Source organism: Embleya sp. NPDC050493, assembly GCF_044458105.1.
GTDB lineage: Bacteria > Actinomycetota > Actinomycetes > Streptomycetales > Streptomycetaceae > Embleya.
This window is the reverse complement of sequence record NZ_JBITHP010000044.1, coordinates 1-56,475: the sequence shown is the minus strand read 5'-3', so window position 1 is coordinate 56,475 and position 56,475 is coordinate 1. Positions and strand designations below refer to the sequence as shown.

The 56,475-nt window shown below is 70.2% G+C and carries 52 protein-coding genes, 1 pseudogene and 1 riboswitch (1 of these 54 only partly in view); of the genes and pseudogenes, 31 read left to right on the top strand and 22 right to left on the bottom strand.

What is annotated here, in order from left to right:
* From ACIBM5_RS44155 to ACIBM5_RS44145, 3 genes are all read left to right on the top strand, one after another.
* Positions 1–384: the 3' portion of a hypothetical protein gene (locus ACIBM5_RS44155; protein ID WP_396012346.1), read on the top strand. 288 nt of this gene lie to the left of the window's left edge; the window shows 384 of its 672 coding nt (coding positions 289–672); its start codon lies off the left edge, out of view; the stop codon is at positions 382–384.
* Positions 385–640: 256 nt separating this feature from the next.
* Complete coding sequence (locus tag ACIBM5_RS44150) at positions 641–1,321, top strand: hypothetical protein (RefSeq protein ID WP_396012345.1); 681 nt, start codon at positions 641–643, stop codon at positions 1,319–1,321.
* Positions 1,322–1,395: 74 nt separating this feature from the next.
* A protein-coding gene (locus tag ACIBM5_RS44145; RefSeq protein WP_396012344.1) for an IS5 family transposase occupies positions 1,396–2,276 on the top strand; the annotation gives its coding sequence in 2 pieces (ribosomal slippage) (positions 1,396–1,756 and positions 1,756–2,276; 882 coding nt in all).
* 13 nt (positions 2,277–2,289) lie between these two features.
* Here the strand turns inward: ACIBM5_RS44145 and ACIBM5_RS44140 are convergent.
* From ACIBM5_RS44140 to ACIBM5_RS44130, 3 genes are read right to left on the bottom strand one after another with little or no spacing between them, the layout of a single operon-like run.
* Positions 2,290–2,634 (bottom strand): hypothetical protein, encoded by a 345-nt coding sequence (locus ACIBM5_RS44140; protein WP_396012343.1) that lies wholly within the window; start codon positions 2,632–2,634, stop codon positions 2,290–2,292.
* A 39-nt stretch (positions 2,635–2,673) separates the two neighbouring features.
* The gene (locus tag ACIBM5_RS44135) at positions 2,674–2,967 is read right to left on the bottom strand and encodes a helix-turn-helix domain-containing protein (RefSeq protein WP_396012342.1); all 294 of its coding nucleotides are present in this window, start codon (positions 2,965–2,967) and stop codon (positions 2,674–2,676) included.
* Between the two features lie 55 nt (positions 2,968–3,022).
* The gene (locus ACIBM5_RS44130; protein ID WP_396012341.1) at positions 3,023–3,739 is read right to left on the bottom strand and encodes a TSUP family transporter; all 717 of its coding nucleotides are present in this window, start codon (positions 3,737–3,739) and stop codon (positions 3,023–3,025) included.
* Between the two features lie 179 nt (positions 3,740–3,918).
* Here ACIBM5_RS44130 and ACIBM5_RS44125 point away from each other — a divergent pair, with 179 nt between their 5' ends.
* On the top strand, positions 3,919–4,341 hold the full coding sequence (locus ACIBM5_RS44125; RefSeq protein WP_396012340.1) for a hypothetical protein: 423 nt from the start codon (positions 3,919–3,921) through the stop codon (positions 4,339–4,341).
* A 498-nt stretch (positions 4,342–4,839) separates the two neighbouring features.
* Here ACIBM5_RS44125 and ACIBM5_RS44120 read toward each other — a convergent pair whose 3' ends face one another.
* Entirely contained in the window at positions 4,840–5,292 is a 453-nt protein-coding gene (locus ACIBM5_RS44120; protein WP_396012354.1) for a MerR family transcriptional regulator, read from the bottom strand.
* A 28-nt stretch (positions 5,293–5,320) separates the two neighbouring features.
* Here ACIBM5_RS44120 and ACIBM5_RS44115 point away from each other — a divergent pair, with 28 nt between their 5' ends.
* Complete coding sequence (locus ACIBM5_RS44115) at positions 5,321–6,091, top strand: methyltransferase domain-containing protein (RefSeq protein WP_396012339.1); 771 nt, start codon at positions 5,321–5,323, stop codon at positions 6,089–6,091.
* Between the two features lie 72 nt (positions 6,092–6,163).
* Here ACIBM5_RS44115 and ACIBM5_RS44110 read toward each other — a convergent pair whose 3' ends face one another.
* On the bottom strand, positions 6,164–6,637 hold the full coding sequence (locus ACIBM5_RS44110; RefSeq protein ID WP_396012338.1) for a MarR family winged helix-turn-helix transcriptional regulator: 474 nt from the start codon (positions 6,635–6,637) through the stop codon (positions 6,164–6,166).
* A gap of 123 nt (positions 6,638–6,760) precedes the next feature.
* Between ACIBM5_RS44110 and ACIBM5_RS44105 the strand changes: the two genes are divergently transcribed.
* Positions 6,761–7,657 (top strand): DODA-type extradiol aromatic ring-opening family dioxygenase, encoded by an 897-nt coding sequence (locus ACIBM5_RS44105; protein WP_396012337.1) that lies wholly within the window; start codon positions 6,761–6,763, stop codon positions 7,655–7,657.
* Positions 7,658–7,738: 81 nt separating this feature from the next.
* Positions 7,739–8,674 carry an NADP-dependent oxidoreductase gene (locus ACIBM5_RS44100; RefSeq protein ID WP_396012335.1) on the top strand — a complete coding sequence of 312 codons (936 nt, stop codon included), beginning with the start codon at positions 7,739–7,741 and terminating at the stop codon, positions 8,672–8,674.
* A gap of 846 nt (positions 8,675–9,520) precedes the next feature.
* On the opposite strand, the gene ACIBM5_RS44095 is transcribed toward ACIBM5_RS44100, so the two are convergent.
* Positions 9,521–10,372 carry an SAM-dependent methyltransferase gene (locus ACIBM5_RS44095; protein WP_396012334.1) on the bottom strand — a complete coding sequence of 284 codons (852 nt, stop codon included), beginning with the start codon at positions 10,370–10,372 and terminating at the stop codon, positions 9,521–9,523.
* Between the two features lie 162 nt (positions 10,373–10,534).
* A complete protein-coding gene (locus tag ACIBM5_RS44090) occupies positions 10,535–10,822 on the bottom strand; it encodes a hypothetical protein (protein WP_396012333.1) in 288 nt (95 codons plus the stop codon).
* Positions 10,823–10,841: 19 nt separating this feature from the next.
* On the opposite strand from ACIBM5_RS44090, the gene ACIBM5_RS44085 reads away from it, so the two are divergent.
* A complete protein-coding gene (locus tag ACIBM5_RS44085) occupies positions 10,842–10,994 on the top strand; it encodes a hypothetical protein (RefSeq protein ID WP_396012332.1) in 153 nt (50 codons plus the stop codon).
* Positions 10,995–11,201: 207 nt separating this feature from the next.
* Complete coding sequence (locus ACIBM5_RS44080) at positions 11,202–11,891, top strand: D-alanyl-D-alanine carboxypeptidase family protein (protein WP_396012331.1); 690 nt, start codon at positions 11,202–11,204, stop codon at positions 11,889–11,891.
* A 219-nt stretch (positions 11,892–12,110) separates the two neighbouring features.
* Here the strand turns inward: ACIBM5_RS44080 and ACIBM5_RS44075 are convergent, their stop codons facing one another.
* Positions 12,111–12,908 (bottom strand): hypothetical protein, encoded by a 798-nt coding sequence (locus ACIBM5_RS44075; protein WP_396012330.1) that lies wholly within the window; start codon positions 12,906–12,908, stop codon positions 12,111–12,113.
* 281 nt (positions 12,909–13,189) lie between these two features.
* Here ACIBM5_RS44075 and ACIBM5_RS44070 point away from each other — a divergent pair.
* The 5 genes and pseudogenes from ACIBM5_RS44070 to ACIBM5_RS44050 all read left to right on the top strand — a co-directional run.
* Positions 13,190–13,288, top strand: a pseudogene (locus ACIBM5_RS44070) (Asp23/Gls24 family envelope stress response protein); the annotation flags it as partial.
* 62 nt (positions 13,289–13,350) lie between these two features.
* Positions 13,351–13,578 (top strand): hypothetical protein, encoded by a 228-nt coding sequence (locus ACIBM5_RS44065; protein WP_396012329.1) that lies wholly within the window; start codon positions 13,351–13,353, stop codon positions 13,576–13,578.
* A 331-nt stretch (positions 13,579–13,909) separates the two neighbouring features.
* Entirely contained in the window at positions 13,910–14,305 is a 396-nt protein-coding gene (locus tag ACIBM5_RS44060; RefSeq protein ID WP_396012328.1) for an SHOCT domain-containing protein, read from the top strand.
* A gap of 84 nt (positions 14,306–14,389) precedes the next feature.
* Positions 14,390–14,833: a DUF6325 family protein gene (locus ACIBM5_RS44055; protein WP_396012327.1), complete on the top strand. Its 444-nt coding sequence runs from the start codon at positions 14,390–14,392 to the stop codon at positions 14,831–14,833.
* Positions 14,834–14,874: 41 nt separating this feature from the next.
* Positions 14,875–15,153: an SHOCT domain-containing protein gene (locus ACIBM5_RS44050; RefSeq protein ID WP_396012326.1), complete on the top strand. Its 279-nt coding sequence runs from the start codon at positions 14,875–14,877 to the stop codon at positions 15,151–15,153.
* A gap of 145 nt (positions 15,154–15,298) precedes the next feature.
* On the opposite strand, the gene ACIBM5_RS44045 is transcribed toward ACIBM5_RS44050, so the two are convergent.
* Complete coding sequence (locus ACIBM5_RS44045; RefSeq protein WP_396012325.1) at positions 15,299–15,694, bottom strand: LecA/PA-IL family lectin; 396 nt, start codon at positions 15,692–15,694, stop codon at positions 15,299–15,301.
* A 758-nt stretch (positions 15,695–16,452) separates the two neighbouring features.
* On the opposite strand from ACIBM5_RS44045, the gene ACIBM5_RS44040 reads away from it, so the two are divergent.
* Entirely contained in the window at positions 16,453–18,219 is a 1,767-nt protein-coding gene (locus tag ACIBM5_RS44040) for a hypothetical protein (protein ID WP_396012324.1), read from the top strand.
* A gap of 185 nt (positions 18,220–18,404) precedes the next feature.
* Here the strand turns inward: ACIBM5_RS44040 and ACIBM5_RS44035 are convergent, their stop codons facing one another.
* Positions 18,405–19,964 (bottom strand): ABC transporter substrate-binding protein, encoded by a 1,560-nt coding sequence (locus ACIBM5_RS44035; protein ID WP_396012323.1) that lies wholly within the window; start codon positions 19,962–19,964, stop codon positions 18,405–18,407.
* A gap of 771 nt (positions 19,965–20,735) precedes the next feature.
* Entirely contained in the window at positions 20,736–21,719 is a 984-nt protein-coding gene (locus ACIBM5_RS44030; protein ID WP_396012353.1) for a BtrH N-terminal domain-containing protein, read from the bottom strand.
* Positions 21,720–22,131: 412 nt separating this feature from the next.
* Positions 22,132–22,298, top strand: a riboswitch (cobalamin riboswitch).
* Positions 22,299–22,472: 174 nt separating this feature from the next.
* Between ACIBM5_RS44030 and metE the strand changes: the two genes are divergently transcribed.
* On the top strand, positions 22,473–24,797 hold the full coding sequence (gene metE, locus ACIBM5_RS44025; RefSeq protein ID WP_396012322.1) for a 5-methyltetrahydropteroyltriglutamate--homocysteine S-methyltransferase: 2,325 nt from the start codon (positions 22,473–22,475) through the stop codon (positions 24,795–24,797).
* 153 nt (positions 24,798–24,950) lie between these two features.
* On the opposite strand, the gene menC is transcribed toward metE, so the two are convergent.
* Together menC and ACIBM5_RS44015 are read right to left on the bottom strand one after the other, a co-directional pair.
* On the bottom strand, positions 24,951–26,060 hold the full coding sequence (gene menC / locus ACIBM5_RS44020; RefSeq protein WP_396012321.1) for an o-succinylbenzoate synthase: 1,110 nt from the start codon (positions 26,058–26,060) through the stop codon (positions 24,951–24,953).
* 24 nt (positions 26,061–26,084) lie between these two features.
* Complete coding sequence (locus tag ACIBM5_RS44015; RefSeq protein ID WP_396012320.1) at positions 26,085–26,846, bottom strand: GNAT family N-acetyltransferase; 762 nt, start codon at positions 26,844–26,846, stop codon at positions 26,085–26,087.
* A gap of 1,271 nt (positions 26,847–28,117) precedes the next feature.
* Here ACIBM5_RS44015 and ACIBM5_RS44010 point away from each other — a divergent pair.
* The 5 genes from ACIBM5_RS44010 (at position 28,118) to ACIBM5_RS43990 (ending at position 34,339) form a co-directional block, all read left to right on the top strand.
* Positions 28,118–29,125: an ABC transporter permease gene (locus tag ACIBM5_RS44010; RefSeq protein ID WP_396012319.1), complete on the top strand. Its 1,008-nt coding sequence runs from the start codon at positions 28,118–28,120 to the stop codon at positions 29,123–29,125.
* Between the two features lie 70 nt (positions 29,126–29,195).
* Positions 29,196–30,965: an ABC transporter substrate-binding protein gene (locus ACIBM5_RS44005; protein ID WP_396012318.1), complete on the top strand. Its 1,770-nt coding sequence runs from the start codon at positions 29,196–29,198 to the stop codon at positions 30,963–30,965.
* A 109-nt stretch (positions 30,966–31,074) separates the two neighbouring features.
* Positions 31,075–32,073 carry an ABC transporter permease gene (locus ACIBM5_RS44000; protein ID WP_391590058.1) on the top strand — a complete coding sequence of 333 codons (999 nt, stop codon included), beginning with the start codon at positions 31,075–31,077 and terminating at the stop codon, positions 32,071–32,073.
* Positions 32,070–33,167 (top strand): ABC transporter ATP-binding protein, encoded by a 1,098-nt coding sequence (locus ACIBM5_RS43995; RefSeq protein WP_396012316.1) that lies wholly within the window; start codon positions 32,070–32,072, stop codon positions 33,165–33,167. The genes ACIBM5_RS44000 and ACIBM5_RS43995 overlap by 4 nt, the downstream gene beginning before the upstream one ends.
* Positions 33,164–34,339, top strand: coding sequence for an ABC transporter ATP-binding protein (locus ACIBM5_RS43990; protein ID WP_396012315.1), 1,176 nt, complete (start codon positions 33,164–33,166; stop codon positions 34,337–34,339). The genes ACIBM5_RS43995 and ACIBM5_RS43990 overlap by 4 nt, the downstream gene beginning before the upstream one ends.
* Before the next feature lie 127 nt (positions 34,340–34,466).
* On the opposite strand, the gene ACIBM5_RS43985 is transcribed toward ACIBM5_RS43990, so the two are convergent.
* Positions 34,467–35,582, bottom strand: coding sequence for a serine hydrolase domain-containing protein (locus ACIBM5_RS43985; protein WP_396012314.1), 1,116 nt, complete (start codon positions 35,580–35,582; stop codon positions 34,467–34,469).
* 459 nt (positions 35,583–36,041) lie between these two features.
* On the opposite strand from ACIBM5_RS43985, the gene ACIBM5_RS43980 reads away from it, so the two are divergent.
* Positions 36,042–37,481, top strand: coding sequence for a PucR family transcriptional regulator (locus ACIBM5_RS43980; RefSeq protein WP_396012313.1), 1,440 nt, complete (start codon positions 36,042–36,044; stop codon positions 37,479–37,481).
* A gap of 602 nt (positions 37,482–38,083) precedes the next feature.
* Positions 38,084–38,521, top strand: coding sequence for an SRPBCC domain-containing protein (locus tag ACIBM5_RS43975; RefSeq protein ID WP_396012312.1), 438 nt, complete (start codon positions 38,084–38,086; stop codon positions 38,519–38,521).
* A gap of 967 nt (positions 38,522–39,488) precedes the next feature.
* On the opposite strand, the gene ACIBM5_RS43970 is transcribed toward ACIBM5_RS43975, so the two are convergent.
* Entirely contained in the window at positions 39,489–40,130 is a 642-nt protein-coding gene (locus ACIBM5_RS43970) for a hypothetical protein (protein ID WP_396012311.1), read from the bottom strand.
* Between the two features lie 309 nt (positions 40,131–40,439).
* Between ACIBM5_RS43970 and ACIBM5_RS43965 the strand changes: the two genes are divergently transcribed.
* Complete coding sequence (locus ACIBM5_RS43965) at positions 40,440–41,306, top strand: helix-turn-helix domain-containing protein (RefSeq protein WP_396012310.1); 867 nt, start codon at positions 40,440–40,442, stop codon at positions 41,304–41,306.
* Between the two features lie 101 nt (positions 41,307–41,407).
* Here ACIBM5_RS43965 and ACIBM5_RS43960 read toward each other — a convergent pair whose 3' ends face one another.
* The 4 genes from ACIBM5_RS43960 to ACIBM5_RS43945 all read right to left on the bottom strand — a co-directional run bounded on the left by ACIBM5_RS43960 (position 41,408) and on the right by ACIBM5_RS43945 (position 43,938).
* Positions 41,408–42,343, bottom strand: coding sequence for an anti-sigma factor RsbA family regulatory protein (locus ACIBM5_RS43960; protein ID WP_396012309.1), 936 nt, complete (start codon positions 42,341–42,343; stop codon positions 41,408–41,410).
* Positions 42,340–42,681 carry an STAS domain-containing protein gene (locus ACIBM5_RS43955; protein ID WP_391590064.1) on the bottom strand — a complete coding sequence of 114 codons (342 nt, stop codon included), beginning with the start codon at positions 42,679–42,681 and terminating at the stop codon, positions 42,340–42,342. Before ACIBM5_RS43955 ends, ACIBM5_RS43960 begins: the two co-directional genes overlap by 4 nt.
* A 259-nt stretch (positions 42,682–42,940) precedes the next feature.
* Positions 42,941–43,663, bottom strand: a complete 723-nt coding sequence (locus tag ACIBM5_RS43950) for a DUF2637 domain-containing protein (RefSeq protein WP_396012308.1) — start codon at positions 43,661–43,663, stop codon at positions 42,941–42,943.
* Positions 43,664–43,740: 77 nt separating this feature from the next.
* A complete protein-coding gene (locus ACIBM5_RS43945; protein ID WP_396012307.1) occupies positions 43,741–43,938 on the bottom strand; it encodes a hypothetical protein in 198 nt (65 codons plus the stop codon).
* Between the two features lie 1,116 nt (positions 43,939–45,054).
* Here ACIBM5_RS43945 and ACIBM5_RS43940 point away from each other — a divergent pair.
* Positions 45,055–45,801, top strand: coding sequence for an IPT/TIG domain-containing protein (locus ACIBM5_RS43940; protein WP_396012306.1), 747 nt, complete (start codon positions 45,055–45,057; stop codon positions 45,799–45,801).
* A 176-nt stretch (positions 45,802–45,977) separates the two neighbouring features.
* On the top strand, positions 45,978–47,279 hold the full coding sequence (locus tag ACIBM5_RS43935) for an IPT/TIG domain-containing protein (RefSeq protein WP_396012305.1): 1,302 nt from the start codon (positions 45,978–45,980) through the stop codon (positions 47,277–47,279).
* A gap of 112 nt (positions 47,280–47,391) precedes the next feature.
* Here ACIBM5_RS43935 and ACIBM5_RS43930 read toward each other — a convergent pair whose 3' ends face one another.
* Both ACIBM5_RS43930 and ACIBM5_RS43925 read right to left on the bottom strand, forming a co-directional pair.
* A complete protein-coding gene (locus ACIBM5_RS43930; RefSeq protein ID WP_396012304.1) occupies positions 47,392–49,077 on the bottom strand; it encodes a BBE domain-containing protein in 1,686 nt (561 codons plus the stop codon).
* Between the two features lie 283 nt (positions 49,078–49,360).
* Complete coding sequence (locus ACIBM5_RS43925) at positions 49,361–49,684, bottom strand: SH3 domain-containing protein (RefSeq protein ID WP_396012303.1); 324 nt, start codon at positions 49,682–49,684, stop codon at positions 49,361–49,363.
* Positions 49,685–50,179: 495 nt separating this feature from the next.
* On the opposite strand from ACIBM5_RS43925, the gene ACIBM5_RS43920 reads away from it, so the two are divergent.
* The 4 genes from ACIBM5_RS43920 to ACIBM5_RS43905 all read left to right on the top strand — a co-directional run bounded on the left by ACIBM5_RS43920 (position 50,180) and on the right by ACIBM5_RS43905 (position 53,909).
* Positions 50,180–50,920, top strand: a complete 741-nt coding sequence (locus ACIBM5_RS43920; RefSeq protein WP_396012302.1) for an ANTAR domain-containing protein — start codon at positions 50,180–50,182, stop codon at positions 50,918–50,920.
* Between the two features lie 42 nt (positions 50,921–50,962).
* A complete protein-coding gene (locus tag ACIBM5_RS43915; protein ID WP_396012301.1) occupies positions 50,963–51,694 on the top strand; it encodes an ANTAR domain-containing protein in 732 nt (243 codons plus the stop codon).
* 72 nt (positions 51,695–51,766) lie between these two features.
* Positions 51,767–53,080, top strand: coding sequence for a PP2C family protein-serine/threonine phosphatase (locus tag ACIBM5_RS43910; RefSeq protein ID WP_396012300.1), 1,314 nt, complete (start codon positions 51,767–51,769; stop codon positions 53,078–53,080).
* A gap of 589 nt (positions 53,081–53,669) precedes the next feature.
* Positions 53,670–53,909 (top strand): hypothetical protein, encoded by a 240-nt coding sequence (locus ACIBM5_RS43905; protein ID WP_396012299.1) that lies wholly within the window; start codon positions 53,670–53,672, stop codon positions 53,907–53,909.
* A 129-nt stretch (positions 53,910–54,038) separates the two neighbouring features.
* Here ACIBM5_RS43905 and ACIBM5_RS43900 read toward each other — a convergent pair whose 3' ends face one another.
* The gene (locus ACIBM5_RS43900) at positions 54,039–54,452 is read right to left on the bottom strand and encodes a hypothetical protein (protein ID WP_396012298.1); all 414 of its coding nucleotides are present in this window, start codon (positions 54,450–54,452) and stop codon (positions 54,039–54,041) included.
* 421 nt (positions 54,453–54,873) lie between these two features.
* Here ACIBM5_RS43900 and ACIBM5_RS43895 point away from each other — a divergent pair, with 421 nt between their 5' ends.
* Entirely contained in the window at positions 54,874–56,181 is a 1,308-nt protein-coding gene (locus ACIBM5_RS43895; RefSeq protein ID WP_396012297.1) for a ricin-type beta-trefoil lectin domain protein, read from the top strand.
* The last annotated feature ends 294 nt before the right edge of the window (positions 56,182–56,475 follow it).

Below are 56,475 nucleotides of genomic sequence, written 5' to 3'. Positions count from 1 at the left end.
ATGGACACGGTCCCCGCGGTCTTTCGTGCGTGTGTGGAGGAGCCGGCGTTCTGCGGAGCGGACGGGACGCCGCGGGCGACCGTGTGCCTGTGGCGCACGCACTCCGATCTCTCCTGGCGGTCGGGCGCCGTCGACTTCCCCTCGCGAGACGGAGGGGACGCGGACGGCGCCGAGCAGCTGTTCGATGTCCTGGCCGACGGCCGGCCCGAGGCATACCGGCGGTTCGCCGCCGACTACTACGAGGTCGCCGTCGACCTCGAGGTCGTACGCCACGTCTATGCCCTGCGCCCCCTGTCACAGGCCCTCGTCTCGTCGCTCAACCCGGAGGCGAGCGTGGGCGAACTCGCCGAGGACATGGCCCGGATCGGGTATGTGCGTCCGTGAAGGGTGTTGCCGGCGCCCGAGGGCCGTGAGTGCCCGAAACAACCACCGACACGAGCCATGTCACCCGACCACCGACACCACCACCACCGGAGCCCAAGTCGTGCAGGAAAGGCCGACATTCGACCTCTGCCCGGCCCCCTCACCCTCGCCGCCGCACTTCTGCCACGACCGACGCTGCCGGGAACCACCACGCGGGACGCGGTCTTAGACTCGGAGTTGCGGCGTGGCACGGGGCTCGCCGGGCAAGGGGACTAGCGTGCGGAATCGAACGGACTCCCACTCGGCCGACGGGTGGACGCAGTACGACGAATACCTCTGGCACACCTGCGACATCGTGGCCGATGTCGTCACCGGCCAGGCGGACCGCCGCCCGCTCGTCGCGAGCACGGCCCGGATCGAGCCGGGTGAGCGCGTACTCGCGACCGGAGCGGGGGAGCATTTCCGACTGCGCGCGGTGGGCAACGGCAGTTACCGCAGCACCGGCGTGGCCGCGATCGGGAAGCCGGGGTTCGTGGTGGGCGCGCTGGCCCTGAACGCTTTGGGCAACGCGGCGCGCCGCAAGCGGGCGCAGCAGGACACCGTCCCGCGCTGGGTGCACGACGGCGGCGGCGAACTGACCATCACGCAGATGTCCGCGTACCTCGCGCATCCGCGCAACCCGCTGAGCCTCGGCTTCACCGGTCTCGACCAGATCGACCTGCCCGAGCCCGGCGTCTTCGAGGCCCGCTACCACGACATGTACGGCAAGGGCTACATGTGCGTGCGCGTCAACACCCCATGGGCATCCCTGATGTTCGCGCTGGCGGCCCTCGCGGCGTTTCCGGCCCACCCACGGCTGCTGGGCGGCGCGTGGCTCCCTCCGGGTTTCGAGGAGCGCTGCGCCCACTTCGGCCGCCCGGTACGCCCCGCCCAGCGACTGGTGTTGGGCCAGAGCTAGTCGGGCCAGGGCCAGGGCTAGGGCCTGTCCGGCGGATCTTGTGACCGTCCGACGATGGGATCGTTGTTCTGGTCGTGGGGCGGGGAGATCTGACGAACGACGAGTGGATGCGGCTTGAGCCGTATGTGCCGAAGTCCGGTGCCCGGGGAGGACGATGGTCTGACCACCGTCGGGTGATCAACGGGATTCTGTTCCGGGTCCGCACCGCAGTGCCGTGGCGTGACCTGCCCGAGCGATTCGGGAGCTGGAAGACCGTCTACGAGCGGCATCGCCGCTGGTCCGCGGACGGTACCTGGGACCGGCTCCTCCAAGCGGTCCTAACCGACGCCGATGCCCACGGTCGGGTGGACTGGAGCATGGTCAGCGTGGACTCGACCTCGTGTCGGGCCCACCAGCACGCGGCCGGGGCCCCACGGAGAACACCACGGGTCCCGAAAAAAGATCAACGCCTCGGCAGCACCGCCCCGACGAAGGACTCGGACGCTCCCGGGGCGGCCTGACCTGCAAAATCCATCTCGCCGGCGAAGGCGGACGCCGACCGCTGGCCCTGCTGATCACGCCCGGCCAGTGGGGCGACAGCCCGCAGCTGATCCCCGTGCTCGAACGGATCCGGGTCAAGCGGCCAGGCGGCGGGCACCCGCGCACCCGCCCCGACCACCTCGGCGGCGATAAGGCCTACAGCTCCCGCCGGAACCGGCTCTACTTGCGCAGACGCCAGATCAGGCACACCATTCCCGAACCGAAGGACCAGCGGGCCAACCGTCGACGCCGAGGTAGCCGAGGCGGCAGGCCGGCCGGGTTCGACAGGGAGATGTACAAGCGGCGCAACGAGGTCGAGCGCACGATCAACCAGCTCAAGCACTCCAGGGCCGTGGCGACCCGATACGACAAGCGCGCCTACGTCTTCACGGGCACCGTCACCTTGGCCTCGATTCGGCTGTGGCTCAAGCAATGACGGGCTGGCTCCGTCATCGGGCTTCCAGCTCTTCGGCTCGCTGCGTCAGCTCCGCCGCGATTCCGTCCCAGTCCGGACCGTGCAGCCAAAGGTTCTGCGCGGCTTCTCGCAGAAGAGCCGGCTCGTCGGGCCTCTGCAGCAGCACGAGGCGATAGGCGAGGTTGCGAATCCACACCGGAAGCTGGCCGTCGACCAGGTTCGGGCAGAGCTCCCGCAGCATCGACAGGATCGCGTCCGCATCGGCGAACGTCAGCTCTTGGACGAAGTAGTGCTCGCGGTGCTCCTGACCGCACGCCGGCGTCGGACGGTACTCATCTCCGTAAAGACACCGGGCGTGCTCGGTCAGCGTTCTGTGCATGCGCTGCAGCCTACGACGTCATGATCCGCCGGACAGGCCCTAACCAGGCGGCGACACCGCCACCTGGCGCTCGACGGCCGGCCAGTCGGCCGGCGCGGCCGCGGCCCAGGTCCGGCCCTCCTGGGCCGAGGCGTCCGGCAGTGCGCCGAGCGCGTCCAGGTCCTCGCGGGTGATGCCCGGCGGCCGACCCGGCCGCCGGGCATCACCCAACGCCTCGAACCCGCCCTCGTGGAACCGGTGGACCGCCTCGCGCACCGTGACCTGGTGGCACTCGACCAGGTCGGCGACCTCCGGCACGGTCATGCGCCGCGCGAGCAGCCGCACGCACTCCAACCGCAGCCGGGTATGCGGCGCCGGACTACGCGCCCGCAACCGCGCCCGGGGGCGGTCAGACGACCGCGCCCTTGACGATGATCGACAGGCCGCCGACCAGGGCGAGGCCGAGGACCAGTTTGCGCAGCCGGGTGTCCGATACCTTGCCGAACCGGTCCCCGACCAGGATCCCCACGAGGATCGCCGCCGCGCACAGGATCCAGTACTGGTACGAGAGTTCGGGCAGGCCTTTGGCACCGACCGAGAACCCGCTCACCAGTGCCCCGTGGAACTGCGCGTTGGCGACGAACTCGGCCCCGCCCCAGCCCGCGTTCACCGCGTACCAGGTCAGCGGCGGGCCGCCGGCGCCCGCCGCCGAGTTCAGGAAGCCGCTGGCGACGCCCGCCGTGACGGCGCCGCGGCGGCCTCGGAGCGCGCGTATGCGTACACCCGCGACGAGCAGCGACACGGACACCACCACGAACGTGCCTATCCCGAGCAGCAGCACACGCTCCGGGAGCCGCCCGACCAGCCACGCCCCCAACGGGACGGTCAGCATCGCGGCCGCGACCAGTGGCAGCATCAGCCGCAACCGGACCTGGCGCCATGTGGCGGCGAGGCCGATCGCGCTGATCACCATCACCGCCATGTTCGACACCACCACCCCTTCCGCGGGTCCGAGCAGCAGCACCAGGCCCGGCCCGGCGACCAGCCCGAACCCGATTCCGGTCAGCCGCTGCAGCGACGCCGCGACCAGCACGATCAATCCGACGAGTACAGGAGCCAGGGTCATGGGCGGATCTTGTCACTGAGCGGTCTCGGGGAAGTACGCACCTTTTCCCCGAGACTGCTCAGGTTGAGTACTCATCGGCCAGGCGTCGGTTCCGCCGGGCGCCTCGGCCGTCGTGTCCACGTCGATGGTCACGGGATGGGCGTGGTGGACGATGGTGCGCGTGAACATATCCCGAGGCCGTGATCGCGGAACTCCGCGAGGCCGTCGGCATGACGCACCCGTTCCGGGACGAGGAACTGCCCTGGCCGGAACTCCTGCGCGCACAGGCCGAGCAGCCGTTCGACGCCGACCCGGCCCGAAGCCTCCTGGATCACTCCGACTGCCCGACCGAGTTCCGTAACGCGGTGCTGCACAGCCCCGCCTCGCTCGGGACGTCGGGCTCGTGGATGGAGCAACGCCTGGCCGCCGGCGCGCTCACCGTACTGGACGTGGCGGCGGCTCCGTGCACGCCGGCGCCGGCGGCGGTCCGCATCATCACGGAACACGCGGCACGGACGCCCGGTTTCCTCCACGCCCCCGCGGCCCGCACGCTGATCCGCCGCGTCCGCACCCGACGCGACCACGCCGACGCGTGGGTGGTCGCGGTGCGCCTGCTGCCCTAGTCCACCGGCACCCTCCTCGAACTCGTCGACACCGCGGCCACCGCGACCGGCCACCCCATCCCCGCGCCCTGATCCGCGACACACGCAGGGCGGGACCGCGTCGGGTGAAACGGCCGACGATGGAGTCGTGCCGGCGGGCGCCCGCCTGCCCGAAGTCGGCCCTGCCGAGGAGCGATCGTTGGCCCCGTCGGGCCGCGCATGGAGAGCGCCACACTTTGCCGGTCACTCCGGGTGGAGCCGGTACTCGGGCAGCCAACCGAGCACGTCCCGACGAGAGGCCTCGACGAGGCGCCCTCCGGTGAATCGGATGTCGTCGGTCACCTCCGCCACGCACTTCGCGGGGGGGAACGAACGAGCGTGCCTCCTCGTCGGTGGCGAACTCGGCCTCACCAAGGACCGGTCCCCGCAGGGGGTCGTTGAAGACGTCGACCCATGGGTCAAGACGCGCAGCACCGGCGCCACTGATCCGCCCGCCACCGGGCGTAGGTCGGACGGGCCTCAGAGGGGAGTGTGCACGACAGCCTCCGTGCCGACCCGATCCCGCACCACCTGCCGGAAATGGGCGCACCGGGTGAAGTCCTCCTGCGCGCAGTCGAGGGCACATTCGACGAGTTCGAGTGATGCCTGCGCAGCCGCGATACGAGAGCGGAGCGCATCGGCCTCTTGGCACAGGATGTTCCGTCGCTGCCCGGCATCGGCGGTGGCGACCAGCGCGCGGATGGTGTCGAGGGAGAGCCCTGCCTCCTTGCCTCGCAGGATGACGGCGACCCGGGTGAGGTCGGCGGTGCGGTAGCGGCGGCGGCCGGCGGCATCGCGGGCGGGGGCCAGGAGCCCCATCGCCTCCCAGTGACGCAGGACGTGTGTGGCCAGACCGAAGCGTTCGGCAAGGGCGCCGATGCTCATCGGGCCACGCTCACCGCCGACGCGCGTCTTGGACTCGCTTGACTTCATGCCGACATTAAGTCCCAACCTGATGCTCATGACCAGGGAAACGGAACAGACACCCCCGTCGACGGACCACCTCATCGCCCGGCTCGACGCCGCCGATCGCCTGCCGGGCGCACAGGAACTGCGCTCCCTCTCCTACGACTTGCTCGGCGCCGGACCCGGAACATCCGTCGTGGACGTGGGCTGCGGCGCCGGACGAGCCGTGGCGGAACTGGCCGAGCGGGACGTGCGGGCCGTCGGAGTGGACCCGAACGAGCGCATGATCGCGGTCGCCCGCGGCCGGTGGCCCGAAGCGGACTTCCGGATCGCAGGAGCGTACGAACTCCCGCTGCCGGACGCCTCGATGGACGGCTACCGCGCCGACAAGGTGTTCCATGAACTGGCCGAGCCGGAGCGGGCACTGGCCGAGGCCCGCAGGGTTCTCACGCCCGGCGGGCGCATCGTGCTGTTCGGCCAGGACTGGGACTCCTTCGTGATCGACTCCGACGATCCGGCCCTCACCCGCACCATCGTGCACGCCCGCGCCGAGATGACCACCAGCCCTCGTGCTGCTCGTCGGTACCGCAACCTGCTGCTGGACGCCTGGTTCGGCGACGTGACGGTCGAGGTGCACACGGGCGTTTTCACGGGACCGACCATGTTGCCCTTGCTCACCGGACTGGCCGAGGGAGCCTGCTCCACCGGCGCCGTCACGCGCGAGCGGACGGACGGCTGGATCGCCGAGCAGCGTGCGCGGGCCGAGGCCGACCGCCTCTTCCTGGCCATGCCGATGTTCCTGGCGACGGCGACCGCACCACGGTGAGGTGGTGGCCACCCGATCGGGCCCGAGCCGCAGCCCCGCTGAGCCGACGGAAACCGGTGCCCGGGACGGCGCTCAGCCTCCTTCGAGTTCGCCGCGCACGGTGGCGGCGATGCGGGTGAGTGCGATCCCGAGGTGACGGCGCTGCGCGGCGGTGAGCGGGTCGAACACGAGCCGCTTCACCTGTGCGACGTGCTCCGGTGCGCTCTGCACGAGCTTCTGCCGGCCGGCGTCGGTCAGGGTGGCGAGGGTGTATCGACCGTCGCCGGGGTCGGGTCGGCGGGAGACCCAGTCGCGGGCTTCGAAGCGGTCCATCGCCTTCGACAGGCGGGGTTGGGTGCTGTCGCAGACCCGGGCCAGGTCGCTGAGCCGCATCGTGGCCTCGTCCGCCATGGACAGCCGGGCCAGGACCCCGTACTCGAAGTTGGAGATGCCTGCGTCTCGCTGCAGCTGTCGGTCGAGGGCCGCCGGGAGGGCGATGACGACCGTGAGCAGCGCCTGCCACAGGTCCTGCTGGTCGTCGTCGAGCCAGGGTGACTGGGTGTCCATGCGCCCCATCATACTTGCCCGGGAAACCGACATCACTTGCCTGGGCAAGTCTTCATGAGCTAGGTTTTCACTTGCCTGGGCAAGTGAAAATACTTGCCCAGGCAAGTGAAGGAGCTGATTTCGATGCCCACCACGAGCAGCCCGGCCTCCCCGAACGGCTTGACCTCCCACGCCCCGTCGCACACACCGGCCGCGGCATACGACGACCTCCTTGCCCGGGTCCTGCCGCAAGCACGCGAGCAACGGGTGTGGAGTCCCTCCGATGGTCCCCTGCCCAGCCTCTTCGTCAGCCACGGCGCGCCGTTCACCCTCGACGATCCGCAGTGGCTCGCCGACCTCTTCGAGTGGGCCCGGTCGATGCCCAAGCCCCGGGCCGTCGTCGTCGTCTCGGCGCACTGGGAACGAGCACCGGTCGCGATCTCCGGAACCGCGGCCGGCACCCCGCTCCACTACGACTTCAGCGGCTTCCACCCCCGCTACAAGACCCTTCCCTACCCGACTCCGGACGCCGGCGACCTGGCTCGGCGGCTCACGGGCCTGCTGGGCCGGACACCGGTGCACGAGTTCGCCGAACGCGGCCTCGACCACGGCGCCTTCATCCCGCTCATGGCCATGTATCCCGCGGCCGACGTCCCGGTCGTGCAGCTGTCCATGCCCAGCCTCGATCCCGGCGCCCTGCTCGGGCTCGGGGCCCGCCTGCGGCCGCTGCGCGAGGAAGGCGTCCTCGTGCTCGGCTCGGGCTTCATGACGCACAGCTTCGCCGTCTTCCGCCGGCCGGAACTCGCCGCCGACACCACGGCCTTCGACGAATGGGCCGTCGACGCCCTCGCCCGGGGCGACGCCGACGCCCTCGCCGACTACCGGGCCAAGGCACCCGGCGCCGCGGTCGCCCATCCGACGGCCGAACACTTCGTCCCGCTGCTGCTCACCGTCGGCGCCGCCGACGACCCCGGCAGCGCCGTGAGTGCCATCGACCGCATGGTGATGGGCAACTCCACCCGGTCGGTACGGCTGACCTGAGCACCTGGACGTGCTTCACCTTCCCGCCCCGATCGCCTCGTCCGTCGGCGACGACACCGACACACCCTGGAGGAAAATCCCATGAAGGCAATACGTTTCCACGAGTTCGGCGGCACCGAGGTCCTGCGCTACGAGGACGTCGACCGTCCGGTCCCCGGCGCCGGCCAAGTGCTGGTGCGGGTGGCGGCCACCTCGTTCAACCCGGTCGACGACCACATCCGCGCCGGTATCCTGGCCGAGATGATCCCGATCGCTCTCCCGTACGTGCCGGGGATCGACCTGGCGGGCACCGTCGCCGAACTCGGCGCGGACGTGACGGGCCTGGAGGTGGGCGACCGGGTCGTGGCGATGCTGCCCCTCGACACCGCCGGCGCCGCCGCCGAGTACGTGCTCGCCTCGGCCGAATCCCTGGCCCCGGCGCCCCGGACGACCGACCTGGTCGACGCCGCGGCGCTGCCGCTGACCGGCCTGGCGGCCTGGCAGACGGTGTTCGAACTCGCCGAGTTGAAGCCCGGTCGGACCGTCCTGGTCAACGGGGCCGGGGGCGCGGTGGGCAGCCTCGTGGTGCAGCTCGCCGTCGACGCGGGAGCGCACGTGACCGCGGTGGACGCGCCGCAGCACGCCGACCGCCTTCGGGGCTACGGCGCCGACCGGGTCGTCGGCCCCCTCGCCCTCGCCGCGGGCCCGGCCGCCGTGGGCGGTCCGTTCCAGGTCGTGGTGAACCATGTGCGCGTCTCCCCGGAGGAACTCGCGCGGCTGACCCACTACGTCGCCGACGGCGGGGTCGCCGCCAGTACGGCCGGCCCGATTCCCGAGGACCCCGCGCGCGGGGTGCGCAGCGCGAGCCTGTGGGTCCGCAGCGACGGAGCCCAGCTGACCGAGCTGGTCGCCAAGGTGGATGCCGGCAAGCTCCGGATCCACGTCGCCGCCCGCCGCCCGGTGGCCGAGCTGTCCGCCGTGCACGAGGACGCCGGCGCCGGCCGGCTGCCCGGCAAGACGGTCGTGCTCGTTCCCTGATCCCACCCTGCCCGGGCCGCCCGCCGTTGGTCCTCGTCGCCGGCGGCCGCGCCCGGGAGTTCGCCGGCGGCCGCACCCGCGACCCGTCGGCACCGGCGAGGCCGTGCGGCAGGCCCCGCACTCGGCCCGTCCGGGCGGCTGCGTCGTCGTCCTGCACGACGTCACGGTCGACGGACGGGTGCCGAGGGTGTGCGCTTAGCCCGTGACCGTGCCGGTGGACGGGTTCGAGCGTCGATCGACCCGCAACTCGTCCTTTGACGCGAACCCGCCTCGCGTTCGTGCCGGTTCCATGCGTCGACGGGGGTGACCCCGTCGCGATGTCGTTGGGTTGGGCGGTGTGACCGAGACCGGTCGGCAGCTGCGGCGGGCCTGGATCGCGCGGTTGCGCCCGCAGGGCGAGGTCGACATCGACCGAGCGGCATGCCCGCGCGCGATCGTCGAGGACGCCGTCGCGCGCGTCGGCGCGGCCCCCGTGCGCTGGGCGATCGAGTCACCACGGCGCTCACCGGGCCGGTTGACCTCGGCGAGCGCATCACGGCCGCCGACCCGGATCGAGACCGGCTACGTCTTCTCCTCGCTCACCGCTCGACGCCCTGGCCGTGCGGGTCGGGGCCGGGTCGGTGTGGTCATCGGGCGACACCGAACCCCTGGGCCTCGTCGCGCGCGGTCGGGACCGTATCCCGGTCCGGCCGAAACCGCCCACCGTCCGGGTGTTCCCGCGGACCGCCGGGAGCGGCCCGATCGAGGAACGCGCGTAGCGCGGACTCGGGCGCCTCGGAGGCAACGGTCCGGGCGGGGCCGGGCGGCCCCGCATGTGGCGGCCGACCGGTGTCGGTACGGGCGCGATCAGAGCTTGCGGGCGACACCGCCGAACTCGATCCATTCGGCGGTCTCCTGGGTCGGCCCGGGCGTCGCGTCCGGGCGCCAGGTGGAGACCTCGACGAGGCCGGGGGCGAGCAGTTCCAGGCCGCTGAAGTAGGTCTCGACGTCCGCCGCCTCGCGGACGCGGCCCCAGTTGCCCTGGGTGGCGGTGAGCATGAAGTCGCTGAGCCGCTTGCGTACTTCGGAGTCCGCCGAGACCAGGTGCGAGATGACGACGAAGCTGCCCGGGGCGAGCCGGTCCATGACGCGTTCGACCAGAGCCGCCGGTTCGTCGCTGTCCGGCAGGCAGTGCAGGACCGAGACGAACAGCGCCGCCGTCGGCTCGGTGAAGTCGATCAGCTTGGTCACGTCGGCGTTGTTCATGATCGCGTCGGTGTCCCGAAAGTCCGCGGTGATCACGGTCGTTCGGTCGTTGTCCGCGAGAATCGCGCGCCCGTGCGCCAACACGATCGGGTCGTGGTCGATGTAGACGACGCGCGACGCCGGATCGATGCGCTGCGCTATCTGGTGCACGTTGTCCTGGGTGGGCAGGCCCGATCCGTGGTCGAGGAACTGCCGCACGCCGTACTCGCTCGCCAGCACCCGGACCGCGCGCTGGAGGAAACGCCGGTTGTTGATCGCGAGCGCGCGCGTGCCCGGCGCCGCCTTGGACAACTCCTCGGAGGCCTCGCGGTCGGCTCGGTAGTTGTCCTTGCCGCCGAGATAGTAGTCGTACATTCGCGCCACGCTGGGAACGCCGATATCGAACCCGCCGGGCGGGTTGTCCTTCGCCCGATCCCGGCCACCGTCCTGCGCGTCGATCGAGCGCTCTGTCATGCGAATCCCCCACGGATACCCGGCAATTGACTGCGCGTCACACGATATGAACACGCGGGCACAGCCTAGCCGACGCTTGACCGAGTCCATATCCTCGACGCGGTGTGGTCCCGCGATCCGAGGCCGAGGGCGTGTCCGTCCGCCGTTCGAGTCGAACCGAGCTCAGCCGAGACCCCGATGAGCGGCCCACAACTCCCCGGCACGGCCGGCAGCGCCGGCGACCAGGGCCGCCAGTTCGGGCTTGTCGGGGACGGGGAAGGAGACATACGCGCCCCGACCACCGCCGACCGGCCGGCCGTAGGCCTTCACGGCGAGGTGACCGTCCGGGAGAAGCCGGACGTTGAGTGTGGTCAACGTGAACGCCTCACCGCGTCGCGTGTCCGTCCAGCGGAGCGCCTGCGGGATCGTGACATTGATCGCCAGAGCACTCACTTCCAGGTCGCCGCTCATGGACGAATGATCTCAACACATGGAGGGCGTACTCAACGTACCGACCACCACGGCGACCCTGATCCGACCGATCCCACCGATCCGCGCGTCGCCCGAGCCCCTCGCCCGCATGCCCTCCGCCACACCGGGAATGCGGGGGCTGCGGATCGCGGTCACGTTCACCGGCCACTGATTCCCGACGAAGGTGTCGAGCCCGGCAGGTGACGCGCTGTCGGCCGACCCGGGGGCGGGCTCGGCCGGGTGGCGGGTGAGGTGACCATCGGGGGTAACGTCGCACAGTCGGCCCGTGCCGGTTCGTGGATGCCGGGGACTACGCGTATCGCGGCCGTATCGAAAACGGGATACGCCTCCGCAACGGTCCTTCGTCTTCAGTGAAGGCATGGACCACACCACACCACCGCAGCCGGAGCCGTGCGTCGTGCCGCCCGACGCCCACACGATCACCATACCGGCGCAGCCCGCCGCGCCTCCCGCGGCGCCGGCGCGCGAGCCGACCGGCCGCCGGCGCGCGGTGAGGGTCGCGTGGGTGCTGGGCGGTCTGCTGGCGCTCGGCGCGACGGGCGCCATCGGGCTCGACCTGCTCGGCGACGACGGCGGGAAGGCCGACACCGCCACCCCGATCGCCGAATCCGCTTCGGCCTCCGCGTCGGCCTCTGCGTCCGGACCGCCGAAGAACGACGTGGACGCGCCGACCGACCCGAGCGCACTGACGCGACCCGCGTACACCGCGTACAACCGCATCAAGGCGGACATGGCGAAGGAGGGCATCACCCTCTCCCTCACCTCGGGCAAGCGTTCGTGGACGCACCAACAAGAGTTGTGGGAAGAGGAGTTGAAGGCGAAGGGTTCACGCCAGGCGGCGATGCGGCGGGTGTTGCCCCCGGAGATGTCGCTGCACGTACACGGCTTGGCAATCGACATCGCGCCGCGCGCCGCGCAGACCTGGCTCGACCGCAAGGGCTCCGCCTACGGCTGGTGCCGCCCGTACGACAACGAGGCGTGGCACTACGAATACAAGGCGTCATACACAAAGGGCTGCCCAACCCGCAAGGCGGGCCCGTGGGAGTAACCCGCCGCCCCGACCCCGCCCCCATCGACCAGGCCACCGCCCTTTGCCATGTCCGCCGCCACGGCTCGTTGTTCCGGCACGGGCCGTCACACCGTTCAACCCCGTTCGGCCGCACGCAGTTGCGCAGTGACCGACATGCCCACAAGGCAGCGAACCCCACTGACCCGTTCGCCGTCGGGCGCGCGGACGATGGCGACCCACCGTCGGAGTGCGAACAGGTCAGGCCCCGCGCGTCAAGCCGCCGTTGACGTCCGGCTGGGCCGCGGTTTCCGTGATGAGGACGGCAGTGGTGACCGGGCCCGGGGTGCCACCGGTGGCTGAGCCGGCCACCGCCGCCCGGACGGCGCGGGCGACTTCCAGTGGAGGGTATCCGGAGGCGACCGCGAGCCGAACTTCGATGTGCCGGCCGGGTGGATCGTCATCTTGCTCCACTTTGACCGGGCGGCTTCCCAGCAGGGTGGTGAGGCGGGCGACGCCCGGAACGGCCGCCGCGACGTCGGCCAGCTCTCCGGCGAGCCCCCGCATGGATCCTGTTTTTGTCACCGGGGGCAAGCCCCGCGCCGCTGCGGCGTCCTGCGGGGTCGCCCTCGGGATGGTCTGAGAATTCCCGCCTGTCTCCGGGCCCTCATGGAGATCGGTGACGCGCAAGTCGGCTGTCACGGTGGTCAGGCCGAGCCCTTCGGTGGCCGCCTTGAGCAGTGTGTTCCTCAATTGCTCGGCGGTGTGAGGCAGTGGCTGCCGGAGGGATGCCGCGAACGCGGCCTCGATCCTGAGCGGGCCGGGCGGTAGCGCACTGACCGGCGGACGGACGGCCGGCTCGGACACGGGCTCGAGTGGTGCCGGCCCGATGCGCAGCGACTGCAGCCAAACACCGGGAACCTCAGCGGCAGCGCGCCCCAAGGCCCGGCCGGCCGCTTGCTCGGTGATCCATGTCCCGTCGTCGGGCCCGCCGAGCGGGAGCAGCCGCCCCAGGTCGAGCTGGTGCCGTACTGCCTGCGTCCACGTCTCGGTCCTCACCGACCCCCCACCCCTTTTCTTCCATGGCTGCGGTTCTCGCCGTGCCGCACTGCGCCCGGAGTGTCCGCGGGGGCCCGGACAGGGACGCTCGGGCCACTCGTTGGAGCACTCCGCCTCACAGTCCACATGCCCGCCAAAACACCATAAATAGTCTGTACTCTTAATAAAGGGTACAAATTGGGCTTCTGTGCAAGAGGAGTGTCCTGATGACTGAGAACCCCGGCGCAACGCCTGGCGGTGCGCCCGGTTCTCGCGGCCGAACGAGCATCGCCGATGTGGTGGTGGCGGGCCGGGAGGTCGTGGAAGTCGACATCGTGGTCAGCGACGTGAAGCTGCCCGACGAGGAGGACGAAGGGGAAGAACGGCCGCGGATCCGCTAGCCGGGGCGGAGCAGCTCGCTCGGAGCAGCTCGCTTGAGTGAACTTGAGTGAAGGAGCGCGTGATGAGCAGGGCCGTGGTGGGCTTGACGGTCGGAATGGCGCTGGGTTTCGCCGCGTATTTCGGTGGCTTCTGGGCTTTCCTGCTGGTGCTGGGGCTGGGCGTCGTCGGCCTCGCGGTCGGGCGGTTCATGGAAGGTGACCTCGAACTGGGCGACTTCGTCCGCCGCCGGGACCGGCAGGAGGGGACCCGCGATGACCGGCGACGGGGTCGAGGAGACGGGCTGCGGTGACCGGTGAAGCCGATCTGCGTCCGGGCCTTCCTCGCGGGAGCGCGGTGCGATCACCGTCGCCGACCTCGGTCGACCGCGTCAGCGTAGCCACGGGACCGAGGAAGGGCCCGAGCCCTTTCGCAGACCGGACGGGGCACGGGCGTCCGGAGATCGGGGCCGTTCGGCTCGGGCGGGGGAAGCGGTGCCTTCCCCACCGGTTGCGGGCCGGGGTGGGCGGGGTTCGACTGGGAGAAGGGGTCGAAAGCGCGCGGGCCGCGTGTCACCAGGGCTGGGTTGTCGAGCCCGTCCCATGGACCGCCGGCCGGCGCCACGCACGACAGGAGCCATCCTCGTGGACGACTATCCGCTCCTCAACGCCTTCCTGACCATGTTGTGGCTGTTCCTGTGGATCCTGTGGTTCTTCCTGCTGTTCCGGATCATCACGGATCTGCTGCGTGACGACAGCCTCGGCGGCTGGGCCAAGACCGGATGGATGGTCTTCGTGATCGCCCTGCCGTTCCTGGGTGTGTTCGTCTACGTGATCGCCCGCGGCAGTGGCATGGGCAGGCGTGACGCCGCCCAGGCCAAGCAACAGAACGAGGCCTTCCAGGCGTACGTCCGTGACGCCGCGGGCACCAACAGGCAGGCCTCCGGCGTCGAGGAGCTCTCCAGGCTGGCGCAACTCAAGAGCAACGGTGACATCTCCGCCGAAGAGTTCGAAGTGGCCAAGCGCAAGCTGCTCGCGTGACCCGACCGACGTGAACACGCGGCACGCCCGGTACGGGCAGACGCCGGCGGATGCGCCGCCGGTGGCCCGAGCACAGGAGTTGACATGAGCGACGCACCGTACGAGCCCGGACCGATCGACTACCTGGTGGTGGAGTTCCCCGGAAGTCGGATGACCGGCGAAGGGCTCCCCCTCCTGGTCGATCTGGTCGACCGCGGCATCATCCGGATCCTTGATCTGGTCTTCGTCATGAAGGAGCAGGACGGGTCGATCCGTGGCGTCGAACTCACCGACCTGACCGGCGACAGCGAACTCGACCTCACCGTTTTCGAGGGCGTCTCCTCGGGCCTGCTCGGTGAGGACGAGATCGACGACGTGAGCGGGGTCCTCGAACCCGGCAGCGCCGCGGGTGTCCTGGTCTACGAGAACGCGTGGGCCGGCCCGTTCGCCGCCGCCCTGCGGCGCGGCGGGGGCCGGCTCGTCGCCAACGGACGCATCCCGGTCGAGGAGGTCCTGGCGTCGTTGGAGGCTGCCGAGTCCAACGCCTGAGTTCGCTCCCGACCGCATCGCGTGAGTCAAGGAGAAACACCATGCCTGGTCTATTGCGCGGTATCGCCCGCACCGCCGTGGTCGCCGGGACCGCCACCGCGGTCTCCAACCGGGTCTCCCGGCGACAGGCGGGCCGCTGGGCGGAGCAGGACGCACCACCGGCCGCGGCCGAGCCCGCCCCTGCGCCGGCGCAGCCGTCGTCGGACGACGAGATGAGCGGCAAACTCGCCCAGCTCAGGGAGCTGGGCGAACTCAAGAGCCAGGGCGTGCTCACCGAAGCCGAGTTCGAGACCCAGAAGTCCCGAATCCTCGGCTCCTGAGCGTCGCCACGGGGGGCTGTGGCCGCGAGGGCTTTTCGGTCGCGTGAGTTCTTCGTTGCGAGGGCCCGGCACCAGGATGATGCCGGGCCCGCCCACTGCCATGCGTGGACTCGCCGACGGCCGGCGAATCAGCAGGGACCCTGGTCTAGGAAATGCCACCGTGGTTCTCGACCACCACGGTGTACTCGCCGGAGTTGTCGCCGTACATGCCGGGTCGGTCGTTGTAGCCGACGATCACCTCGCCGCCCTCCTGCGCGGACATGGTCTGGGAGGAACCCACCACCAGCCACGGGCCGGAGCCGATGCGGGCGATCAACATGCCCACCGGCGCCCCGCTCAGCACGACCTGCGGCTGCATGTACGCCCCGGACAATTTGCCGTCGCTGTAGCGCGTCCCGTCGGGATACGTCACCTGTCCCCGGCCGTAGGAGGCCCGCCCGCTCCCGGAGACGGTGAAGATGTCGCCGGCCCGGACCGTCACGCCGGACTTGATTCCGTCCTCGGACTTCGCGGGAACCGTCACCACGTTGTAGTCGTCCATACTTCGCACCTTTCGTCGATTACCATCCGCTGTCGGCACATCACTTTACGTGCACACCCCTCGATGTTCAACCACATCGTTGGCAATGCTCGACTCGGAGCCGTCGGCATGCCGCACACGGGCTTCCGTTCGCGGAACTGCGCGGTCGGGCGGATGCGTGACCTGCGAGATCCGTGAGGCCGACGTGCGGACCCAGCGCACGAACCGGGAAGCCGATCCACCGGACCGAGGGAAGGAAGTGCCCCTACGACATCCCGCCGGGCCGTTTCGCGCTCTCCGGCCGGTAGCGATGCCGGCAGTTGCACGATCATGACCAAGGCAGGGGTCGACGAGGTGATCGAGAGGCCAACGGATGCCGGCCCTCGGCCACTTGGCAGTGCCGGTCGCATGCGAGAGGCTGCCGGAGAGGCGACGACAGTGATGCGCCACCTCGGGAAGACGCCCGGCCGGACGGTCGAAGGGGCGTCCGGCGTCTCAGGGTCCCGCCTCGGCGGGGTGCGCCGGACCCCCTTCGGGCTCCGCCGCCGGGCCGAGGCCGGGCACCTCGGACAGGGATGACGGGCGGCGTGGACAGCACGCCCGAATTCTCCGCCCGGGCGCCCGGTTTCCGATGCCGCGCGGGGCCGGACACCGATCGACCGGCAGTCCTGTGCGTACTCGCCGGACGGCGTCGTCGCCGCCGTGCGCGGGAGACCCCCCGGCGCGATTCGCGTGAATCGGATAGTGGCCGTCGGTGCGAGTGGCTACGTTCGAGCGCCATGATCAATCGAATATCGGTACGGCGCAGGCGACGCGTGGTCATCGTCGTTGCCGGAGCCGTCGCGATCCAGGTCGGATTGGGGGCCGGCGCGTTCGCGGCATGGGATACCGCCGGCTCGGGGAAGGACTCCGCCGGCCCCCGGACATGTACGGGCCGCCCGAATCCGGATGCACCCGAAGCCGGCGAGGAGCGCAGCTGCTTTTCGGTGGACGCCGGCGTCGACCACCCGCTCGCGGTCGGCGAGACCGCCACCGTGCGATTCGAGGTACGGTCCCAATTCGCGGCCGGGAAGGTACGTGTGGAGGCGGACCTGCCGGCCAACCTCGCCTGGCTCGAGGCGCCCGTCGGACTGACCCGGTCCACGCATCCCTCCCCCAACCCGGTACACCTGGGCAGCATCGAACGTGCCGCGACCGTACGCACGTTCAAGGCGGGGCAGAGCACCACGTACACCGGACGGATCGTCGCGAAGGCGGCCGGTCCGGCGGAGATCAAGGTACGCGCCGCCGCCGACCTGCGTACCGGAGTGGACGCCGCGGAGGACCTGATCCCGCTCACCGTGGGCGCGGCGCCGGGCAGGTCGAGCCTGGGCGCGGAGCGGTCGACCGATTCCGACTCGGTCGAGGTCCCGGCGGACGTGGCGCCGCAGGAGTCGACTCCCCATCTCGCGGCGGAATCGTTGTCCACGGCCGGCCTGCCCGCACCCGCCGGGGACGATCCGGTGGTACCCCGGGCCCGGACCGCCGCGGCGGCGGCGACCGCGTGCGCGACGGGCAAGTGGCTGTACGTCGACGAGAAGGGCGTGACCAAGCCGGTCGTCAACATGACCGTCGAGGCCTGGGACGCCGACACGAGCAACGCGCACGACCTGCTCGCCAGTGGCCTCACCGGCACCAAAGGCGAGTACAAGCTGTGCTTCGACAACGCCGAGAGCAACAACAGCGGCCAGGACGTCTACGTCAAGCTCACCACCGCCAACAAGAACTGGCGCGTCCAGGCCACCGGCACCACGAACGCCTTCTCGTTCACCACACCCACGGTCGCCAACGTCGCCAACGGATCCACCACCGCCTTCGGCAACCGCAAGCCCACCCAGGCCAACCGGATGCGCGCCCTGCACGCCTTCGACGCGCTCAACGACGCCTGGAAGTGGGTGCCCGGCAACACGTGTTGGGACGCCCTGGACACCACGTGCCGTCAGGTCGTCGTCAACTGGGCACCGGACTCCACAATCGGCAACTACTTCGGGAACAAGCAGATCCACCTCAAGGCGGACGCTCCCGACTCGCACATGACCGTCGTGCACGAACTCACGCACGCCCTGATGGCCGACGTCTACGAGGACTACGCGCCGCCCATCCCCAATTGCAGCCCGCACGGCGTCTCGGCGAAGTCCTCGACGGGCTGCGCCTGGGTGGAGGGTTTCGCCGAGTGGGTACCGGCGAGCGTGTACAAGGATCCCTACTACCGGTGGCCCAGCGGTTCGTCCCTCAACCTGGAGACGCCCACCTGGAGTACGTCGGGCTGGGACGACGGGGACGCGGTCGAAGGCCGCGTGGCCGGTGCGCTGATCGACCTCACCGACACCACGAACGAGGGTTCCGACGTCTATGGGGAGGCCGCGCCCGGAAACGTCTGGAACACCTTCCTGCGGCACCGCTCCGCGACGTTCGCGGAATTCTGGCAACACCGCAAAGCGGACGGGTATGACACCTCTGCCAACGGCCCGCTGAAGAGCCTGTACCAGAGCACGATCGATTATTGACGAACGCGCCTCCCTCGTTCCGCACGCCCGACGCGTGCGGAACGAGGGAGGCGCACGTCACGCGGGCCGGACGAGCGCGGCGAGCGCACCGGCCGGCGAACGGCCGGCACCGCCCGGCCCGGTGACCGGACGGCGGTACCGGCGGTACGTGTCACGCCGATCCTGCGGACCCCGGGCCGGGGCGGTCAGTCGGCGGTGTTTCGGGTGATCCGGTCGAAGTGCACGAGTCCGTCGTTGAACGGCTCGACGCCGGTGATGTGCCGGCTGTGCACGGCCGCCGCCGAGGCTTCCAGGTACACCCAGAAGGGCATGTCCCGGTTCAGCGCCGTCTGCACGCGTGTGTAGGCATCCCGGCGGACCTTGGGGTCGGGAGACAGTCGGCCCTCGCCCAACGCCTTGTCGACGGCGGAGTTGCTGTAGCCGGTGATGTTGTTGATGCCCCCGGTGATCAGGAACTGATGCATGCTCGGTTCCACGTCGTCGGCCCACAGTTGGAAGACGGTTGCCTCGAAGTCGTGCTTGGCCGAGGTACGCGTGACCAGCGACGCGATGTCGACGACGTCCACGATCATGGTCACCCCCGGGTATCCGGCCAGCGTCCGCCGGATGTACTCGGCGATGTCCCGGGACTTCGGGCTGTCCGGTACCAAGTAGTGGAAAACGAAAGGCTTTTGGCCGTTCGAGGTGAGCTTGGCGAAAAGTTCGCCCGCCTGCGGGGGCTTGTTCTCCACGGCCGCCAGGTTGACGTTCGCCAACGGGGAACTCGCGTTGAAGATGCCCCTGGCCTGGACGCCGAGACCCTTGTAGAAGCGGCGGTTGAGCTCCTCGCCGCTCAGCGCCAACGCGATCGCCCGACGGGCGTCCGCGTTGTCGAAGGGGGGCTTGCGCAGGTTGAAGGCGATCATCAGGCCGCCGTTCAGCAGTGTCTCGTCGACCGTCAGGTCCTTGTCCCGGGCGTCGCCCAACACGGTCGGGTCGGTGGTGACGGTGATGTCCGCTCGGCTCTTCGCGATCGACTCCGGCGCGGCCGCGATGTTGCGGTCCACCCGGAACACGAGTTCGTCGAGATGCGGAAGCCCCTTCTGCCAGTAGTTCTCGTTGCGCACCATGCGCAGGTCTTTCCCGGGCTCCCAGGCGGTGAGTTTGAACGGGCCCGCGCCGATCGGGGTGCGCTTGAGGGCGGCTCGGCCCTCGGGGGTGGAGACGAACTTCGTGGGGGCGACGAACGCGAGGTTGCGGGCGACCATGTGGTCGAAGTTGGCGTTGGCGGAAGGAAGTTCGATCCGCAGCTGGAGGTCCGACAGCAGGATCAGCCGGACGTCCCGCAGCACGCCACCGACCAAGGAATTGACCGTCGGATCCCGGTGGGCGTCCCACGTCGCCTTCACGGCGGCGGCGTCCAGGACCGAACCGTCGGAGAAACGCAGTCCCGCGCGCAGGGTCAGCGTCCAATTCGTGTACTGCGCGTCGCTGGTCAACGACTCGGCCAGCTTGGGGTGCACGGTGCCGGTCGCCGGCTCCGTCCAGACCAGGACGTCGTACAGCGCCGACATCCGGTTCCCGTCGGCCACGTTCGGATAGCTCGCACTGAACGGGTCGAGGCCGCGCGGCTCTCCCGGAAGGAGGAAGACGGCCGACCCACCCGCCCGTGGTGTACCGGATGCGTCGGAGTCGTCGTCGCCGACGAGCCCGCATCCGGTCGTGGCGCTCAGGCAGATCATCGCCAGGGCCAAGCCCGGCGCCAAGGGGCGCAGTACGTTGCGAAAGGGTCCGACGTTGCGAAGGAGGCCACCGAGTCCGGTGGTTCTTCGCGTGGTTCGCGGCGCGAACGGCACGAGGTGTGCACCTGCCCTGTATCGACGAGATATGGATACCGTGCGTCGCCGGTCAACCGGTCGAATCGTCGCGAAGGGGGCGAGGGATCGCCTGAGTGCGTGCGCCACTCGCGTCGCGTTTCCGCGCACCGCATGTCCACGCGGCGCACGTCTCGCGTGTCGATCCGTCCGGCGCTACCGGGACGTGGCGAGAACGCCGCGGGACACGGACGGATCACGCCCCGAGCCTCGCGGCGCAACAGAAGCTATAGGCGCATTCGCGAGGCGGCTATCCATCCGACGCGAGATGCCGCCTCCCGCGGACTCCGGCGTCGCGACCACGGCGCCGGACCGGGGGCGCGCATCGGCACCCGGGCCGCGCCCCGCCCCCGTGCGGTGGTTCGGCCGGGTGTCGCTCCCGTCGGGTGGCGCCGGACCGATCGGTTTGCCCGGGTGCAATCAGCCGGCCAGGTCCTCGGTCGCGTTTCGTCCCGCCGCGGCGGCCCGGCGGAGGACCTGGTCGTCGTCACGTGCAAATCCCGGGACCGCACATTCCGGCTGCGGTTGACCGGACTCGCCCTGCTCCTGCTGATCGTCGCCGTGACGCTCGTGTTCAACATGCCCATCAACGCGGACCGAGTCGACTGGGTAGGTCGCCGGGGGGCGCCGTGGGGGGCTACCGGCCGGGGCGGGCTCGATGCCTCACGCCTCCAGGCGGCTCAGCGCTTGCATGGCCTCGCGCTCGATGCGCGAAAGATCGCCGAGGATCGTGCCGGCCTGTACGAGAAGTCGCGGCTCGCCCGATTCACCGGCCTTCTCGATCAGTGCCGCCACTTCCGTCCACAGGGTGGCTGCCTCGGTGTACAGCGTGTGCCCGGTGCGCAGATGGCCGCTGTCCAGCACTTCGGTGCACTCGGCGAGGAAGTCGCGGTAGAGGTTCCGGAACAGGGCGCCGCCGGTGCCGGCCTTCTCCATCAGCAGGGCGGCCTGGGGCAGGTCGCGCTGCGGGGCGTCGGTGCGCTGGAACCATGTGCGCACCAGCTTGCCGGCCTTCTCGATGCCGCGGTGGCCGAGGTTGGCGATGGGCGGGTTGAGGAACGCCTGGGCGCAGCCGGTGATGGCGGGGATGATCTGCCCCTGCGGCGAGGGCGGGTTCCTCGGAGCGGTGAGGGTGAAGGAGCGGTGCTTGGCGGTCATCGGGCCGCGCGCGGCCCTGGCCAGGGCGAGGCTGGTCAGGCTCGTGGCCACCGCTCCGCCCTGCTGGTCGGTGTCCACCAGGTAGGCGGAGTGGTCGTCGTAGCCGTACATGGCGACGACGTGGCCGCCGAAGTGGACCTTCGACCCGAAGTAGTCCAAGTGGTAGCTGTCGAGTTGCAGCCCGACCGGTCGACCGGCGTCGATGACGGCTGTCACGTTCTCCCACGCCTTGCGCGGAGAGGCGGTTTCCCGGACCAGGAGTTCGTACCCGAGTCCGGTCGCCAGGTTTTTGGTGAGCTCGAACGGCTTGACCCGTCCCCCGAGGAAGGGGAAGCCCATGCTCTTGCTGTCCCAGTAGACGAAGGACAGGCCGGAGCCGAGGCCGAAGAGCATCGGCTCGGACAGATCGAGTCCTTGCCGGCGCAGCAACACCCCCAGAGTCGTCGTCTCGCAGTGCTGCGTGCCTCGGGCATCGATGTCCATCACCATGGTCACGCCGTGTTCTCCTCGCCAGGAATCGTCAGCCGGGTCATCGGTTCTTCATGCGGTGCCGGTTTCGCTCGACGTGTCCGCGGCTGGTGGCTGGGCCCCTCGCGGATGAACTCGGCGCGCGCACGGGGAGATCATGCCGCGCGCGGCCCAGCGAAGCGAGACGGCCCCGGCCGCCGCCCGCGAAGCCTTCGACGTCGCCCCTCACACCGGGATCCGCACCGCGGTTCGGCCGGCGGCCGGATCACCGGAGTGGCGGGTCACCGGGCTCACCGAAGGCGAGGCCGCGACCCTTTCGGGCCGCGTACCGCGCGGATGCACCGCGCCGCGCCGTCCACTCGGTGGACTCGCGTTCCGAACCCGCCCGCGGCCGGCTAAGCTGGCGGATGCAGTCGGTTCGCCCTGCCCGCCAGGCAGACGCGTCGTAAGAGGGAACCCGGTGTGAATCCGGGACTGCCCCGCAGCGGTGAGTGGGAACGACCGCCGTCAACAGCACTGGGCCCGTACCGGGCCCGGGAAGCGACGGCCAGTAGGAGTCCGCCTTTTCGGTGGGCGCGCCCACGAGTCCGAAGACCTGCCACTGCCCGTGCGCCGCCGAAGCGCACGGTGATCTCGGTGACCTCGTGGGCGGGTCGGCGGACAACCCGGTGGGACACGTGCGCGAGTGCGCCGAAGTGGCCCCCGCGGTTTGCCATCCCTTCGCGCCTTCGATCCGTCCCGGGATCCCGGAGACGACTCGCGAAGGAGAGTTCCGTGACCACCAAGTCCGCAGCCGCGGCAGCACGCGCCACCGTGTACGGCTACCCCCGACAGGGCCCGCGCCGAGAGCTGAAGAAGGCCATCGAGGGCTACTGGGCCGGTCGGGTCACCGCCGACGCGCTCGGCGACGCCTCGGCCGAACTGCGCCACGCCAACTGGCGTCGGCTCGCCGATGCCGGGATCCACGAGGTTCCCACCGGTGACTTCTCGCTCTACGACCACGTCCTGGACACCAGCGTGATGGTCGGCGCGATCCCGGCCCGACACCGTGCCGCCGTCGAAGCCGACGCCCTGGACGGCTACTTCGCGATGGCGCGCGGCACCCGGGATGTGGCGCCGCTGGAGCTGACCAAGTGGTTCGACACCAACTACCACTACCTGGTCCCCGAGCTGGGCCCCGACACCGCGTTCTCCGCGAACTCCGTCAAGCAGGTCGCCGAGTTCGCGGAGGCCACCGCGCTGGGGCTGACCGCGCGCCCGGTGCTCGTGGGCCCGCTTACCTTTCTCCTGTCCGCCAAGCCCGCGCCGGGCGTCGCGGCCGACTTCCGGCCGCTGACCCTGCTGGACCGCCTGTTGCCGGTGTATGCCGAGGTGCTCGCCGACCTGCGGGCCGCCGGCGCCGAGTGGGTGCAACTCGACGAGCCCGCCCTGGTCCAGGACCGCAGCTTCGCCGAACTCAACGCCACCGCACGTGCGTACCGCGACCTGGGCGGTCTCACCGACCGACCCAGGCTGCTGGTCGCCTCGTACTTCGATCGTCTCGGCGAGGCGTTGCCGATTCTGGCCAAGGCCCCGATCGAGGGCCTCGCCCTGGACTTCACCGGTGCGGCGGCCGCCAACCTGGACGCACTGGCAGCGGTCGGCGGGCTGCCCGGCAAGCGTCTGGTCGCCGGCGTCGTCGACGGCCGCAACGTGTGGATCAACGACCTCGGCAAGTCGCTGACCGTGCTCGGCACTCTGCTGGGCCTGGCCGACCGCGTCGACGTCGCGGCCTCCTGCTCGCTGCTGCACGTGCCCCTGGACGCCGACGTCGAGCACGACATCGACCCGCAGATCGCCCGCTGGCTCGCCTTCGCCCGACAAAAGACCGCGGAGGTCGTCACTCTGGCTCGCGGCCTCGGCCGGGGCACGGACACCATCGCGGCCCACCTCGCCGCCAACCGGGCCGACCTGGCCGCACGCAACGCCTCCGCCCTCACCCACGACCCCGCCGTGCGCGCCCGGGTCGCCGCGGTCACCGAGGCGGACGGCCGCCGCGACCGGCCCTACCCCGAACGAGCCGCCGCCCAACGCACCCGCCTGGGCCTGCCGTTGCTGCCCACGACCACGATCGGCTCCTTCCCGCAGACCGCCGAACTGCGCACCGCCCGCGCCGACCTGCGGGCGGGACGCATCGACGACGCGGCCTACGAGGAACGCATCGAAAACGAGATCCGCGAGGTCGTCTCCTTCCAGGAGAAGGCCGGGATCGATGTCCTGGTGCACGGCGAACCCGAACGCAACGACATGGTCCAGTACTTCGCCGAACAGCTCACCGGCTACGTGGCCACCCGACACGGCTGGGTCCAGTCGTACGGCACCCGCTACGTGCGCCCGCCGATCCTCGCCGGCGACGTCTCCCGCCCCGAGCCGATGACCGTGCGCTGGACCTCGTTCGCCCGGTCGCTGACCGACCGACCGGTCAAGGGCATGCTCACCGGCCCCGTCACCATGCTCGCGTGGTCCTTCGTCCGCGACGACCAGCCGCTCGGCGTCACCGCCCGGCAGGTCGCACTCGCGCTGCGGGACGAGGTCCGCGATGTGGAGGCTGCCGGGAGTTCGGTCATCCAGGTGGACGAGCCCGCGCTCCGCGAGACCCTGCCGCTGCGCGCGACGGACCACGCGCAGTATCTGGCCTGGGCCACCGAGGCTTTCCGCCTGACCACCTCGGGCGTACGCGCGGCCACCCAGATCCATACCCACATGTGCTACGCCGAGTTCGGCGACATCGTGCGGGCGATCGACGACCTCGACGCCGATGTGATCAGCCTGGAGGCCGCCCGCTCGCACATGCGGGTCGCCACCGAACTCGCCGCCCACGGCTACCCGCGCGAGGCCGGGCCCGGCGTGTACGACATCCACTCCCCGCGCATCCCCGGTACGGACGAGGTGGTGGGCCTGCTGCGCGAGGCGCTGGCCGCGATCCCCGCCGAGCGCCTGTGGGTCAACCCCGACTGCGGCCTCAAGACCCGCGACTGGCCCGAGGTCCGCGCCTCGCTGGAGAACCTGGTCGCGGCGGCCCGTGAGGTGCGCACGACCCTCCCCGGTCCGCTCTCCTGACCTGGGCCGTGTCCGGCGGACACGGCCCAGGGGTCGCCGGGGCGGGACCTTGCGGTCCCGGCCCGGCGGCCGCTCCGCGACCTGCTTCCTGCGGACCTCGCGTCTCACTCGGCTACGAGCAGACCCGCGGCCTTCGGGTTCGAAGGCGCGCGGTCACATCGCGATCCATTCGCTCGACGTGGTCACCTCGTCGAGGACGTCGGCAAGGGGCTCGACGCCCAGGCCGGGGCCGGTGGGGACGTCGAGGTGCCCGTCGGAGAGGACGAAGGGCTTCGTGAGGTCGGTGGCGAAGTATCGGCTGGAGCCGGAGGTGTCGCCCGGGAGGGTGAAGCCGGGCAGGGCGGCCAGCGCCACGTTGGCGGCGCGACCGATGCCGGTCTCCAGCATCCCGCCGCACCAGACGGGGATGCCGTGGGCGCGCGCGAGGTCGTGGATGCGGCGGGCTTCGAGATAGCCGCCGACGCGGCCGGGTTTGATGTTGACGACGGAGCAGGCGCCGAGGGATATGGCCGCCGCGGCGTCGGCGGCGGACTTGATGGATTCGTCCAGGCAGATCGGGGTGCGCAGCAGCTTGGCCAGTGCGGCGTGCTGGACCATGTCGTCGTTGGCCAAGGGCTGTTCGATCAGTTGCAGCCCGAAGTCGTCCAGTCCGGCGAGATGTTGGGCGTCCGACAGCGTGTAGGCGGCGTTGGCGTCGACCTGCAGGAGCAGATCGTCACCGAAGCGCTCGCGCACGGCACGTACCGGGCCGAGATCCCAGCCGGGCTCGATCTTCAGCTTGATCCGGACGTAGCCCTCGGCGATGTACCCCTCCACGGCGTCGAGGAGTTCGGGCACGGAGTCCATGATCCCGACCGAGACACCGCACGGGACCCGGTCCCGAACGGCACCCAGGTAGGAGCCGAAGGATTCACCGGCACTGCGGAGCCCGGCGTCCAACACCGCCGTCTCCAGCGCGGACTTCGCCATCCGGTGGCCGGTGAAAGGCTGTAGGACACGTGCCACCGCGTGCACGTCCAGACCGTCCCTCGGCAGGGCGGGAATGAGGAACCTGCGCAGGACGTGCCGGGCACTGTCGACATACTCGGAGGAATAGCGCGGCTCGGACATGGCCCCGCACTCGGCCCAGCCCTCGTGGTCGGCGGTGACGACGCGGACCAGCAGCACATCACGGCTGGTCTCCACGCCGAAGGAGGTACGGAACGGGGCGACGAGCGGCATCGCGATCCGACGCAGCTCGATGCCGGAAATCTTGGTCTTCACGACTGGTGACTCCTCTGCGGGCGGTCAGGCATGGGTTGTGGTGCGTTGGACCACGTAGCGGCGGCGTTCGTGGAAGCCGATGACACGGGCACCTTCGGCGAGCAGGCCGCCCAGGGTTTCTCGGACGGCCAGCCGCCAGGCGCGGGCGGCGCCGGGATCCGTGAGGCGCAGGGCCTCGATGTCGTCGGGGAGGTCGACGAGTACGGTCTCGGCGTCGGTCGCGGCGGCCTCCGGGCGGCCGTCGTGATTGCGGAGGCCGTGCACGGCGCCGGCGGGCAGTTCGACCACCACGGGCGGGAAGGTGGCGGTGAGGTCCCAGGCGACCAGGATCCGGTCGGACTCGTCGCCGCCGTTGATGGCGTCGTCCATCAGGCCGTAGAAGGACGCCAGGTACGCTTCCGGCCGAGCGCCCAGCTTGGTCAGATTGAAGTAGGCGTTGCGACGGATGAGCGGGTCGTAGGTCCAGGTGATGCGGCTGAGTCGATGGGCGAGCGCCCACTGCCGCTGGTGCATCTTGAGGGCGAGGCCCACGCCGCGCCCCACCACGGCGCCGGTGATGTGGGAGTGCAGGCTGATGCCCACGGGTTCGCCGAAGAAGGCGACCGACGCCCCCACCAGGCGGCCGTCCTCGTATGCTCCGGCCACGTAGTTGCCGGAGTGGGAGAGCGCCCGCATGACCTCGGCGGAGATGGGTGTCCTGCCGGATCGGGACCCCCAGATGTCGGCATAGAGGAGGCTGACGGCATCGAAGTCCTCCATCATGTGCAGTTCTCGGATTACGGACACTTCCTTACGGTTCGTCTTCAAGGCTTCTCCGGATGCCGAGGGCTCCGAGGCGAAGGTGGCGGGGCACCGGCGCACGTCGTCCTCGATGAGCGGGCGGGAGCACGTGGGCCGGAAGTGGACCCGCGTGCACAGAAATTCGGGGTATTCGTGCCGGCGTGCACTTCCTCGGCGAGGCGTCGGCGGCGCATGACGACGACGGCGTCGCACGCCTCTTCCACGACGCGAGGTTGTGCGACGTGAACAACATGGTCAGGAGCTCGGTGCGCGGGTGACGGCGATGCGCCGACGCCGGACGCCGGGGGCATCCGGAAGCGGCGTGCTCGCGTAAGCCGGGGTGAACAGGTCCCCGGACGGCACCACTCCGAGTGTGTGTGTCCCCGCCTTCGTGCGGCTTTGTTTCACGGTACGAGGATGTGCGCGCCCCTTTGGACGGCGGAACAAGCAGGCGGGCTTCGCGACGGCGGGAACCGCTGCGATCGCGATTCGGCGAGGACGGAGTACGTCGGGACGACGGTGGGCGCGTGCTGCCGCTTCCCATGATCCGGACACCTTCGAGGACCGGTCCGAGATCGGGCCCCGGTGCCGCGCATCCGCACCTCTATAGCCAGTCTCACAAAGCATCCGGGGAATCTCTGGACGGGTATCGCATGTACCCGGCCGTCCCGGAAGCGACGCTGTCGGCATGCACAATCCAGCAAACGTGCGGCCGGCAGCGCCGGTAACCGCACCCGATACGGCCCGGGCCGGCGCGACCGGAATCACCCCGCGCGCCACCGCCCCCGCCGGCATCCATCCCGCATTCCCCGGCCCGAGACCTGCGACTGGGACAGGGTGGTCTCCCTCGCCGTCGCGAGGCCTGACGGGGTCCTTAGCCGCCGTCGTCTGAATCACGGCTTCGGTGCCGGGCCATCTCACGAAGGTGGCGGTACGTGTCCGCCTCGGGCGGACCATCGCCCTGCCCGGGCCCTGCATCGTCGGCGGCAGGGAGGTGCGGCGCAGGTGTAGGCGCCGACCAGCCGACCGTCCGGTCTCGATAGCCGAACTCCCTTGCGCAGCAACGTCGTTCGGCGCGCGATGCATGTCCATGCGGGCGGCCGGAGCTCCGGCGCCCGCTTGATCGGAACGTCTCCGACTCCTCGGCCCGGCAGCGTGGCGCCGAGGTGTCGGAGAGTTCCACAGCAGGGGCGACCGCCCTTGTGGCCGACCAAGATGACGCCGCCACGGCGGCAAGTACCGTCCGGCCGGCGCCGGTTGAGAGGAGTCCCTGTCAGATGACGGCACCATTGCACGAGCCGATCGCGGAAACGGCCCCGAGCGCGGCCGAGCAAGCGGCGGCGGTCCGGGGCAACGCCGGGCCCGTACAGGGCCGTTCGTTGGGGCGGATCGCCTGGGAACGGCTCAAGCGGGACAGGCCGGCGCTGACGGGTGGCACCGTCATAGTCGCGCTCGTCGTGATCGCGCTGCTCGCGCCCGTGATCTCGAACCTCGTCGGACAGGATCCGGACGTCTACCACGAGGACACGATCGACCCGCTGTTCGGCACCCCCAAGGGATCGCTGGGCGGCATCAGCGGCGACCACCTGCTGGGCGTCGAGCCGGTCAACGGCCGGGACATCTTCGCCCGGATCCTCTACGGTTCGCGGATCTCGCTGCTCGTCGGTTTCCTGTCCGCCCTGGTGGCGGTCGTCCTGGGTACGATCCTCGGCATTTTGGCCGGCTTCTTCGGCGGCTGGGTGGACGCCGCGATCAGCCGCGTCATGGACGGCCTGCTCGCCTTTCCGCAACTGCTGTTCATCATCGCGCTGGTCTCGGTCATGCCGAGCGAGATGCTGGGCATGACCGGGTCGAGCGTCCGCGTCTTCGTGATGATCCTGGTCATCGGCTTCTTCGGCTGGCCCTACATCGGGCGCGTGGTTCGCGGCCAGACGCTGTCGCTGCGTGAACGTGAATACGTCGAGGCCGCCCGCTCGTTGGGCGCCGGACGCTTCTACATCCTGTACAAGGAACTGCTGCCCAACCTGGTCGCCCCGATCGTCGTGTACACGACGATGATGATTCCCACGAACATCCTGACCGAGGCCGCGCTCAGTTTCCTGGGCGTGGGCGTCAAGCCGCCCACGGCCTCGTGGGGACAGATGCTCTCGAACGCGATCGATTACTACGACTCGGATCCGCTCTACATGATCGTTCCGGGCGTGGCCATCTTCATCACCGTCCTTGCCTTCAACCTCTTCGGCGACGGCGTGCGCGACGCGCTCGATCCCAAGGGCTCCCGCTGAACTGCCGTACCCCGGGCGACCCGCGGCACTTCACACGGGGTCTGCCATCACATCCGGAGGATCCGAGATCATGACTTCCCAACGCACCTCAGGGCGGCACAGGCAGGCACTGGCCGCCGCGGCCGTGGTCGCAGGGCTGCTGGCCACGGCGGCGTGTGGCGGCGGCGACACGACGAGCGGGGCCGGCTACGACGCCGCCGGCACCAAGGTCGTGAACGCCGGCACCGCGAAGGGCGGCACGCTGAAATTCGCCGGCACCCAGGACGGCGATTCGTGGGACACCACGCGCAGCTACTACGGCTTCGCCTGGAACTTCATGCGGTACTACAGCCGCCAGTTGGTCACCTACAAGACCGAGCCGGGCAAGTCGGGGGCCGCGCTCCAGCCCGATCTCGCCGCCGACATGGGCAGGGTCTCGGACGGCGGCAAGACCTACACGTTCACCCTGCGCGACGGGATCACCTGGGAGGACGGCAAGCCGATCACCGCCAGGGACGTCAAGTACGGCATCGAGCGCCAGTGGGCGCAGGACGTGCTGTCCGGTGGTCCGGTCTATCTCAAGGACATCCTCGACCCCGACGGCGAGTACCCGGGCCCCTACCAGGACGAGTCCGCCGACAAACTGGGCCTGAAAGCGATCGAGACACCCGACGACAAGACGATCGTCTTCCGACTGCCGCAGGCCAACAGCGACTTCCCGCAGATGCTCGCCATGCCGGCGGCCTCCCCGGTACGGCAGGACAAGGACACCAAGTCCAAGTACGGCCTGCATCCGTTCTCCAGCGGGCCGTACAAATTCGCGTCCTACGAGCCCGGCAAGAGCCTGGAACTGATCCGCAACACGCAGTGGAAGGACGCCTCGGACCCGGTCCGCAAGGCCTACCCGGACACCGTCAGCGTCAAATTCTTCTCCAACGCCAACGACTTGGACCAGCGACTGATCGCCGGCGACTACGACCTGGACCTCAACCAGTCCGGCCTGTCGCCGCAGGGCCGCCAGACCGCGCTGAAGCAGCACAAGGGCAACCTGGACAACCCGCTCTCCGGCTACGTGCGTTACGCGGCCTTCCCGCAGAACGTGAAGCCGTTCGACAACGAGCACTGCCGCAAGGCGGTCATCCTCGGGGCCGACCACCTGTCCCTGCAGACCGCACGCGGCGGCCCCGTCGCCGGCGGCGACATCGGGACCAACATGCTGCCGCCGACGGTCCCGGGTACCGAGGGCCAGGCGTACGACCCGTACGCCATGGCCGGCGCCGACAAGAACGGAAACGTCGCCAAGGCCAAGGAGGAGCTGATCGCCTGCGGCAAACCGGACGGCTTCCGCACCACCATCGCCGTCCGCAACAACAAGCCGGTCGAGGTGGCCACCGCCCAGTCCCTGCAGGCGTCGTTGAAGAGGATCGGCATCGACGCGCAGATCGACCAGTACGACGGCTCGCAGACCTCCGGCATCGTCGGCAGTCCCACCAACGTGGAGAAGAAGGGCTACGGCATCGTCATCGACGGCTGGGCCGCGGACTTCCCGTCCGTCCAGGGCTTCGGTCGGCCGCTGTGGGACAGCAAGTACATCCTGGAGAGTGGCAACGTCAACTACGCCCTGATCAAGGACAAGGCGATCGACGAACTCTTCGACGCCTACGCCCAGGAGCCCGACGAGGGCACCAAGGCCCGGATCGCCACGCAGATCGACCACAGGGTCATGGAGGGCGCGTACTACCTGCCCTTCACCTACGAGAAGTACCTGAACTGGCGCTCCGGCCGACTCACGAACGTCTACATGACCGACGCGTACAACGGTTACGACTTCATCAGCCTCGGTCTCGAGTCCTCGAAGTGAACTCCGGCGCACCCGCCGAACGGCACGAAAGGCAGGTGAAGGCCGGCGCGGCGTGATCGCGGGCCACCGGAATCCCCGGCGGCGCGTGATCCGCGGCAGGCCGTAGGCTGTGCTCGCTTACCTTATCAGGCGGCTGTTCGCCGCCGCAGTGATGCTGGTGGTCATCATCCTGGTGGTCTTCGGCATCTTCTTCCTCGTCCCCCAGTGGGCGGGCGTCGACATCGCCGCGAGCTTCGTGGGCAAGCAGGCCGACCCCGCCGCCGTCGAGGCCGTGCGGGAAAAGCTCGGCCTGAGCGACCCCATCCACCTCCAGGCATGGGAGTTCTTCAAGGGCATCTTCGCCGGCCGCACCTACTCCACCGGCGGCGACGTCGTCCACTGCTCCGCACCGTGCTTCGGCTACTCGTTCAAGAGCGAACAGGCCGTCTGGCCGGTGCTGACCGACCGCTTCCCGGTGACCCTGGGGCTCGCGCTCGGCGCCGCCGTGTTGTGGCTGGTCTTCGGTGTCGCGGCGGGTGTGCTCTCCGCGCTCAAGCGCGGCAGCCTCTGGGACCGCAGTGCGATGGTCGTCGCCCTCGCGGGGGTGTCCCTTCCCATCTACTTCACCGGCATGCTCTCCCTGGCGACCTTCGCGTTCGGGCTGAAGTGGTTCGACGCGCAGTACGTGCCGCTCGGCCGGAGCCCGAGCGGCTGGTTCGGCGGCATGATCCTGCCGTGGATCACCCTCGCCTTCCTCTATGCGGCGATGTACGCGCGCATCACCCGCGCCACGATGATGGAGGTCCTGGGTGAGGACTACATCCGCACCGCGCGCGCCAAGGGCCTGCGGGAGCGGACCGTCATCGGAAAGCACGCCATGCGCTCCACGATGACGCCGATCCTCACGATGCTGGGCATGGACCTCGGCGCCCTCATCGGCGGCGCGATCCTCACCGAGTCGACGTTCAACCTGCCCGGCCTCGGCCAGGCCGTGCTGAACGCCATCAGGAACCAGGACCTGCCGGTCATTCTCGGCGTCGTCCTGATCACCTCCCTCTCGGTGCTGCTGGCCAACCTCGTGGTGGACGTCCTGTACGCCGTGATCGACCCCCGAGTGAGGCTCGCATGACCGAACCCGGCACGAGCGCGACCGCGGTGGGCGGGCCCGCCGCCGCTTCCCCCGCTCCGCGTGCCTTCCTCGAAGTACGCGACCTGAAGGTGCACTTCCCGACCGACGACGGCCTGGTCAAGTCCGTCGACGGGCTCGGCTTCCAACTGGAGAGGGGCAGGACCCTCGGCATCGTCGGCGAGTCGGGCTCCGGCAAGTCGGTGACCTCGCTCGGCATCATGGGCCTGCACACCGCCGGCCGATACGGCAGGCGCAAGGCGCGGATCTCCGGCGAGATCTGGCTGGACGGCACCGAGCTGTTGTCGGCCGGACCCGACCACGTGCGCAGGCTGCGGGGCCGCGAGATGGCGATGATCTTCCAGGATCCGCTGTCCGCGCTGCACCCGTACTACACGATCGGCCAACAGATCGTCGAGGCGTACCGGATCCACCACGACGTCGACAAGAAGGCCGCCCGCAGGCGGGCAGTCGAGATGCTCGACCGGGTGGGCATCCCGCAGCCGGACAAGCGGGTGGACAACTACCCGCACGAGTTCTCCGGCGGCATGCGCCAGCGCGCGATGATCGCGATGTCCCTGGTGAACAATCCCGAACTGCTCATCGCGGACGAGCCCACCACCGCCCTCGACGTCACCGTCCAGGCGCAGATCCTCGACCTCATCCGGGACCTGCAGAAGGAGTTCGGCTCGGCGGTCATCGTCATCACGCACGACCTGGGCGTCGTCGCCGAACTCGCCGACGAGATCCTGGTGATGTACGGCGGCCGCTGCGTCGAACGAGGCCCGGCGGAGCAGGTGTTCCACGAGCCCCGGCACCCCTACACCTGGGGCCTGCTCGGTTCGATGCCACGCCTGGACCGCGAGCAGCAGGACCGGCTCATTCCGGTCGAGGGCTCCCCGCCCTCGCTGATCGACCTCCCGTCCGGCTGCGCCTTCAACCCGCGTTGCCCGTACGCGGACGTGCCCGAGGGCGACGTCACCCGCACGGTCCGCCCCGAGCCGACCGAGGTCGGCAGTGGGCACTGGGCCGCCTGCCACATGACGCGGGAGCAGCGGGAGCGGATCTGGATCGAAGAGATTGCGCCGAAGTTGTGAGTGATGACGCGAAGGACGACGCAGTGAGCATCCCTGCACATGGCGACGGTGGCCGGGCCGGTGATTTCGGCTCGTCCGAGACCCGCGGTAGGACCACCCTCACCGCGGACGCCGCGCCCGGCGAGGTCCTGCTGAGGGTGAGCGGGCTACAGAAGCACTTCCCGATTCGAAAGGGCCTCTTCCAGCGCCGGGTCGGCGCGGTGCGCGCCGTCGACGGCATCGACTTCGAGGTGCGCTCGGGCGAGACCCTCGGTGTCGTGGGCGAATCGGGCTGCGGCAAGTCGACGATGGGCCGGCTGATCGCCCGACTGCTCGAACCGACCGCGGGGACCATCGAGTTCGAGGGCAGGGACATCACGCACCTCGGCGTGGGCGGCATGCGCCCGATCCGCCGCGACGTGCAGATGATCTTCCAGGACCCGTACTCGTCGCTGAACCCGCGCCACACCACCGGCACCATCGTCGGCGCCCCCTTCAAGCTCCAGGGGGTCGAACCCGAGGGCGGCATCAAGAAGGAGGTGCAGCGACTGCTGTCGGTGGTCGGCCTCAATCCCGAGCACTACAACCGCTATCCGAACGAGTTCTCCGGCGGCCAGCGGCAGCGCATCGGCATCGCCCGCGCGCTCGCCCTCAGGCCCAAGCTGGTGGTGGCGGACGAGCCGGTGTCCGCGCTGGACGTGTCCATCCAGGCCCAGGTCGTCAACCTCATGGACGACCTGCAGCGGGAACTGGGCCTGACCTACCTGATCATCGCGCACGACCTGTCCGTCGTCCGGCACGTCTCGGACCGGATCGCGGTGATGTACCTCGGCAGGATCGTCGAACTCGCCGACCGGGACCTGCTCTACAAGGCGCCGATGCACCCGTACACCAGGGCGCTCATGTCGGCCGTCCCGATCCCGGACCCGCGGCGCAGGAACACCGGGCGCGAGCGCCTCCTGCTCGACGGCGACGTGCCCTCGCCGATCGCCCCGCCCAGCGGCTGCCGCTTTCACACCCGGTGCTGGAAGGCGACGCGGATCTGTACGACGACCGAGCCGCCTTTGCGGGAACTGCGGCCCGGTCAGCGAGTGGCCTGTCACCACCCGGAGAACTTCGCCGACCAGGCCCCGCAGGACACCGTCCTGCCGTCGGTCGCGAAGCAGAGCGCGGAGCCGGGCGCACCCGGGTAGCCGCCGTGACGCACGTACGGCCGGCCGGTACCGATGACACGGGTACCGGCCGGCCGCCGGTCCGGGCGTACTCGCGACGCTCCGGTACCGCCTTGCCGGGCCGAGAGGGGAGTTCGGCCGGTTGCCGTCAGCGCAGATCGCGCATGAGTTTGCTCATGATGGAGTCCACCTTGTCCGAGTCGAACGATTCCGAGCCGATCAGCAGGGTGACCGCTCGTCGGCCGTCGTCGGTGACGGCGTTCCTGAACTTGTGGCCGCTGGACATACTGCCGCTGTGCCCCCAGAGGACAAGCCCCGGGAAGGGCTCGTGCCGCTCGACTCCCAGGCCGTAGCGCTCATTCGCGACGTCTTCCGAAACGGTCTTCTTCATTTCGGCGAGTTGCGCCGGAGCCAGCAATTTTCCGGTCAACAGGGCGGTCCAGAAGGCGGTGGTGTCCGCGCCGTCGGAGATCAGCGCGCCCGACGCGTCGGCCTCGGAGGTATTCCATTCCGTCCTGTCCACCAGCGTGCCCTGCCGCTCCGCGTAGCCGCGCAGGTCCGGCTTGGGAATCGTGGTGCGATCGCCGGCCCATCGGGTCTCGCACAGTCCGAGGCGGTTGATGATCCGCTCCTCGATCTCGGTGCCGATGCTGCGTCCCGTGACCTTCGTGACGATCAGGCCGGCCAGGTTGTAGTTGGTGTTGGAGTAGGCGAAGCCGGACGCCGTCCGGTCCGGTTTGGGCAGAGTGAGCGCCTGCCGGACCGTCTGCAGGGGCTCGATGTGATCCCAGCGGTGCGCGTCCTCGTCCTCCCAGAACGGGGCGTCCAGGTAATCGGGCAGGCCGCTGGTGTGCTGCAGCAGCTGCCGGATGGTGATGCCGCGCCCGTCGTACAGCTTGGTGCGGACGAGACCGGGCAGGTAGTCGTCCACGGTGTCGTCGAGATCGATCCTGCCCTCACCGACGAGCTGGAGCACGACCGTGGCCGTCCAGGTCTTGGTGTCGCTGCCGACGCGGCTGTGCTCGTTGCCGACAGCCTTACGGCCCGTTCTGAGATCGGCGAGACCGACACCGCTGTTTCGGACACCGCAGTTCGGGCTCTGCACCGTCACGCTGATCCCCGAGACGCCGATACCTTGCAGTGACTTCAGGGCTGTCCGGATGGGCGCGGTGTCACACTGCGCTGTCGTGGTCGCCTCCGCGGGCAACGTGATCAGAGAGGCTGCGCACGCCAAGGCCAGGACAGCGCTCGTTCGGTATCGCATGGTGTCCCCTTCTCTTTTTCCGCAGTACTGATGCGTGTGGCGTCATCGACACGGGCTCGATGTCCCGACTCGGCTCGATCTCCAACACCCGCACGAGGGACGGCGAGGGTGGCCGTGGTTGCTTGCGCTCCACGGGGCCGTGGAAGGTACGGTCACTGGGCATGCCCGCCGCACGCGTGCTGGATTGAGCATGCGGACAGCGTGGCGTCTGGACTGGCCGGATACATGCGGTACCCGTCCAGAGATTCCCCGAATGCTTTGTGTGTCTGGCTAAAGAGGTGAGGATGCTCGATACCGGGGTTCCCGATCTCGGACAAGTCCTGGAAGTGTTGGGCACGTCGCTGCTGCGGCCGCTGACCGTACCACCGGGAAAACCCGGTTCCGGTCTCGGGCGTACTCATCTTCGAGCGACGGGCCCCACTTCCGCTTCCCCCCATCCGAGACGCGATCCTGCTCGCCGTGGGAGTGGGGATGGTCGAGGCGCAGGCGATGGAACTGGTCGATTCGGCGGCCCAGGCCGGGTACGCCTGTGTGGTGGTGAAGAGTTTCGGCGAGCCGGTCACCCGGCTGGTGGAAGCCGCCCAGCGGTCCGGCATCGTGCTGCTCGCCGCCGACGAGGCCGTGGCCTGGCACCACTTGGATGCCATGATCTCCTCGGCCCTCACCCCGACGGAGCGTTTCGGGCAGGCCGCGGGTGCCCCGGCCGTCGGCGATCTGTTCGCGCTGGCCAACGCGATCGCGGGGATGGTGGGAGGGGCCACCGTGATCGAGGATCCGCAGCGGCACATCCTCGCCTACTCGACGCTGCCCGGCCAGGCCGTCGACGAGGGCCGCCGCCAGGGCATCCTCGGCCTCCAGGTGCCGGACGGTCCGGAGTACGACGAGCAATACCGCGTGCTCACCCGGGCGGGACGCACGTGCCGGTTCCCTGCCGTTCCCGGGGGTTTTCCGCGTCTGGGGATCGCGGTCCGGGTGGGGAGCGAGGTGTTGGGTTCGATCTGGGTCGTCAACGCCGGGGAGCACCTGGACTCCGTCGCCGAACAGGCCCTGGCCGATGTGGCGAACAATGTCGCGCTGCACCTGCTCGCGGCCCGCACCACGGAGTCCGCCGTCCGGCGCAGGTACGCCGACCTGTTGCGCCGGCTGCTCGCCGATCCGAGCAGTGTCTCCGTGGTGGCCCCACAACTGGGCCTGGACCCGAACTCGCCCGTCGCGGTGGCCGCATTCGCCATCGCCTCGGTCGATGCCGAGGATGTTCTCACGGCCCAAGCGGCCACCCGGCTCGCCGACCTGGTGAGCCTGCACTGCGAGGCGCGCTACGGCAGGCACGGCTGCGCGTTGATCGACGGAACGGTCTATGCGCTGCTTCCGAGCGGGCCTTCGCCGAACGCGCACCGTGAACTCGTCGCCTATATCGCGCGGCGGGCCCACAGCGCGCTCCGCGTGCCCGTCCGGGCCGGACTCGGCTCGCTCGTCCGGGGACTGCGCTCGATCGAGAGCTCACGCGCCGACGCGGATCTCGTCCTGCGTGCGCTCTCCGAGCGGCCGGGTGCTCCGGAACCGTGCCAGGTGGCCGCGATCGACGAGGTGTGGGCCGGCGCGACGCTGTCCGCGCTCGCCCGGATGCTGGCCACGCACGAGGGACTCCCCCGCGGACTCGGGCCGGCGGTGCGGGCCCACGATCTCGAGCACGGCACCACCTACGCGTCCACCATCCTCGCCTACCTGGACGCCAACGGCGATGTCGCCGCCGCCTCCCATGGGCTGTCCGTGCACCCGAACACGATCCGGTACCGGCTTTCCCGTGCCACGGAAATCTTCGGCTTCGATCTCGCCGACCCGGACGAGCGCCTGGTGTTGTGGCTGCGCTTGCGGCTCGGCGACCAACTCGGCTGGTAGGCCCCATCGGCGCGCCGGCCACCTGCCGCGCGATCATGCGATGCCGGGAACCGACGATGGAGGCGAGCTCGGCCCGCCCGCCCCCCTCCGCCACCACCGCGCAGCGCCCGCAACGGTGCGGTGGACGACCCGGGTCAACCAACGACCCGAGCAACGAAGCATGAGGGGGCAGCCGTTCCAGGACGTGTCGCCGCCACGCACGAAACAACGGGACGGAGCCCCTGCGTAAGACCTGCAGGCTCATCACCGCCTCGCCGATCGCAAGCGCGCGGTGGTGAGCGAAGGCCGGCCCCGCCAGGTCCCGCGCCGTGAAGTGGATGCGCAACATGCGTCCCCCTTGTCCGTTTACCCGGCACCGTGGCCCGGTGGCCGGTGACATTCGGCCCCACCCGAAAGCGGTTGTCGCCGTCGGCCTCGACCGAAGAGGCTTTACCCAGGCCGAACGCACGAAGCATCGAGTCCCGCGCCCGTGGCGGCGCCGGCGCTCGGGCTCCTCGCGGGCGACGAACCCGGCACCGCGTCCCGCAGGAAACGGTCGGTGACAACCAGCCGGACGAACGAACCCGCCGGGCCCAAGTCCAGGACTGTGAAAGGAAATCCCCGTGACCGTGCACCACGAGGCGGCGGCCGGCGACGGCTTCCGCTACACGATCACCCGCACGCTCGACGCCCCCGTTGCGGACGTCTGGCAGGCATGGACCACCGCCGAGCGATACGCGCAGTGGGCGGGCGCGAAGGACGTCACCCTCGACGCCCGAACCGACGGCTCGTGGAGCGGCAGCGTGGTGCTCCCGGACGGTCGACGGTTCCCCATCACCGGCTCGTACCGCGAGGTCGTCGAGAACCGGCGCCTGGTCGTCGCGATGGACGTGCCCGGCGGCGCGGAGCCCGCCGTCATGACCGTCGAACTCACCGACCGCGGCGCCTGCACCGACATCGTCGTCTCGCAGACCTGCGACAGCGCCGAGGAACGCGCCCGGACCGAGGCCGGCAGCAACATGCTCCTCGACGGCCTCACCGCCCACCTCGCGAATCGCTGATCCGAGGCGACGGCCCGGCCGGTCACCACCCGACCGGGCCGGCAGCGGCCCACCGCCCCGGCCGTGGGCGGCTCCACGACCCACACTCCGTACGATCACCCGACCTGCGAGGCAGGAGACAACGACCATGGACACGGAACTCGATCCACGATCGGCACGTACTCCCGCGGAGTTCGTCGCGACCATGCGCCGGTTGCGCCACCGGACGGGGCTGAGCTACCGACAACTGGAGAGCATTGCCGAGGCCAACAGGGACGTGCTGCCCCGTGCGACCGCGGCCGCCGCGCTCGGCCGCGACCGCCTCCCCCGGGAAGAACTCGTGGCCGCCTTCGCCCATGCCTGCGGCGGTGACGAAGCCACCGTCGCGATCTGGGTCTCGGCCCGTCGACATCTGGCCGGCACCGTCGAAACCACCTCACCTCGCACCGGCGTCGAACCGGCAACAACCGTGCCACCAAAGGTTCTTCCACGAGCCGACACCCAAAACCGCCCGACCGCCAACCGCCCGGTCACCAACCTCCCGGGAGCCGATCCCGCAGTGGCCGATCCACCGCCGGCCGTCGACGTCGAAAGCGTGCTCCGTGGTTCACCGGCAACGCCGCGCCCGGCCCGGGGCATCCCCTCCCCACGTCGCGGTGACCTCCCCCTGGGATCGATAGCGGTGTTGTGCAGCGCGGTCCTGGGCGCGGTGATTCTCTGGCGCGGCAACGGCGAAGGCGGCCCGAATCCCCGCACCCGGCGCCGACGGCTGGAGCAAGTCGGCACCGGAGTCGTGGGGGTCGGTCGTGCACTCCTCAAACGACCATGGGCCGCACCCCGGGCCTGGCCGGCACGGTAGACGAACGCGTTTTCCGTGCACTGCACGACGACGTCATCCCGCCGTCCGAAGCCGCCGTGATCCGTGTGGCCTCCGACCGTTCGCGCGGCCACGGTTTCAGCCGACTCGGAGTCCGACCGGATCGGTTTCTCAGCCGATCCAGTCGCCGAAAGCGGTGCCGACGGCCTCGCCGACCAGGCCGTTCATCCGAGCGCCGCGGCCGGTACCGCCGTCGGCCGGGCCGCGGCCGTCTTTGGCAGGCTTGACCAGCCACAGGGGTGCCCCGCCGGGTCTGGCCATCACACCGCCGAAGCGCAGGTCACCGCAGAACCACAGCACTCCCAGGCCATCGTCCATCCCTTGCCACAGGTCCTCCGGGACCCGACCCCGGAACTCACGAACGACGCTGCCGTCCGGAGCAAGCAGGAAAACACGCCTGAGGCTTTTATCACCCCGGATCCGATCCAGTCGGCACGGCCACGCCTGCCACGGTCGCCTGCCCGTCTCCGCGGCGGCTCTGAATCCCAACGGCACGGTATCCAGCGCGATACCCACGGGCATGATGGACGTCATGATCAGTCCCACGCCGCACACAAGCACCACCCGACCCACCGTGTCCGAGGTCGTCACGTTGTACCAGACGAGCAGTCCGGCGGCAGCGAGCATCCACACGACGAGGATGCCGATCATCACCTTGGCGGCGCGTCGACCCTCCTGCACGTCGGCGAAGGTGGCGGGCGTGTGCACCGCGGTCATCGGCGACACCGCGTACCCGAACTCCTCTGCCTGCACGACTCTCCCCGTCTCTTCGATATGCGTCGTTGTCGGTTCCGGTCCGAACAGTTGCCGGGCATCGCCGGTGCCTGCCGGTCTTGTTCATCGGCTCGTCGCTCGTCCACGACAGGGTCGTGCGGCGATCTTGCGGTCGCCGTCGAACAGTTGCCTCCGGCGCGGGTGCGGTCGTCGAGACGACGGGCGCCGCGCGCGGACGTCCAGACTGCTGTGATGCTTGGCTCGTCGACTTGTATGAAGGCGAACTCTTCGATCAGAGTCGACCGACGCGCGCGCCGGCACGCGTCGCGGACGGAGGTCGGAGTGTCCATGGAGTCGAGGAACAGGGGCGAGTACGTGGAGCGTCGCCCCTCCCGGCGGTTACGCGCCCAGGTCGTGATGTACCGGGGTCATCGCACCACGGGGCCGGGTCCGCTCAGGCTCACTCTCCCCTCGGCGACCGTGACGTTGATCCTGGGCTGGGGAGACCCCCTCCACCTGTTCCACGAGACCCGGGGCGGGCCGGCGATGCGGACGACGTGGCACGCGATGCTCGCCGGTCTGCACGCGTCGTCGATCAGAGGCGGATACCCGGGTGTCGCCGAGGCGATCGAGGTGGAGTTCACCCCGCTCGGCGCGTACATGTGCCTGGGTCTGCCGTTGCACCACCTCTCCGACGACCACGTGCACCCGGATGCGGTCCTGGGCACCGGCTGGTCGGCCCGGCTCACCGAGCAACTCGTCGCGGCGCCGGACTGGGAACGGCGCTGGGCGGTCGTCGAGAACGCCCTCGCGCTGCGGATGGTGGACGCCCCGCCGCCCTCGCCGGTCGTTGCCGAGGCATGGAGCCGACTGCGCGCCTGCCACGGGCGGTTGTCCGCCAAGGATCTGGCCGCCGCGACGGGCCGCGGCACCCGGCGACTGCAAATGCTCTTCCGTGAACAGATCGGACTACCACCGCAATCCGTCAGCCGGATCCTGCGGTTCCAACGAGCACTCACCCTGCCGCCCGACGCCTGCCGGACCATGGCCGACCGGGCGGCCGCATGCGGCTACCACGACCAGGCACACATGAACCGTGACTTCCGCGACCTGGCCGGACTCACCCCCACACAACTGTGCCTTCTCGCGGACGGCGCCGTCTCCCGAGGCCGACCTCCCGCGGAAGGGCGCCTGGCCAACGTCTTCGAGCCCTGAAACCGCCGCCCGGCGGTCCGGTTCGCCGCGGGCCGCCGCGGGCCGGATGTCCGGTTCGCCACAGGCCGCCGCGAGCCGGGTGCCGCGGCGGCGTGCTCCTGCTATCCGGACGTCGCGCAGTGCACGTTCACGCGCATCCGTGTGGTTGTTCCGGTCTCGGTCGAGCGGATCTGGAGCAGGTCACAGATCTGGTTGGCGATCCACAGTCCGCGTCCGCCGTCCTGGTCGGCGGTGGGGCGGTGGCGCCCGGCGAGTGGGTCGACGACACGGCCGGTGTCCCGGATCTCGCAGATCAGGTGGGTGTCCTGCCGCCACAGCGTGATCGTGCCGCTGCCGCCGCCGTGCACGACACTGTTGCCGGCGATCTCGCTGATCGCCAACAGGGCGTGGTTGACCTGGGCACGGGACACGTCCGACAACACCCGGCGGACCAGGGTCCGGACGCCGGCGAGTTCACCGGAGGCGAACGCGAGCCGCTGTGCGTGCGCGGGAGCGGGGGGCAGGGCGGGGCCCAGCAGGGTGGCCGCGTAGTCGTCGGGGCGCGGATGTGGGTGGTCGATGCGGGCCGCGCCGTCCAGGACCTGCGGGTGCGAGTGGCGAACCGCCTCGATGGTGTCGGGTCCGAGCGTGGTGGTGTCGTACGGGCACAGGAGTTGCCACGGCACGCCTTCGAAGGCGAGGTTGAGGAGGGTCTCGTGGTGGCGGCACTCGACCAGTTCGGCCTCGTCCCGGCCGGCCCAGATCGGCTCGCCGATTCCGCGGAAGGTCCGGGTGCCCTGTTCCCGGGTCCATTGTTGCCATGTCGGGATGATCCGGGCGGGGTTGCGGCCGACGCGTTCCATGTCGATCCAGGTGACCTCGTTCGCGTCGGCGGCCAGTTCCTCCCGCAGGGCACCCGCCCGGGGTTGGATCACCGCGACCGCGACCGCCTCGTCCGCGGCCAACCCCTCGCGCACGAACCGCGCCGTGCGCGCGACGAAGTCGCTCAAACCCGCGTAGAGCAGGGCGTCATGACGGAACTCCGAGACCGCGTTCATCCGGTCGTCACCCTCTCCAATGCCAGGCCGGGCACCTGCCCCCACCCCGCCAGCTCGACCAGATCGCACAACTCTTCCGAGGCTTGGCGCAGGACCAGCCGCCGCCCCTCCCCCAAGGTGCGGGCGGTCTGCACGAGGGTTCGGACGCCGGCGACGTCGATGAACCCCAACGACGACACGTCGACCAGGACATCCCCCGGCTCGGCGCCCCGCTGTGCTTCCAGCGCGGATCGCACGTGCGCGCAGTTGTCCAGGTCGACCTCCCCCAGGAGCCGGACGCCGGGCTGCGGCGAGTTCCGCTCGACACGAAGCACGCCGTCGTCGTAGTCAGCACTCACGTCTGTGTCCCTCGTTCGCCGGACGCTTGTGCAGAAGATACTCGATACCGAACTCGCGTCGCTGCCCCGGACGAAGCGCGGGGCGATGCGTCCGGGGCGTGCCGGGCGTCGGCCGACCGATCGGCAGCGGACGAACGCCGTCGGGGCGGCGCGGACCGTTCACCGGCTCGGCTCCCCGTGCCGGCCCGGGGCGGGGCGGGGCTTCCCCATCGGCGAGCCCGCGCCGCCGCCCCGCCCGCCTGCTCGTCACGAATGGGGTTCAGGGCGAAGCGTCACGGCCTCGGCCGGGGGTGGATCGTCGGGGTGGTCGGGTGAGGGTGATCTGGCGTACGAGCTGGTGCAGGCAGACCGTGGTCGCGACCGCGGGCAGAACGGCGACGACGACGCCCTGGACGGTCATCGGGGCGTGGGTGAGGGAGAGCGCCATGGACAGGCCGGCGAAGGTGGTGACCACGATCCACGAGTGCAGCGCCCGACGGCGGTGCAGACTGGAGCGCAGGATCGACAACGAGGCCACGATCCACGGCCCCTGAACCAGGACGGGCCACCACCGGGCCGGGCCGGCGGTGAGGCCGGCGGCATGGCGCAGCGGCGCGAGGGTGATCAACGCGCCGAGCACGCCGATCGCGGCGACCACCACGACGCTGACCGCCACCATGAAGTGGCTGAGCCGATCCACTCGCCGCACGCCGGTGGCCGGCCGGGCGATGGTCGGGGGCCGCCGGCGATGACTGCCGGATCCCCGGTTCGGCGCGGGTAGTTCGACGGTGGCGACCACGTCGTCGACCGGTTTCCCCAGCAGCCGGGCGAGGTCGGTCTCGAATCCCGGATCTCCTACCACCGCGAACGACGAGGAGAGTCCGTCGAATGTCGCGGCGGCGTTCGGTGTCGGCCACTGCCCCACGTCGGGGGAGGATGCGGCGCCCGCACGGAATTGCACACCGGACGGGGAGTAGGGGTCGTATCCATAACCTTCGTACATGGGCCTGGTTCATTCAAGGGCTCGGGCGTTGCCGGGTGCCGAATACGGATTCCCGCTGCGGCGGACGGTTTCGGCATTCACGAATGTCGATCGTCCAGGACGTCGTCGAGGCGGCGCGAGTACTCCGCGGCGATCAACACCATCGTCAGGGCGAACTGCTCCATGTCGGCGGAACAATGACGAAGCAGCACGCGATACCCCGCGCGCTCGATGTACGCGTGCGGAGATCGTTTGAGGAACGTCGCCGCGCGAGGGGTGAGTACCCAATCCCCCATGGGGAAGGTGCGTTGGGCGAGCGCGGGTGAAAGCGCGGCGGAGCCGGATGCTCTGGGAGTCACGCCGGGGGTAACGACTCGCTCTCGTCGTGGGCTCTGCTCCGAACCGGTGAACGGCAGCCCCGATTCGTGTCTTTTTCGAGCCTCAGTTGTACATTTCCGAACACCGTATCCGCAGAGCCTTTGCCGCCGAGCACGCAAATTCCTTGCCGGCGCAGGGAAGCGTGCGTGTTCACCCGAGGTTTCTTTACCTTCGCAATGTTCACCACACGAGTCGGCAAAAATTCGGGTCACCCACCGAACGGCGGGACTGCCTTCCCCGCGTGCGTATCCGGGCCCCGCGTCGGGGTGGCAACGACCGCGCGAGCGCCCGGGATTCCCTCGGCCCCGAGGCGGGCACCACCGGTGCGGTGCGGCGTGGTGGTCGTGTCGGGCGGGGACAAGCGACCGACTCCGGTCCCGAGGCACCGCAAACGGCTCGATGTCGCCGGACGGCGTCGGGAGGTGCCGGGGTCGTCGGTCGGGTGGTCCGCTGCGTGCGCGGCGAACCCCCGGGTGTCCCTGGGGTGTCGGCGACGACGAGGGGCGGCTGCCCCGGCAGGGGGCGCTCGGGTGGCGCGGGTGGGTGGCGCGTGTCGTATCGCCGTGTGGCGACGCACCCTCCTGCGCTCCGCCATCGGAGTGGCTTGAATTCGCCGCTCTTGTAACCGGATTCACGCGTATGGGTTACTGAGGACATCCAACGGTAGGTGCCCATCCTTTCGGGGGACGCGACAACCGACGCGTCCGTGAGCGCCCCTTGACCGGGGAGCAACCGGCATCCGCGTCGGATGTGGCGATGGGCTCCCCCGCAGGGGCCTTGGATGGGTCGGCCGGTGCCGAACCCGGCACCGGCCGATCCGGTGGCTCGATCCACTCCAGGCTCCCCTTCGGATGTCGTTCTCGTCCAGCCCTTGCCCGGGGCTTCACCCAGGACCGCCGGACGTCGGCGCCGTGGTCACGATCCGCTCGTGACCGGACGGCGGTCCGCAAGGCAATCACCGGGACCGGCGCGATCGCCGGGAGCGGCGGATATCCCGTTGCACGAATCCGCAGGACGACCACAAGGGGACAGTCATGCCCATCTCACCCAATCAGGGCTCGACCGGGGGCGGAACCCTCGTCACCATCACCGGCACGAACCTCGCCGGCACCACCGCGGTGAAGTTCGGAACCAAGCCGGCCACCAGCGTCACCAACGTCTCGCCCACCCAGGTCACCGCCGTGTCGCCGTCCGGTACCGGTACGGTCGGCGTGACCGTGACCACCCCCGGCGGCACGAGCAACCCGATTCCGTTCTTCTACGTCGGGGCACCGTTCAAGTCCTCGCTGAGCGACACTTCCGGAGCAACCGCCGGCGGCGAGACCATCTCGATCAACGGCACCGGCCTGTCGACCGCCACCAGCGTGGCCTTCGGCGCCAATTCCGCGGTCCCCACCGTCGTCTCCGACAGCCTGATCAACGTCGTGGTCCCGGCGGGAGCGGCGGCCGGTCCGGTCGGTGTCACCGTCACCACGGCGGGCGGTACCAACAACGGCCTGTCGTACACCTACGTCGACAGCCCCGCCGTCACCACCATCGCCCCCAACGAGGGCCCGACCTCCGGCGGCACGGCGGTGACCATCACCGGAACCGGCCTCGGCAGCACCGAACAGGTCACCTTCGACGGCTCCCCGGCACCGTTCTCGGTCATCTCGGCCACCTCGGTCTCCGCAGTGACGCCCCCCGGCGCCGTCGGACCCGCCGACGTCGTCGTGACCAACCCCGCCGGCGCGGCCACGGTCGTCGGCGGCTTCACCTACGTCGCCGGCCCCGGCATCTGACCCGATCCCCGGCGGCCGCCCACCGCCGGGCACACCGGGACATCGGCCCGGACGACGCGACGTCCGCGTCCGAAGACGAAACCCGACGACGAACACCGAACACCCGCACCGAGCCACGGCACGCGGCACACTCTCCGGGCCGTGGCTCCTCCCTGCCGGACAAAGGACCAAAGGCCGTGAATCATCCCGAGTACCAACCCATCACCGGCTCGGAAGCCCTCCTTGCCGCTCCCGTCGTCTCGGTGCTCTCCCCCGCCCAGGGGCCGGCCTCCGGCGGCAACACCGCCACGCTCGGCGGCAGCGGGTTCACCGGGGCCACCGCGGTCAAGTTCGGCACCACACCGGCGACTTCCTTCACGGTGGTCTCCGCCACCCAGATCACCGCGGTCGTCCCGGCCGGGCTCCCCGGACCGGTCGCCGTCACCGTCACCACCCCAGGCGGCACCAGCAACGGCATCACGTACACCTACGTCCCGTTCGTCTCGGTGCTCTCCCCGGCCCAGGGGCCGACCCCGGGCGGCAACACCGTCACTCTCGGCGGCAACGGGTTCACCGGCGCCACCGCGGTCAAGTTCGGCACCACACCGGCGACTTCCTTCACCGTGGTCTCCGATGTGCAGATCACCGCGGTCGTCCCCGCCGGACCCGCCGGACCGGTCGCCGTCACCGTCACCACCGCCGGTGGCACCAGCAACGGCATCACCTACACCTACGTCGGCCAACCCGTCGTCTCGGTGCTCTCCCCGGCCCAGGGACCGACGTCGGGCGGCAACACGGTCACGCTCACCGGGACCGGATTCACCGGCGCGACCGCCGTGAAGTTCGGGACCACGGCGGCGACCTCCTTCACGGTCCTCTCCGCCACCCAGATCACCGCGGTCGCCCCGGCCGGACCCGCCGGACCGGTCGCCGTCACCGTCACCACCGCCAGTGGCACCAGCGCCTCGAACATCTTCTACTTCTATGTCGCCGCGCCGGTCCTCACCGGGGTCGACCCGGCCCGGGGGCCGACTTCGGGCGGCAACACCGTCACGCTCACCGGCACCGGATTCACCGGGACCACCGCGGTGAAGTTCGGCGCCACGGCGGCGACTTCCTTCACCGTGCTCTCCGCCTCCCAACTCACCGCCGTCGTCCCGCCGGGGGCGGGCACCGTTTCGATCACGGTCACCACCGCCGGCGGAACCAGCAACGGCCTTCTCTACGCGTACGTTCCCGCACCCACCCTCACCGCCCTCGTCCCGGCCCAGGGATCGACGGACGCCGGGTCCGACATCACCCTCACCGGCACCGCCCTGACCACCACGACCGCCGTCACCTTCGGCGGCACACCCGCTGCCTTCACCGTGGTGTCCGACACCACCGTCACCGCAACCGCGCCCGCGGGACCGGCGGGCCCCGTCTCCGTCAACGTCACCACATCCGGCGGCACCAGCAACTCCCTCACCTACACCCGAGTGCCGTCCCCCACGATCTAGTGCCGGGCGCGGCAATCTTCACCCCGGCGCGGCACCGGCCTCGACCGTGCTCCACGACATTGCCCCGCCCCCGGCGGTGGGTAGGGCGAACGACCGGGCGCGGGCGGCGAGTTCACTTCGTCGGAGGCACGATCGACTGTCGGTGGTGGAAGTGGTTCTCCGGGTCCCAGGTCTTCTTGGTCAGTTGCAGGCGGGCGTAGTTGTCCTTGTAGTAGAGCCTGGGGTATTGCGGCGCCGGGTCCGTCGCGATCCCCAGGTCGACGTCGGGATAGTTGACGTAGGCGCCGTCCGTGGTGAGGTCGTGCGTGGCGTCGCTGATCTCGGGGACCCCGCCGGTCTCCGCGTAGACCGCCTCGTAGAGGCCGCGCAGGAAGTCCAGGTGCGCCGAATCCTGGGCGGGATCCGTCCAGTACGTCTGATATTGCAGCTTGAGGACGGAATCCCGCTGTGGGACCGCCGTCTCGTGCGGCCGGACCGCGTTGATGCGGCATCCGTACGAGTCGATCTGGACCAGGGTCTGGGTGAGATCGACGTTGGGGACGTCGCGCGTCAGCCAGGTCCACATGGCCGCGATCTGCGTCGTGGTGAACGACTTGCGGTGGTAGGCCGACTTGTACTTGCCGCGCTGGTTGGGGCCCGATCCGTTCAGCGTCTGGGTCGCCTGCAACCAGGGCATCCTGCGGTGCTTGTCCGGGTAGGGCAGGAAGTGATCCCCCACGGTGTACATCTGGGTCGTCGACTCGGTCCGCAGGCCCGCCTCGACCGCGGCGAGGAAGTCTTCGACGGGTCCGATGTCCTCCCCGGCCCACTGGCTCGAGAGCACGACGTTGCCGTTGCTCTTGTGGGTGAGTTTCAGCAGGCTGAACAGGTTCTGATAGAGCGGCTCCTCGGCGCCGCTGTGGGTTTCGAAGAACCTGCTGTAGTTCTCCACGAGTTTGGTGAAGTCGTCCGGGTTCTTCGTCAACTCGGCCCACGGCCACGCGATGCTGCTGAGCCAGACGTTCGGCGGCGGCGTCGGGATGGACTCGGCGAAGTAGTAGCGCAGGACGACGCCGAAGTTCCCGCCGCCACCACCGGTGTGCGCCCAGAAGAGGTCGGACGTGTGGGAGCCGGGCGGATCCGAGCGGTGTGCCCGGGTCACCACGGCGCGGCCGTCCGCGACGGTGACGACGTCGACCTGGACGAGGTGGTCCACGGTCAGACCGTCGCGGCGCGAGAGCACCCCGTATCCCCCGCCGCAGACGTGGCCGCCCGCCCCGACCGAGTAGCACGAGCCACCCGGAATGGTCACGCCGTACCGACGAAACAGGGTCGTGTAGATGTCCCAGATGGTGGCGCCGGACTCCACGCCGTAGGCGGCCTTGCCGTACTTGTCCTCGGTCTTCCGGACGTCCTTCATCGCGCTCATGTCGAGGATCGCGCCGCCCGTGTTCTCCACGAAGTCCTCGTAGCAGTGGCCCCCACTGCGTACGGTCGGCCGCAATCCCTGTCGCAGCGCCTCGTCCACGCCCGCGACCACGTCGTCGTCGCAGGTGATCACCTGGATGTAGCGGGGGCTACTGGTCCAGCGTTGGTTGAAGCCCTGACTCAGGGTCTCGTACCGGGGGTCGTCGGGGAGCACACGCGAGGCGCCCGACGCGGCCGCAGCCCCACCGGCGGGACGGGGGTTCGCGGACGGGCCCGGGGTCTCCGCCGCCCGGGCCCGGCCGTCCCCGAGCCCCAGACCGGCGATGGAGGCCCCTGCGGCCACGGCTCCGACGGAACCCAGCAGATTTCGTCGCGATACCTCGTGCGGCATGTCTCAACTCTCTTTCGCCGAATGGCCGGGAGAGCACCCACACTCCCCCGCACCCGGCCGAAGCCCGGCGTGACACGCGCTGCGAGCAGCCAGATCCCCCCTTCCGGGCCGGCGCATCCTGCGGCCGCCGGGGGGCAGGCGCGCCTCTCGCGACGCGCGCCTGCCGCACCCGCCGCGCCCTGGGCAACGGCGCCGACGCCGCCCGGGCGCGTACTCGTCTACCCGAGTGCGACCTGCGGCCGACCGGCGCGGGCCTCAGTACCACACGAAGTGAGGGCAGTTCCTAGACGTACGCCCACCACACCCAGCCCTTGACGCCACTGGCGTTGTGCTTCACGTAGTACCACCAGTTGGCCTCGCCGGCGTTCTTCTGGCAGTACACGGTGACGTCGGCACCCTTCTGCAGCAACCGAAGCACCGTGGAGTTGGTGCTCGGCTTGGAGCGCAGCCGGACGTTGCTGCCGGAGATCTCCGCGACGTGGTCCCTGAAGTCCTGGTCGCACGAGGGGTGCGACGCGGCCGACGCGCCGGGGGCCACGACGACCGCGCCGCCGGTGAGGAGCAACGCGGACGCGGTCGCCATGCCGAGTCGACGTCGAAGCGTCATGGATTTCCCCCGGGACTCTCGGTTTGCCGTACTGGATTTCATCGAATGCCCGTTCCTGCCCGCAGACCTGCGGACGACCTGGGTCGGCGGCGCATCGGCCGCCGCGTGATCACAGTCGGTGGCTCACGCTAGTTCCGCATGTCACGGCGGGCTATCCGTATCGCGCACCCCCGAGTGCACAGGGGAAGACGACAGGCGCCCGAAGCGATTGCACCCGTGCACGCGGCGGAAATAACGCGGTTGAAGCAGATCCACCGCGGCCTCTCCGTGCCCGCTCCGGGGCATCGCTGGTGGACACATCCTCCCATTGCGCTCACTTCCGGTGCTCTCGGCCCGCCGCGTGGCGTCGACGCGCGACCATGGGCGGGCACGACGCGAACTCGACGCAAAGGCGCCGGTGGACTACGGAGGGCATCCGGACGATACTGACCGATGAATCCATGCCCGGCCGGTTCTCGTCGGGTCGCCCACCGGCCGTGGGGAATCGAGGCTGTGGTGTCCGTCCGACCGCGTGAGGAACTGTTGGCGGCGGCCTTCGTGGATCTCGCGAACACGCTGGTACGCGATTTCGACGTCATCAACTTCCTGCACACCCTCGCGGAGCACTGCGTCGAACTGCTCGACGTCGCTGCGGCCGGCGTCATGCTGGCCACCCCCGAGGGCCGGGTCGTCGAGGCCGCGGCCTCGGACGAGCGCACCCGCGCCCTGGAGTTGGCGAGCATCGAGTGGGACGAGGGGCCCTGCCGCGACTGCTGCCACACCGGCGCCCCGGTCTCCGACGTCGCACTGGACACCGAGACGGCACGCCAACGGTGGCCGCGCTTCACCCCCCACGCGCAGGCCATGGGCTTCACCTCGGTGGTCGCGGCCCCACTGCGCCTGCACGAGACCACGATCGGCGCCCTCAACCTGTTCCGGAACCGCTCCGGCCCGCTCGACCAGGCCCAACTGCGCCTGGGGCAGGCGCTGGCGGACACCGCCACCATCGGCGTGCTGCAACACCGCGCCGTGCACGAGCAGATGACCGTGGCCACCCAGCTCCAGGCCGCGCTGGACAGTCGGGTCGTCGTGGAGCAGGCCAACGGGTTCCTCGCGCACCACCGCGACATCGGCGTCGACCAGGCGTTCCGGCTCCTGCGCGCGCACGCCCGCGCCCGCGGTCTGCGCCTGACCGACGTCGCCCGGGGGATCCTGGACGGCACCGTGGATCCGGCCCTGATCGGCCCCGGTGCCTGACACTCGGGGTGGTGTGACCGCCTCCAGGCGAGGGCGTCCGCGATGACCACGGTGCCGCAGCGCGCGATGGCCCGGTACCTGCTCGCCCAACAGGCCCGAGCCGGCCCCGGACTGGGCCCGCTCCCGCTGCCCGAGTGTGCCGAGTCCCTGGGTCTGGACGGACTGGCCTTCCTCCTGGCACCCGGCGGCCCGCCCCCCGAACTCCTCCAGTCCTGCGGCGACTTGACCGCCCCGTTGGAGGACCTGCAACTCACCCAGGGCCAAGGGCCCAGCACCGACGCCGCCCGCGGCACGCTCTTCCTCGCCGCCGACCTCTCGTCGATCCCGCCGACCCGCTGGCCCGGACTGCTCCCCGCCGTCACGAACCTGGGCGTCCATGCGATCTTCGCCTTCCCTTTGCGGGTCGGCGTCATCGTCCTGGGCGTACTCACCGGCCACCGCACCACATCGAGCCCGATGACCCCGGGCCAACTCACCGACGCGTTCGTCCTGGCCGGATCCCTGGGCTCACTCCTCATCGGCGCCGCCGCACACCCCGACACCCCCACCGCATTGCTCGCCGAAGAGCAGGGTCTGCACTTCGCCGAGGTCCACCAGGCCACCGGCATGGTCAGCGCCCAACTGGGCGTCACCCCCGCCCAGGCCCTGGTCCGCCTGCGCGCCCACGCCTTCGGCCACGACACGCCCCTGCTGGAGACCGCCCGCGCCGTCCTCGGCCGCCGCCTGCGTTTCGACACCGAGGACGACGACGACACGAGGACAGGCCGCCCCTGACCGGCACCCGGCCCACGAGCACTGTGACCGGAAACCTCCGGCCCGACTCGGATTTCACCGGAAGAGGACGACATGACGCCCATCGAAACGACCCGGGACCCGACCACCTCGCACACCGCCGCCGTCTCCGACGCGGTGTGCGATCCGCAGCGGATCGCCGCGGTCACCGCCGCCGGCCTGCTCGACAGCCTCCCGGACGAATTCTTCGACGACCTGGCCCGCCTGGCCCTGACCATCACCGGCGCCCGCGCGGCGTTCCTCACGGTCGCCGACACCGAGCGCGCCTTCTGGAAGAGCGCCATCGGCATCGATCCGGACGCCGCAGCCCGCGAGAACGCCCTCTCGGACAGCCCCTGCCACTTGTTGATCACCACTCGCGCACCCCTGATCGCCGAGGACGCCCACTTCGCACCCCGCGTCCACGGATTCGAAGTCCTGTCCGCCGCCCGCATCGGAGCCTGGGCCGGCTACCCGGTCTTCTCCACCGAGGGACACGTCCTCGGCGGCTTCTACGTCATCGACGCCCACCCGCGTCCCTTCACCACGGCCCAACTACAGGCACTGCAGACCGTGGCCCGCGCGGCCTCGTCCGAGATCGCGCTGCGCCAGGCCCTGGCGCTGGCCCGGGACGCCGGCCGCGCCTCCGCCACGCTGGCCCGCACCCTTCAGGACAACCTCCTGCCACCGCGCCTGCCCACCGTCGCGGGCCTGGACGCCGCCGCGATCTATCTGGCCGCCGACGTCACCGGCACCGACGTCGTCGGCGACTTCTACGATCTCTTCCACACCCGCGGCAAGAACTGGTGCGCGGTCATGGGCGACGTCTGCGGCAAAGGCATCGAAGCCGCCAAGATCACCGCACTGGCCCACTACACGATCCGCACCGAGGCCACCCAACATCCCGCACCTGCCAAGATCCTGCACCGCCTGCACGAAGCCCTCGTCGAACAACGCACCGACGACCGCTTCCTCAGCGCGGCCCTCGCCCTCCTGCACCCGGGCCCCGACGGCATCACCGGCCGCCTCTCCAGCGCCGGCCACCCACCCCCGCTGATCCGCCGCGCCGACGGAGGCGTCGAGGAACTCCACTGCCCCGGCACCCTCGTCGGCGCCTACATCGACAACGTCCGCCTGACCGAGATCCGCTTCCGCCTCGACCCCGGCGACGCCCTGCTCCTGTACACCGACGGCATCACCGAAGCCCGCGCCGGACGCGGACACCCGATGTTCGGCGAAGAACGTCTCGCCGAAACCCTCGGCAGGACCCGCGGTTCGGACGCCGCGAGAACCGTGGAGCACCTCTCCCGCGCGGTCGCCGCCCACGCCCGCGGTCACGCCTGCGACGACACCGCCCTGATGCTCCTGCGAGCCCCACCCATACCCTGAACCGCCGCACCGCGCTGCCGCGTCCGAGGCGCGCGGCAGCCCACAGTCGGCCCAGCCGGCGATGGGCTGTTGCCCCCCTGTCCGCCCCTGTTTGCCCCCGTTTGCCCCCGTGCCGACGGTCCTTCCCGGAATCCGCGGCCTGCGACGCCGGGGTCGTCGTGCCCGCCTCCCGGCCGGGTAAGGCACGGTCCGGGAACGCGAACGGGGCCCCGGTCGGAAGATGTTGACCGAGGCCCCGCACGACGTCGGGCACAGCCCGCACAGCTCACCCCGAGTGACTGTGTGGACCCGACAAAGGGCGTCTACCCGGCCGGGACACCGACCACTCGACGACACGCAGGACGTCACCCGAAAGAGTCGCGGGCGTATGTGAGTTCCACTCGCGCCGGACCCACCCGATCGCGCGGGTCGCGGCCCGACGGAGCGAGCCCCGACCTCCCCGGAAACGGGTCACAGGCCGAGACTCAAGGGTCCGAGGTCCGAAAGACGACGACCTGTGATCGGAAATGTACGCCCCGTTACCAGAGTGCGACATGTCCGTGATCGTTCGTAGGCCGTACCCCGCGTCCGCGCGGGCAGCCACACCGGCATGAAGGACAACGATCCGCTCCCGAAGTCCACCGCCGACGCCGACGCGTTGGCGGCCCTGGTCGCCCAGGCACGGCAGTGGAGCGACGCGCGGCCTCTTCCGGATCGGGGATGGACGTTCCCGGAAGCCGTCGCGGACGCAATCGGCGACCGCGTGCGACGCCGCTCGCCCCGCCTCCGGGCGATCCGGGCGGGATGGCGCCGAATCCGCGACGGAGAAGGCCGGTTGAACCGCCCGTAGGCGGCCTCCACGCACGACCCCACACGACGTGCCCCCGAGCCGAGTGGGTGCGTCGAACCCACGGCCGACCGGCGTGCCCCTCCCGCGTGGCGGAGGGAAGCGGCGCCCTACTCGTCCCCGCGCCGCGAGTCATCGGGCGGGCGGCGGAGGATCGACCAGGCCGCCGACCCCGGAGCGCCCGGCCGGGACGCCGACGATCCGAACACCGACGTGCTCCCGGACGGATTCGCCGAACACGCCGGCGACCGCGTCGGTGATCGTCCGGATCAACTGCCCCGGGGCGTCCTCGATTCCCGGCAGACGCAGCGCGCCCTCGCGCACGTGCAGCGAGACGGCCGGGGCGTGCACACCACCGGCGGCACCACCCGGCACCCCGCCGACTCCCCAGCGATGCCTCGGGATGCCGAAGATCTCCACGACGGCCATCGAACGCACCCCCTCGCCGTACACCCGCACCAACGCCTCGGTGAGCGACCGGACCAACCGGCCCTCGACCTCCCCGTCCAACTCCTCCTCGTGAACACCTATCTGGAAATGCGGCATCGGATTCTCCCCTCGCCGGCTTCTTCGCCTACGTCGAGCACCAACTTTGCTTTGCAAGCAAAGCATCTTTGCTCACAAAGGTAAACCGCATTGGCCGCCTCGATCAACAGGGAGCGGGTACGGCGGCCGGACCCGGGGCCGGGTCGGCCACGGAACGGCCGCCGGGTGTGCGACCGGGCCGAGCGCACGCAAGGCGGCAACGAGCAGGTCGCCCGGTCCCGCCCGCCGCGCACCCTTCCCGTCCGGAGCGCACCGCGGCAGGGCGCGGATCCGGCTCCGATATCCCGTTCGCGCGACCGTTCCGGCCGGATGACGCGAGGCCCCACGGGCCCGAGTTCGTGCCGAGTACCTCCCTGTACCGTGGCTTTTCGGCCGGCGCCGCAAGGCGTGTGCACGGCCTTGAACGAAGGGTTACGGGGATTTGAAAGTCACGGGGAAACGCCGAATATCGTTGGTCGCCGCGATCGCGGCGGGCGCCGCGATCGTGGGCGGGTTGCAGCTCTCGGGTTCGGCGTTCGGCGACCAGAGCGATCAGGACGCCAAGCCGACCGCCGAGGCTCCGGCACCGACCCAGCAGGCGCTGGAAGGGGTCGAGCCACCCGACTCCGGTTGGTCGGATGTGGACGGCACCGCGTTCGTCAATGGCCGAATGACGATTCCCGCGGTCGGCCCCGCCCGGCAACGCGCAAGCGTGTCCGCCGCCGCGGCGGCGCCGTCCGGGCCCGGGTGGAAGTCGGCCGGCGCGACGAAACTCCTGTCGACCGGCTACACGATCAAGTTCTACGACCAGAAGTCCGTCGACTGGCTGGGGCCGTACGTCAAGCGCTCCGCAGCCGAGATCCAGCGGGACACCGCGCTGCCGATCAAGGTGGACACCAAGCCGGTCGGCCACGACTACGTCCGCCCCAAGGGCGAGATCGTGATCGGCGCGTTCCTGAACCCGTGCGTGACCACCACCGACGGCAGTCCGTGGAAGGTCGTCATGGACGGATCCGGTACGCCGGGCTGGAGTTGCGGGTTCCACGCGCGCAGCACTCCGGACACGGTGACCAGCGGGCACGCGTACATCAACACGTCGTTCTTCACCACCGACGGCAAGCCCATCGCGCGCTTCGGCGAGGTCGGCATGCGGAATCACATCAGCCACGAACTGGGCCACACCCTGGGCCTGGCACACGCCGACGACGCGCCGAAGACGTGCGTCAAGGGCACGGACTCGGGCGAGACCCCGGTCATGTGCTCGGTCGTGAACGCCTACCCGGACTCCCGCGCGGGCCAGTACGTGCAGCAGTTCGACGTGCAGGGCCTGCGCTCGCTGGCCGCCGCGGCCGGCGCTCCGGTGTCCCCGCAGGGCAAGGTCACCGGCATCGCCGGCAAGTGTCTGGACGTCAAGGGCGGGAAGCCGGCCAACGGCACCCAGATCCAGATCTACACCTGCAACACCGGCCCGGGCCAGTCCTGGATCCTGCATCCGGACGGCACGCTGCGCTCGATGGGCAAGTGCCTGGACGACGCCCGCAATGCGAACACCGAGGGCAACAAGATCTCGTTGTGGGACTGCAACGCCTCGGCCGCCCAGAAGTGGAAGCTCGACGCCAAGGGTCGGATCGTTCACGTCGCGAGCGGCAAGGTCCTCGACGTCAAGGGCGGCAGCACCGCCAACAGCACCGTGGTGCAACTCCACTCCGCCAACGCGGGCAAGGGCCAACTCTGGAACGTCCCCAAGTAGGACGCACCCGAGGCAGGACCGAGGAAGCGGGACGGAAACAGAACCGAAGCAGGACGGCGGACACTTCCGTCGATCGGTGACGCGAGCCCCGGCAAGCGCACCCTCGGCAAGGCGGCCCGGGTCGGGGCCACCCACCCGGGCCCCCCCCCGTTCGCCCCCCGGCCCCCCCCCGCAAAATGCCGCGCACGGGCGGGGTGTGCCGTTTACCGGCCCCCCCCCGCCCCCCCGCGCGGCGGCCCCCCTTCTCGTTCGTCGCGCGGACGACCCGGCAGAGGAGCATGGCCCGTCGCCCGG

What these genes read in the sequence shown, in the direction of transcription:
- ACIBM5_RS44140 (WP_396012343.1), bottom strand. Translation starts at nt 2,634, where the DNA reads ATGCACAGAACGCTGACCGAGCACGCCCGGTGTCTTTACGGAGATGAG.
- ACIBM5_RS44130 (WP_396012341.1), bottom strand. Translation starts at nt 3,739, where the DNA reads ATGACCCTGGCTCCTGTACTCGTCGGATTGATCGTGCTGGTCGCGGCG.
- ACIBM5_RS44120 (WP_396012354.1), bottom strand. Translation starts at nt 5,292, where the DNA reads ATGAAGTCAAGCGAGTCCAAGACGCGCGTCGGCGGTGAGCGTGGCCCG.
- ACIBM5_RS44115 (WP_396012339.1), top strand. Translation starts at nt 5,321, where the DNA reads ATGACCAGGGAAACGGAACAGACACCCCCGTCGACGGACCACCTCATC.
- ACIBM5_RS44110 (WP_396012338.1), bottom strand. Translation starts at nt 6,637, where the DNA reads ATGGACACCCAGTCACCCTGGCTCGACGACGACCAGCAGGACCTGTGG.
- ACIBM5_RS44105 (WP_396012337.1), top strand. Translation starts at nt 6,761, where the DNA reads ATGCCCACCACGAGCAGCCCGGCCTCCCCGAACGGCTTGACCTCCCAC.
- ACIBM5_RS44100 (WP_396012335.1), top strand. Translation starts at nt 7,739, where the DNA reads ATGAAGGCAATACGTTTCCACGAGTTCGGCGGCACCGAGGTCCTGCGC.
- ACIBM5_RS44095 (WP_396012334.1), bottom strand. Translation starts at nt 10,372, where the DNA reads ATGACAGAGCGCTCGATCGACGCGCAGGACGGTGGCCGGGATCGGGCG.
- ACIBM5_RS44090 (WP_396012333.1), bottom strand. Translation starts at nt 10,822, where the DNA reads ATGAGCGGCGACCTGGAAGTGAGTGCTCTGGCGATCAATGTCACGATC.
- ACIBM5_RS44085 (WP_396012332.1), top strand. Translation starts at nt 10,842, where the DNA reads ATGGAGGGCGTACTCAACGTACCGACCACCACGGCGACCCTGATCCGA.
- ACIBM5_RS44080 (WP_396012331.1), top strand. Translation starts at nt 11,202, where the DNA reads ATGGACCACACCACACCACCGCAGCCGGAGCCGTGCGTCGTGCCGCCC.
- ACIBM5_RS44065 (WP_396012329.1), top strand. Translation starts at nt 13,351, where the DNA reads ATGAGCAGGGCCGTGGTGGGCTTGACGGTCGGAATGGCGCTGGGTTTC.
- ACIBM5_RS44055 (WP_396012327.1), top strand. Translation starts at nt 14,390, where the DNA reads ATGAGCGACGCACCGTACGAGCCCGGACCGATCGACTACCTGGTGGTG.
- ACIBM5_RS44050 (WP_396012326.1), top strand. Translation starts at nt 14,875, where the DNA reads ATGCCTGGTCTATTGCGCGGTATCGCCCGCACCGCCGTGGTCGCCGGG.
- ACIBM5_RS44045 (WP_396012325.1), bottom strand. Translation starts at nt 15,694, where the DNA reads ATGGACGACTACAACGTGGTGACGGTTCCCGCGAAGTCCGAGGACGGA.
- ACIBM5_RS44040 (WP_396012324.1), top strand. Translation starts at nt 16,453, where the DNA reads ATGATCAATCGAATATCGGTACGGCGCAGGCGACGCGTGGTCATCGTC.
- ACIBM5_RS44030 (WP_396012353.1), bottom strand. Translation starts at nt 21,719, where the DNA reads ATGGTGATGGACATCGATGCCCGAGGCACGCAGCACTGCGAGACGACG.
- ACIBM5_RS44010 (WP_396012319.1), top strand. Translation starts at nt 28,118, where the DNA reads ATGACGGCACCATTGCACGAGCCGATCGCGGAAACGGCCCCGAGCGCG.
- ACIBM5_RS44005 (WP_396012318.1), top strand. Translation starts at nt 29,196, where the DNA reads ATGACTTCCCAACGCACCTCAGGGCGGCACAGGCAGGCACTGGCCGCC.
- ACIBM5_RS43995 (WP_396012316.1), top strand. Translation starts at nt 32,070, where the DNA reads ATGACCGAACCCGGCACGAGCGCGACCGCGGTGGGCGGGCCCGCCGCC.
- ACIBM5_RS43985 (WP_396012314.1), bottom strand. Translation starts at nt 35,582, where the DNA reads ATGCGATACCGAACGAGCGCTGTCCTGGCCTTGGCGTGCGCAGCCTCT.
- ACIBM5_RS43965 (WP_396012310.1), top strand. Translation starts at nt 40,440, where the DNA reads ATGGAGTCGAGGAACAGGGGCGAGTACGTGGAGCGTCGCCCCTCCCGG.
- ACIBM5_RS43960 (WP_396012309.1), bottom strand. Translation starts at nt 42,343, where the DNA reads ATGAACGCGGTCTCGGAGTTCCGTCATGACGCCCTGCTCTACGCGGGT.
- ACIBM5_RS43950 (WP_396012308.1), bottom strand. Translation starts at nt 43,663, where the DNA reads ATGTACGAAGGTTATGGATACGACCCCTACTCCCCGTCCGGTGTGCAA.
- ACIBM5_RS43945 (WP_396012307.1), bottom strand. Translation starts at nt 43,938, where the DNA reads ATGGGGGATTGGGTACTCACCCCTCGCGCGGCGACGTTCCTCAAACGA.
- ACIBM5_RS43940 (WP_396012306.1), top strand. Translation starts at nt 45,055, where the DNA reads ATGCCCATCTCACCCAATCAGGGCTCGACCGGGGGCGGAACCCTCGTC.
- ACIBM5_RS43930 (WP_396012304.1), bottom strand. Translation starts at nt 49,077, where the DNA reads ATGCCGCACGAGGTATCGCGACGAAATCTGCTGGGTTCCGTCGGAGCC.
- ACIBM5_RS43925 (WP_396012303.1), bottom strand. Translation starts at nt 49,684, where the DNA reads ATGACGCTTCGACGTCGACTCGGCATGGCGACCGCGTCCGCGTTGCTC.
- ACIBM5_RS43915 (WP_396012301.1), top strand. Translation starts at nt 50,963, where the DNA reads ATGACCACGGTGCCGCAGCGCGCGATGGCCCGGTACCTGCTCGCCCAA.
- ACIBM5_RS43910 (WP_396012300.1), top strand. Translation starts at nt 51,767, where the DNA reads ATGACGCCCATCGAAACGACCCGGGACCCGACCACCTCGCACACCGCC.
- ACIBM5_RS43905 (WP_396012299.1), top strand. Translation starts at nt 53,670, where the DNA reads ATGAAGGACAACGATCCGCTCCCGAAGTCCACCGCCGACGCCGACGCG.
- ACIBM5_RS43900 (WP_396012298.1), bottom strand. Translation starts at nt 54,452, where the DNA reads ATGCCGCATTTCCAGATAGGTGTTCACGAGGAGGAGTTGGACGGGGAG.